The sequence below is a fragment of the Streptomyces sp. NPDC059534 genome (genome assembly GCF_042743475.1).
Lineage (GTDB): Bacteria > Actinomycetota > Actinomycetes > Streptomycetales > Streptomycetaceae > Streptomyces.
In genome coordinates this window covers 115,344-170,458 of record NZ_JBHWAQ010000009.1, presented here as the reverse complement: position 1 = coordinate 170,458, position 55,115 = coordinate 115,344, and the positions used below count along the sequence as shown (strand labels likewise).

Genomic DNA, 55,115 nt, shown 5'->3' with positions numbered 1-55,115 from the left:
CCAGGTCGTTGGGGTTCAGCGAGCCGAACATCGCGGCGAACGGATTGTCCGCACCGCCGGGACCGCCCATGCCCGGGAGCCCGCCGAAGCCGAACGGGTTCGCCCCGAACGGGTTGCCGCCCTGGCCGCCGGACCCCTGGCCACCTCCGGCGGGGTCCTTCTTCTTGCCCTCGTCGCCGTTCTCCGGCTCCTCCGGCGGAAGGCCGAATCCGAATGGGGTGTCACTCACAGGTTTCCTCGGCTCATAGGGCCGCCGGCCTCCTGCCGACGGCGACTGCCCGACCAGGGCCTGTCAGACAGACCCGCACACCACCAGCGTAGACATCCGGGCCGGAAATGGGCTCGGTGCTCCGCCGGGCCGTGCCCTGCGGCAGGATGGACGCCACCTGGTCCGTACGCGTCATGCGGCGTACGTACTGAAGACAACCGCTGGAGACGCCCGGTGAGTTCCCCAGATCCTCAGGTTCGCGGAGCGCGAAACCACTCAACCCGGTCCGCCGCGCGTGGACCCGTCGTCGCGGTCACCGGCGCCGCTTCCGGCGTCGGAGACCTGCTGACCAGGCGCCTCGCCGCCTCCGACGAGGTCAAGCGCATCGTCGCGATCGACGAACGCCGGGGCGAGGTCGCCGAGGCGCAGTGGCACATCCTCGACGTGCGCGATCCGGCCATCGCCGAGAAGCTGCGCGGCGCGGACGTCGTCGTGCACCTCGCCGTCGATCTCGACCTGGAGACCGACCCCGCCGCCCGAACGGCCTACAACGTGCGCGGCACGCAGACCGTGCTGACCGCCGCCGCGGCCGCCGGGGTCCGCCGCGTGGTGCTGTGCACCTCCACGATGGTCTACGGCGCCCTGCCCGACAACGACATCCCGCTCTCCGAGGACGCCGAGCTCAGGGCCACCGCCGAGGCCACCGGCGTCGGCGACATGCTGGAGATCGAGCGCCTCGGCCGCCGGGCGCCCCGCGCGCACCCCGGCCTCAACGTCACCGTCGTCCGCCCGGCCGTCCTCGTCGGCGGTACGGACACGGCGCTGACCCGCTACTTCGAGTCGCCCCGGCTGCTCGTCGTCGCCGGATCCCGGCCCACCTGGCAGTTCTGCCACGTCGAGGACCTGGTGAGCGCCCTGGAGTACGCGGCCCTGGAGAAGGTCGAGGGCGAGTTCGCCGTCGGCTGCGAGGGCTGGCTCGAGCAGGAGGAGGTCGAGGAGCTCTCCGGGATCCGGCGCATGGAGCTGCCCTCCGCCGTCGCCCTCGGCGCCGCGGCCCGTCTCCACCGGATCGGCCTCACGCCGTCCCCGGCGGGGGACCTCGCGTACACCATGCACCCCTGGGTGGTCAGCGTCGGACGCCTGCACGACGCCGGCTGGCGGCCGAAGTGGACCAACGAGGAGGTCCTCACCGCGCTCCTGGAGGAGGCCGCGGGCCGCCACACGGTCGCCGGCCGCCGGCTGGGCCGCAAGGACGCGACGGCGGCGGGCGCGGCCGGTGCGACGGTGGCCCTGCTCGGCACGGCGGCGCTCGTGCGCCAGATGCGGAAGCGGCGCGGCTTGTAGGACCCTCCTACGGAGGGCTCCGTCCACAGGTCGAAAGGTCTCTTACCGGATGTCCGCGGCGTGCGGCACCATGGGCTCATGGCGCAGACGCACGACCACCCCGGTGAGCAGGCCGCGGACGACCCGATCAAGCTGCTCGCGATCCGTGACACCCCGCTCTCCGTGGACGAGGTCTTCCGGGCCGTCGGCGACGACGCCTCCGGCGGCACGACGCTCTTCGTCGGCACCGTGCGCAACCACGACGGCGGCGCGGACGTCGACGGTCTCGGCTACTCCTGCCACCCCACCGCGGCGGACGAGCTGCGGCGCGTCGCCGAGAAGGTCGTCGCGAACTATCCGGTGCGCGCCCTGGCCGCCGTCCACCGGGTCGGCGATCTGCGCGTCGGCGACATCGCGGTCGTCGTCGCGGTCTCCTGCCCCCACCGCGGCGAGGCATTCGAGGCATGCCGCAAGCTCATCGACGACCTCAAGCACGAAGTCCCCATCTGGAAGCACCAGACCTTCTCGGACGGCACAGAGGAGTGGGTGGGGGCCTGCTGAAGCCCGCCACCCCTGGCTTGGGGGTCCCCCCGGCCGGAGGCTGGGGGAGGGTGGGGGCCTGCTGAAGCCCGCTGCGGTTCAGGCCGGGACGGCAAGGCGACGCGCCGACAGGGCGTAGCCGAACGCCCGATTTGCGTAACCGCCCCCCAAGCGCGAGCGTTGACCTCACAGATGACACAGTCTGCGGATCAACTCATTGGGGATGGGAGGTCGGGATGGCAGCGCTGGCCTGGTTGCTGATTCCGCTTTTCGCAGTCGTCGGCGCGGCGATATGGGGAAGCTGGGCTTCGAGGAACAAGACCATAGGTGACGTGGCCGAACTCGCCGGCTACGCACGCTTCCGGGACGCGATGGAACGCGCCCACCCCACGACCCCCGATTCCGCTCGGGCCGAGCGGGAACCGGCCGCCGCGGCAGGCGGTGTCACCACCTCGCCGTCGAGCTGACGCCAAGCGCCTCGTACGGCCCGCCCCAGCGGTGCACCCACAGGCGAGTCCCGTACTGTCGTTCCATGCCACGCCGCACCGCGACGATGCTCGCCTCCACCCTGGTCCTGATCTGTCTGCTCATCGCGGGCGTTCTGATCCCGGTGCCGTACGCGGAGATGAGCCCGGGCCCCACGGTCAACACCCTCGGCGAGGCCAGGGGAGAGCCCGTCCTCCACATCTCGGGACGCAAGACCTACCCGACCGACGGCCACCTCAACATGACGACGGTCCGCGTCACCAGCGCCGACTACAAGATGAACGCCGTCGAAGCCGTCTACGGATGGCTCGCCCACGACAACGTGGTGGTGCCGCACGACACCCTCTACCCGGACGGGAAGACCGAGGAGGAGTCGAGCCAGGAGAACGCCGAGGAGTTCAGCCAGTCCCAGGAGAGCGCCAAGGTCGCCGCCCTCGCGGAGCTGGGCATCCCGGTGGTCGCCAGGGTCGTCGTCGGCACCGTCGTCAAGGGCTCCCCGGCCGAGGGCAAGCTGCACGCGGGGGACGTGATCAAGGCCGTCGACGGCGTGCCGATCAAGGAGCAGGCCGACGTCGCCAAGCAGGTGACGAAGCGCAAGCCGGGCCAGGACGTCACGTTCACGATCGTCCCCGCCAAGGAGGCGGTCGCAGCGGAGAAGGCGCACCGGGAGCCCACCGTCACCCGGAAGATCGTCATCACGACCACCACCTCGGAGGAGGGGGACCGGGCCGTCGTCGGCATCCAGGCCGGCACCGACCACGTCTTCCCGTTCACCATCGACATCAACCTGGCCGACGTCGGCGGGCCCAGTGCCGGCCTGATGTTCGCCCTGGGCATCGTCGACAAGCTGACCCCGGAGAGCCTCACCGGCGGCCGTTTCATCGCCGGCACCGGAACGATCGACGACAAGGGCCAGGTCGGCCCGATCGGCGGCATCGAGATGAAGCTGGTCGGCGCGCGCGACGCGGGCGCCGAGTACTTCCTCACCCCGGCCGACAACTGCGAGGCGGCCGCGTCGGACACCCCCGACGGCCTCACCCTCGTCAGGGTGGACACCATCGACGACGCCACGAAGTCGCTGGAGAAGCTCCGCGCGGGCGACACGAGGTCCCTCCCGAGCTGCTCGAAGGGCTGAGCGCCGATACGCCGAAGGGGCGCCCCGTCCACACGGACCGGGCGCCCCTTCGGCGTAGGGGAGCGGCTCAGGACTCGAAGGTCGCCGCGAGTGCCTCGGCGAGGCCGGGCACCAGGTCGGGACCGGTCAGCACCTCGGTGGCGGTGTCCTTCTCGCGCAGCCGGATCGCCGCCTCGCGGGCGCCGCTGCGCAGCACCGCCACGGTCATCCGGACCTCCTGGCGGTCGGGGTGACCGGCGACCCACTTGGCGAGCTGCTTCTCGCTCAGCCCCTGCGGCACCTGGGCCTCCGCCGACGGGGGCAGCATGAGCCGCTCCACCGTCATGGCGCAGCCGACGACGGCGTCCGGCCAGGCGATCGTGCCGAGGAAGTCGTCGAGCGGCTTCCCCCGGGGCAGCTTGTCCTGCTCGATGGGGGTGTAGGCGGTGGCGTCGTCGCCCAGGCCGAGCTGGGAGGCGAGCCTGGGCTCCTGGGCGCGCAGCCGCGCGGTGTCGACGAGGGCGAAGAGACGGGCCGGCTGGTCCCAGCCGAGACCCGACGCGTACTCGTCGATCTCGAGTACCGCGCGGGTGAGGGGGCTCGCGGCCATCGCCGGGCCTGAGGGGGAATCGTTGGACATGACCAATATCCTGCCTCCTCTTCCCCTGAAGACGGGAACTAGGTAAAGCCTCAGTAAGTTGCATCAGTGGGCTCTACGATCGCGGGGCCTGCTTTCAGACGCATCAACATCGAGGGGCGCACGTTGGCTTTCCAGATGCCGGACCGCGGCGGGAGCCCGTCCGGGCCAAGGATGAGAGTCGGCCGGCCGTCCCGGCGGGCCCGTACCCTGCTCATGACGCTCGGCGTGCTGGCCGTCCTGGCCATGGCGTTCGTCATGTTCGCCGGGTTCTGGACCGACTGGCTCTGGTACCGCTCGGTCAACTACTCGTCCGTGTTCACGACCACGCTGTGGACCAAGATCGGGCTCTTCGCCGTCTTCGGCCTGCTGATGGGGCTCGCCGTCGGCCTGAACATCTGGCTGGCGTACCGGCTGCGGCCGCCGCTCAGCGCGATGTCGCTGGAGCAGCAGAGCCTCGACCGGTACCGGATGGGTCTCGCCCCGTTCAAGAAGTGGGTGCTGTTCGCGGTCACCGCCCTGGTGGCCCTGATCGCCGGCGCCTCCGCGTCCGGCCAGTGGCGCACCTGGCTGATGTGGGTCAACGGGGTGAAGTTCGGCCAGAAGGACCCGCAGTTCGGGCTCGACGTGTCGTTCTACGCGTTCGACCTGCCCTGGTACCGGTTCCTCCTCGCGTTCGGCTTCGCCGCCATCATCCTGTCGCTGATCGCCGCCGCGCTCACGCACTACCTGTACGGCGGTCTGCGGATCACCAGCCCGGGCGCGCGTGCCACCGCCGCGGCCACCGGCCACCTCTCGGTGCTGCTCGGCCTCTTCGTCGCGCTCAAGGCCGTCGCGTACTGGCTCGACCGGTACGGCCTGGCCGTGAAGTCCAGCGACTTCAAGGCGACCGGCAACTGGACGGGCCTGCGGTACGTCGACGCCAACGCGTACCTGCCGGCGAAGACCATCCTGTTCTGCATCGCCGCGATCTGCGCCGTGCTGTTCTTCGCGACGCTCTGGCGCCGCACCTGGCAGCTGCCGGTGATCGGCTTCGGCCTGATGGTCCTCTCCGCGATCCTGATCGGCGGCCTGTACCCGGCCATCGTGCAGAAGTTCCAGGTCCAGCCGAACGAGCAGGCCAAGGAAGCGCCGTACATCCAGAAGAACATCGACGCGACCCGCAAGGCGTACGCGATCGACTCGACGAAGCCCGAGAACTACTCGGGCAAGTCGACGGTCAAGGCCAAGGACCAGCTCCGCAAGGACGCCGACACGGCGGCCAGCTACCGGGTCCTCGACCCGAACATCGTGTCGCCGACGTTCCAGCAGCTGGAGCAGAAGCGGAAGTACTACCAGTTCCCGACGACCCTGGACGTGGACCGCTACCTGGGCAAGGACACCGTCGTCGGTCTGCGTGAGCTCAACATCAAGGGCATCCCGAAGCGGAACTGGATCAACGACCACTTCACGTACACCCACGGCTATGGCGCGATCATGGCCTCGGGCACCCAGACGGACGCCAACGGCTCCCCGGTCTTCACCGAGGCCGGACTGCCGACGACCGGTTCGCTGGGCACGTACCAGCAGCGGATCTACTACGGCGAGAAGACCGACCAGTACTCGATCGTGGGCGGCCCGCAGAAGGAGCTGGACTACGAGGAGAACGGCGAGAAGACCACCAGCTACAAGGAGAAGAGCGGCGTCAGCCTCTCCAGCACCTTCAACCGCGCCGCGTACGCGGTGGCCTTCAGCGAGCCGCAGATCCTCTACTCGGGCGCCATCGGCGAGGGTTCCCGGATCCTCTACAACCGCACGCCCAAGGAGCGCGTCGAGGCCGTCGCGCCGTGGCTGACCATCGACGGCGACGCCTACCCGGCGGTCGTCGACGGCCGGATCCAGTGGATCATCGACGCCTACACGACGACCAACGGCTACCCGTACGCCTCGCGCACCACGCTCGGCGACACCACGGCCGACTCGCTGACCGTCGGCAACCAGCAGCGCGCGGTCGTCGCCCAGCAGAACCAGGTCAACTACATCCGCAACTCGGTGAAGGCCACCGTCGACGCCTACGACGGCACGGTGAGCCTCTACGAGTGGGACACCCAGGACCCGGTCCTCAAGACCTGGATGAAGGCGTTCCCCGACACGGTGAAGCCGAAGTCGGAGATCAAGGGCGACCTGATGGCGCACCTGCGCTACCCGCAGGACATGTTCAAGGTCCAGCGCGAGCTGCTGACCCGCTACCACGTCACCGACCCCGCGCAGTTCTACAGCGGCTCGGACGCCTGGCAGGTGCCGGACGACCCGACCAACAAGGACGGCAACGCGGTCCCGCCGTACTACCTGAGCATGAAGATGCCCGGGGACACGGCGCAGCGCTTCTCGCTGACGACGACGTTCACGCCGAACGGACGGCCCAACCTGGGAGGCTTCATGGCGGTCGACGCCGACGCCACCAGCAAGGAGTACGGCCGGCTGAGACTGCTGCGGGTCACCGAGGACGTGCCCGGCCCGGCCCAGGTGCAGAGCAAGCTCAACGGTCTGCCCTCCGTGGCCACCTTCGTCCGGGACATGAAGGGCGCCGACTCCGACATCCAGTACGGCAACCTGCTGACCGTCCCGCTCGACGGCGGGTTCCTGTACGTCGAGCCGGTCTACGCCCAGGGACGCAACGCGCTCTACCCGCTCCTGAAGAAGGTCGCCGTGTCGTACGTGGACGCGGACCAGCCGGACGGTGACACGACCAAGGACACCACCGTGTTCGAGGACAACCTCACCAAGGCGCTCAACGCCGTCTTCGGGGTGGAGGCGCCCACGACGCCGACGACCCCGCCGGGCACCACCCAGCCGCCCGGCACGACCCCGCCGCCGGCCTCCAACGACGCCGCGCTCCAGCAGGCCATCTCCGACGCCCAGAAGGCGTACGACGCGGGCGAGGCGGCCCTGCAGAAGGGCGACTGGACCGCGTACGGCAAGGCCCAGGAGGACCTGCAGGCGGCCCTCCAGCGGGCCGCGGAGGCGGGGGCGAAGCTCAAGCCGAGTCCGTCGGGCGGCTGACCTGAGGGTTTCCACTCCGCGTCGTGGTACTGTTGGTTCACCGACGCGGGGTGGAGCAGCTCGGTAGCTCGCTGGGCTCATAACCCAGAGGTCGCAGGTTCAAATCCTGTCCCCGCTACTCAGAGAACGAGGGCCCGGATCCATAAGGATCCGGGCCCTCGTCGTGTGTCGGCGTTGCGCGGGGGGCCCGAAGCGCGGTACGGAGGGGGCGAGTTGGCGTGAGGCGTGTTTGACTTGTCTCTCTGTGGGCATGTCGACAAAACGCTGAGTGACCTCACTGGCTGGGCTATACCAGGTGTGCTCGGGTTGCGGGTGGTGCGACGATGGTATTTATGGGGGACAGGGCAACTCTGTTGGAGACAGGGCGGTTTGTGCAGCGGCACGCCAGAAACGCCGCAGACGAGATCATCGAGGCAGCGAAGGCCGTCGATGCGGTCGTCGACACCACCGCCACGACCGGCACCGGCGACGCCGACACGGAGAACGAGACCGAGACCGAGGCCCGGCACCGACGCGCCGCCGAACACGGCGACCTCGCCTCGATGAGCGCCCTCGGCGCGCTGCTGCTGCGCCGCGGCGACCTCGACGGGGCCGAGCCCTATCTGCGCGGTGCCACCGCCGAGGGGGACCGGGCCGCCGCCAACAACCTCGGCGTCCTGCTGCACCAGCGCGGCTATGCCGAGGAGGCCGCCGGCTGGTGGCGGGTCGCCGCCGTCGCCGGCTCCGCGCCCGCCGCCCACGCCCTCGGCCGCCACCACCGTGAGCGCGGCGACGAGCCGGCCGCCGAGTACTGGCTGCGCCAGGCCGCCGAACAGGGCCACGCCCTCGGCGCCTACGCCCTCGCCGACCTCCTGGAGCACCGCAGCGACGTCGGAGCCGAGCGCTGGCTGCGCGCCGCCGCCGAGCAGGGCCACCGCGAGGCCGCCTTCCGCCTCGCCCTCGCCCTGGAGCGCCGCGCCACCGAGACCGTCCGCGGCCCCCACGACACCGGCACCCGGCTCCGGGTGCCCGGCGCCGCCGCCACGGGCGCGGACGGCGGACCGGCGACCCCCGCGGCCGGCCGGGCCGCCGGCGAGCCCGCGGGCGAGCCGACCGAGGCCGAGCAGTGGTTCCGGCAGGCCGCCGCGCGCGGGCACCGGCGGGCCGCGCTGCACCTCGGCGTGATCCTGGAGCACCGCGGCGACCTCAAGGAGGCCGGCCGCTGGTACCTCAGCTCCGCCAAGGAGGGCGAGGCCAAGGCCGCCTGCGCCCTCGGCTTCCTGCTCCGCGACGCGGGCGACGAGGAGAGCGCCGCCGTGTGGTGGCTGCGCGCCGCCCAGGACGGCGACGGCAACGCCGCCAACGCGCTGGGCGCGCTCCACGCGGCCCGCGGCGAGCAGCAGACCGCCGAGCGGTGGTACCGGGCCGCCATGGACGCGGGCGACGTGAACGGGGCGTACAACCTCGGGCTGCTCTGCGCCGCCCAGGACCGCATCCCGCAGGCCGAGCAGTGGTACCGCCGCGCCGCCTACGCGGGCCACCGCGAGGCCGCCAACGCGCTCGCCGTCCTGCTGCTCCAGGCCGGCGACGCCAACGGCGCCGAGCCCTGGTTCTCCAAGGCCGCCGAGGCCGGCAGCGTGGACGCCGCCTTCAACCTGGGCATCCTCCACGCAGGCCGCGACGACGACCGTACGGCCCTGGCCTGGTACGAGCGGGCCGCGGCCGCCGGGCACACCGAGGCCGCCCTCCAGGTGGGCATCGCCGCCCTCAGGGACGGCGACGAGCGGACCGCCGAGCGGCACCTGCGCTGCGCGGCCGGCGGCGGCAGCGCCGAGGCCGCCTTCCGGCTCGCCTCGGTGCTCGACGCGCGCCGGCCCGACCCCGGACCCGCCGTCCTCGGCGCGTCCCGGGAGGAGAAGAGCGAGTGCGAGGAGTGGTACGAGCGGGCCGCCCAGCAGGGGCACCGGCGCGCCCAGGTGCGGGTCGGGATGCTCGCCGCCGGGCGCGGCGACCTCGCCGAGGCCGACCGCTGGTACCGGGAGGCGGCGGAGGCGGGCAGCCGCAACGGCGCCTTCAACCTCGGCCTGCTCCTCGCCCGCGAGGGCAGCGAGCGCGAGGCCGCCCTCTGGTGGACCCGGGCGGCCCGGGCCGGGCACGGCCGCGCCGCGCTCCGGCTGGCGCTGCTGGCGGCGCGCCGGGGCGAGCTCACCGAGGGGCGGCACTGGTGTGCCCGTGCGGTGGAGCTGGGTCCGGCGGAGGTCGCCGAGCGGGCGGCCCGGCTGAGCGAGGCGCTGCATCAGGAGCTCACCGCGTAGGCGTCGGGCGCCGCGTTAACGGATTTGCGCTGGTGACGGGGGTCCCGTAAGGTTGGGTTCACCGACGCGGGGTGGAGCAGCTCGGTAGCTCGCTGGGCTCATAACCCAGAGGTCGCAGGTTCAAATCCTGTCCCCGCTACTCAGTAGCAACGAAGGCCCGGATCCGATTCTCTCGGATCCGGGCCTTCGTCGTCGTTCGCGTACCGGAACGCGTCCGGACATGGGAAAGCCCCCGCCGCGGCGGGGGCTTCTCCGTACGTGTCAGGCGGTGCTGGCGCAGCCGGGGCAGATGCCCCGGTAGGTGACCTCGACGTTCGAGATGGTGAAGCCGAAGCGCTCGGTGTCCGGGAGGTCCGCCAGCGGGTCGCCCGCCGGGTGGACGTCGCGGATCGCGCCGCAGCGGCCGCAGACCAGGTGCTGGTGGGGCCGGTGCGCGTTGGGGTCGTACCGCTTGGCGCGGCCGTCGGTCGCGACCTCGATGACCTCACCGAGGGTGACCATCTCGCCGAGCGTGTTGTAGACCGTCGCGCGCGAGATCTCGGGCAGCCGCGACACCGCGCGGGCGTGGACCTCGTCGGCGGTCAGATGTACGTGGTCCCCGTCGAGGACTTCGGCCACGACGCGCCGCTGCGCGGTCATCCGCCAGCCGCGTCCGCGCAGTCGTTCCAGCAGGTCACTCATGGGGGCCAGCCTAACAGTCAGGGGGCCGGGGCCCCGAACGGGTGTGACTTTGGAAGTTCACTTGACTTAGACATTGTCTATCGTAGGATCGAACCCGGCATTGGCCAAGGGCCCCGACAGGGGCCCGGGGCCGACGGACAGGACTCGCAGTAATGACGCAGGAGGCGCACGTGACGCAGGGACCGCTCACCACGGAGGCCGGCGCGCCGGTCGCCGACAACCAGAACAGCGAGACCGCGGGCGTCGGCGGTCCGGTCCTCGTCCAGGACCAGCTCCTCCTCGAGAAGCTCGCCCACTTCAACCGTGAGCGCATCCCGGAGCGCGTGGTCCACGCGCGCGGTGCGGGCGCCTACGGCACCTTCACGCTCACCCGTGACGTCTCGCAGTGGACGCGTGCGAAGTTCCTCTCCGAGGTCGGCAAGGAGACCGAGACCTTCCTCCGCTTCTCCACCGTCGCGGGCAACCTCGGCGCGGCCGACGCGGTGCGCGACCCGCGCGGCTGGGCGCTGAAGTTCTACACCGAAGAGGGCAACTACGACCTCGTCGGCAACAACACCCCGGTGTTCTTCATCAAGGACGCCATCAAGTTCCCGGACTTCATCCACACCCAGAAGCGCGACCCGTACTCGGGCTCGCAGGAGGCGGACAACGTCTGGGACTTCTGGGGCCTCTCCCCGGAGTCGACCCACCAGGTCACCTGGCTGTTCGGCGACCGCGGCATCCCCGCCTCGTACCGCCACATGAACGGCTACGGCTCGCACACGTTCCAGTGGAACAACGAGGCCGGCGAGGTCTTCTGGGTCAAGTACCACTTCAAGACCGACCAGGGCATCAAGAACCTCACCCAGGACGAGGCCAACCGCCTCGCGGGCGAGGACCCGGACTCGCACCAGCGTGACCTGCGCGAGGCCATCGAGCGCGGCGACTTCCCGACCTGGACCGTGCAGGTGCAGATCATGCCCGCGGCCGACGCGGCGGAGTACCGCTTCAACCCGTTCGACCTCACCAAGGTGTGGCCGCACGAGGACTACCCGCCGATCGAGATCGGCAAGCTGGAGCTCAACCGCAACCCGGAGAACATCTTCGCCGAGGTCGAGCAGTCGATCTTCTCCCCGGCGCACTTCGTGCCCGGCATCGGCCCGTCCCCGGACAAGATGCTCCAGGGCCGCCTCTTCGCCTACGGCGACGCCCACCGCTACCGCGTCGGCATCAACGCCGACCACCTGCCGGTGAACCGCCCGCACGCCACCGAGGCGCGCACCAACTCCCGTGACGGCTTCCTCTACGACGGCCGCCACAAGGGCGCGAAGAACTACGAGCCGAACAGCTTCGGCGGTCCCTTCCAGACGGACCGTCCGCTGTGGCAGCCCCTTCCGGTCACCGGTGTCACCGGCGACCACGCCGCGCCGGTCCACTCCGAGGACGACGACTTCGTGCAGGCGGGCAACCTCTACCGCCTGCTGTCCGAGGACGAGAAGGGCCGTCTGGTCGAGAACCTGGCGGGCTTCATCGCCAAGGTCTCGCGGGACGACATCGCCGAGCGGGCGATCGACAACTTCCGCCAGGCGGACGGTGACTTCGGCAAGCGGCTGGAGGCCGCGGTCCAGGCCCTGCGTGGCTGAGGGCGCTTGCCGTAGGTAGAGAGCGGGCCGGACTTCCGTACGGGAGTCCGGCCCGCTCTCGTGTCACCGGCCGGGCCCGCTCACCCGGCGACGCTGTGCACCGGGATCCAGCAGCGGATGATGTCCCGGACGGAGACGATGCCGACCGGCCCCCGGTCGTCGAGGACGACCAGGTGGCGGAAGCCTCCGTGCGTCATGGCCTCGGCCGCCTCGGCCAGGGTCCAGCCGGGCGCGGCGAAGACGACGTCGCGGGTGGTGTGGGAGCCGGCGGTCTCGAGGTCGGGGTCCTGGTCGCGGGCGAGGGAGTTCAGGATGTCGCGCTCGGTGAGGATCCCGAGGCCGCCGGCGTCGGTGTCGAGGACGACGGCCGCGCCGACGCGGCGCGCCGACATCAGGCGGGCGGCCTGCCGGAGGGTGTGGGCGGGGCCGATGGTGAGGACCACGGTGCTCATGGCGTCACGGACGAGCATGGACGGAGCCACCTCCTTGGTGAAACCTTCAAGAAGAAGGAATTCACAAGTTCACAAGTGGGGGGACTCTTAGCGTGGCACCGGGGAGGGGAGGCGACAAGGGGGCGCGCGAGGCGCCCCCGGGGGGTGCGGCGGCGTGCTCAGTCCCGCACGTTCTCCTGGTTGAGGTAGCTCAGCAGCTCGCCGTGGAGCAGTCCGTTGGAGGCCGCGGCGTTCCCGCTGTGCGGACCGTGGCGCCCGTCCAGGCCGGTGTACGTGCCACCCGCCTCCTGGACCACGATCGCGACCGCGGCCATGTCCCAGAGCGACAGCTCCGGCTCGGCGCAGAGGTCCACGGAACCCTCGGCGACCATCATGTACGGCCAGAAGTCGCCGTACGCGCGGGTCCGCCAGCACGCGCGCGTGAGGTCCAGGAAGCCGTCGAGCCGGCCCTGCTCCTCCCAGCCGCTGATCGAGGAGTACGCGAAGGAGGCGTCCGTCAGGGAGGCGACCTTCGACACCCCGAGCCGGGTCGCCGAGGCCAGGCTGCGGCCCGTGTACGCGCCGCTGCCCTTCGCGGCCCACCAGCGCCGGCCGAGCGCCGGGGCCGACACCACGCCCACCACCGGCTGGAACCCGGTCTCCCCGGCCTCCATCAGCGCGATCAGGGTCGCCCAGACGGGCACCCCGCGCACGTAGTTCTTCGTGCCGTCGATCGGGTCGATCACCCAGCGGCGCGGGCCCGAGCCCTGCACGCCGTACTCCTCGCCGAGGATCGCGTCCCGCGGCCTGGCCCGCTGGAGCTGACCGCGGATCAGCTCCTCGGCGGCCTTGTCGGCCTCGCTCACCGGGGTCATGTCCGGCTTGGTCTCGACCTGGAGGTCCAGCGCCTGGAATCGGTCCATGGTGGCCGCGTCGGCGGCATCCGCGAGGACGTGGGCAAGACGCAGATCATCGTGGTAATCGGCCATGGTCGGCACTCTATCCCCGCGGCGTGAACGCACGGAGAACCGTCCACGGGCGCCCCACGACCGGCCGCCGGAGCCCCTTGACAGAGGGTGGGCGGCTGCCGACGCTGGGCGGAGAACCGTTCCCTCCCGGAGGTGACGATGGCGAACGCCCGCGACACCCTGCTCGACGCCGCGCTCGCCGCGCTCACCCACCGGCCCTGGTCCGCGATCCGCATGGCCGACCTCGCCGCCGCCGCGCACGTCTCCCGCCAGACCCTCTACAACGAGTTCGGCAGCAAGGAGGGACTCGCCCGCGCGCTCGTACGCCGGGAGGCCGACGCCTATCTCCAGGGCGTCCGGCAGCTGCTCGCCGCCCCCGCCCCGCCCGGGCGGAACGTCGCCGCCGTCGCCGAGTGGATCGTGGCCCGCGCCGCCGCCCGGCCGGTGCTGCGGGCCCTGCTCACCGGCGCCTGGAACGAGTGGCTGCCCGAGCCCCGGCCGGCCAGGCCCGGTGCCCGGCCCGCGACCGTGCCCGCCCAGCGGCGCGCCGACGCCGGGCCGCCCGCGCCCGGCGAACTCGTCGCGCAGACCGCGGCCTGCGCGGGGGAACGAGGGGCCGCGGTCTGCGAACTCGCCGTACGGCTCGCCCTCAGCCACGTCGTCGCACCGGCGCCGCCGGTGTCCCCTCAGTGCGCCGAGCCGGAGAGCTGGAGTCCGACGACCCCCACGATGACCAGGCTGATCGAGACGATCTTGAGCGTGGAGACCACGTCGCCGAGGAAGACCATGCCGTAGATCGCCGTCCCGGCCGCGCCGATCCCCGTCCACACCGCGTACGCCGGGCCCACGTCGAGCTTCCGCAGCGCGATCGTGAGGAGGCCGAAGCTGCCCAGGGCGAAGGCCGCGAAGGCGATCGTCGGCCACAGCCGGGTGAAGCCGTGCGAGAGTTTCAGACAGACCGCGAAGCCCGTCTCCAGGATCCCGGCGACCACCACCAGCAGCCACGCCATCGTCAGTGCCTCCCACGTCGGTGACTGCTTCGTCGCACTTGGTGCGATTATGCCCTTACCGGTGGTGGCCGACCGTAAACCCGCGGCGGCTCAGTCGCCCTCGCGTCGCTCCCGCGTCGCGAGCAGACGCCGCAGCGAGTACAGCCGCGCCGGATCGGCATGCCCCTCCGCCACGTACGCATCGAGCGCGCAGTCCGGCTCGTCGTGGCTGCACGCGCGCGGGCAGTTCTCGGTGCCAGGGACGAGGTCGGGGAAGGCGAGGATCACCCGCGACGGATCGACGTGGTGCAGACCGAAGGAGCGCACGCCGGGGGTGTCGATGACCCAGCCGCCCTCCTTGTCGTCGAGCGGCAGGGCGAGCGCCGAGGTGGTGGTGTGCCGGCCGCGGCCGGTCACCGCGTTGACGACGCCGGTGGTCCGCCGACGGTCCGCCGGGACCAGGGCGTTGACCAGCGTCGTCTTGCCGACGCCGGAGTGGCCCACGAACGCGGTGGTCCGGCCCTTCAGATGCTCGTGGACGCGCTCGGCCGCGACCCCGTCGACGAACTCGTCGCGGGTGGTGACCACATGGGGCACACCGAGCGCGCCGTACATCTCCAGGAGCGCGTCCGGCGAGGCCAGGTCCGACTTGGTCAGGACGAGCAGCGGGGAGAGCCCGCCGTCGTAGGCGGCGACCAGACAGCGGTCGATCAGCCGGGGGCGCGGCTCGGGGTCGGCGAGCGCGGTGACGATCGCCAGCTGGTCGGCGTTGGCCACGACCACCCGCTCGAACGGGTCGTCGTCGTCGGCCGTACGCCGCAGGACCGAGCTGCGCTCGCCGATCCGCACGATCCGGGCCAGGGTGTCCTTCTCGCCGGAGAGGTCGCCGACGATCGAGACCCGGTCGCCGACCACGGCGGCCTTGCGGCCCAGCTCGCGCGCCTTCATCGCCGTGATGATCCGGTCGTCGACCAGACAGGTCAGCCGGCCCCGGTCGACGGTGAGGACCATGCCCTCGACGGCGTCCTCGTGCTTGGGGCGGATGGTCGTACGGGGACGGGTGCCCTTGCGGTTGGGCCGCTGGCGGATGTCGTCCTCGTCGGTGTGCTTGCCGTAGCGCCGCATGGCTCAGACCCCGAGCATTTCGGTCCACATCCCGGGGAAGTCGGGCAAGGTCTTCGCCGTCGTCGCCACGTCCTCGATCTCCACGCCCTCGACGGCGAGGCCGATGAGCGCGCCCGCCGTCGCCATCCGGTGGTCGTGGTACGTGTGGAAGACGCCGCCGTGCAGCGGGCGCGGGCGGATGTGGAGACCGTCCTCGGTCTCGGTGACATCGCCGCCCAGCTCGTTGATCTCCTTGGTGAGGGCCGCCAGGCGGTCCGTCTCGTGGAGCCGCAGATGGGCCACGCCGCGCAGGGTGGAGGGGGAGTCGGCGAGCGCCGCGAGCGCCGCGATGCCGGGGGTCAGCTCGCCGACCTCGCCGAGGTCGACGTCGATGCCGTGGATCCGGCCCGTGCCGGTGAAGGTCAGGCCCGCCTCGGTCAGCTCGCAGGAACCACCCATCTCGGTGAAGATCTCCCGCAGCGCGTCACCGGGCTGGGTGGTCCGCGCGGGCCAGTCCGGCACGGTCACCCGGCCGCCGGTCACCAGCGCGGCCGCCAGGAACGGCTGCGCGTTGGACAGGTCCGGCTCGACGACCAGGTCCCGGCCGCGGAGCGCGGAGGGCGCCACCCGCCACACGTCCGGCGCACCGCCGTGCTCCGGCTCGTCGACCTGGGCGCCGACCGCGCGCAGCATGTCGACGGTCATCCGGATGTGGGGGAGCGAGGGCAGTCGGGAGCCCACGTGCCGTACCTCGACGCCCTGGTTGAAGCGGGGCGCGGACAGCAGCAGGGCGCTGACGAACTGGGAGGACGAGGAGGCGTCGATCTCGACCGTGCCGCCGTCCAGGCCGCCGCCGCCGTGCACGGTGAGGGGGAGCGCGCCCCGGCCGTCGTCGTCGACGCGGGCGCCGAGCGCGCGGAGCGCGTCGATCACGCCGTGCAGGGGGCGCTCGTGGGAGCGGGGGTCGCCGTCGAAGCGCACCGGGCCGTCGGCGAGGGCCGCGACCGGGGGCAGGAAGCGCATGACCGTGCCCGCGTTGCCGACGTCGACGGTCGCGGGGCCGCGCAGCGGCGACGGGATGATCCGCCATGCCTCGCCGGTGCCGTCGGGGCCGACGCCCTCCTCGATCTTCACGCCGAGGGTGCGGAGCGCCTCGGCCATCAGGAGGGTGTCGCGGGAGCGCAGCGGGCGGCGCAGCCAGCCGGGCTCGGAGGCGAGCGCGGCGAGCACCAGGGCCCGGTTGGTGACCGACTTCGATCCGGGCACGGTGACGGTCGCGTCGACGGCGCCGCGGGCGTACGGGGCGGGCCAGAGGTCGGTGGGCGGGTCGGTGTGCGCGGAAGCTGCAGCGGTCATGGACTCACTGTACGGGGGTGTCAGAAGCGCAGGAGCCAGCGGCAGCCGCCGATCAGGCAGCAGATCGAGACGGTGTGGAAGAAGAGGAGCCACACCCCGGCGGGCACGTGGGTGAGGCGCGCGAGCTGGTCGGCGTCCGAGTCGGGGGCGCCGCCGTGACGCCGCTTCGCCTGGAGTTCGAAGGCGGGGCGGACGCCGCCGAGGAGCAGGAACCACACCACCGCGTAGGCGAAGACCGACTGGACGTCGGGGCCGGTCAGCCAGGAGACGAGAAGGAAGGCGGCGCCCGTCAGGACGACGGTGAGGATCCCGTACGCGTTGCGGACCATCACCAGCATCGCGAGCAGCAGCGCGGTCGCGGCCCACAGGAGCAGGGTGGTGTGGTGGGTGCCGAGCAGGGCGGCGCCGCCGAGGCCGAGCAGCGGGGCCGCGGGGTATCCGGCGGCCAGGGTGAGGATCACGCCGACGCCGGTGGGGCTGCCCCGGCTCACGGTCAGCCCGCTGGTGTCCGAGTGCAGCCGGATCGCCTCGAGGCGGCGCCCCGTGGCGAGGGCGGCGAGTCCGTGGCCGCCCTCGTGGGCGATGGTGATGGCGTTGCGGGCCGGCAGCCAGAGCCGGCGGAACACGACGAGGGCCAGCGCGCAGGCGGCGGTGACGTAGACGAGCCACCGGTCGGGAGCGGGCTGGGTGCCGAGGATCTCGGTCATTTCGCGGTCGGCTCCTCGGTGGTGTGCGGGATCGTGGCAGTCTGGCACGTATGTGCGGACGGTTTGCAGCGAGTCGGCGGCCCGAGGACCTCGTCGGAATCTTCGGGATAGAGAAGTGGGAGCCGGCGGAGACCCTGGCCCCGGACTGGAACGTGGCTCCCACCAAAGCGGTGTGGGCCGTTCTGGAACGCCCTGTGAAAGACGCCGGATCGGCCCGGCCGGTTCGCCAGCTGCGCGCCCTGAAGTGGGGACTCGTGCCGTCCTGGGCGAAGTCGCCGGAGGGCGCCGCCCGGATGATCAACGCGCGCGCGGAGACCCTGCACGAGAAGCCCTCCTTCAAGCACGCGTTCGCCTCCCGCCGCTGCATCCTGCCCGCCGACGGCTACTACGAATGGGTGACGGGCGCGGAGGAGCGGGACCTGGAGGTCGAGGGGAAGAGGAAGCGGCCGCGGAAGCAGCCGTACTTCGTGACCCCGGCGGACGGCTCGGTCTTCGCGATGGCAGGGCTCTACGAGTTCTGGCGCGACCCGACGCTGCCCGCCGAGCACGCGTCCGCGTGGTGGGTGACCTGCTCGGTGATCACCACCGAGGCGGAGACCGGACCGCTGGGCGTGGCCCCGGCCGAGGGCCCGCGCTCGCTGCACGACATCCACCCCCGGATGCCGCTGATGCTGACGGAGGGGCGCTGGGACGCCTGGCTCGCCCCGGCGCGCACGGACCCGGAGGAGCTGCGCGGGCTGCTCGCCCCGCCGTCGGAGGGGCTGATGCGGGCCTATCCGGTGGCCACGGCCGTCAGCAACGTCCGCAACAACGGCCCCGAACTCCTGGCGGAGCTGGCGGGCCCGGAGATCGGCACGCTGTTCTGACCGTCCGGGGGGAACGGACGGCAGGATGGGGACGTGACCAAGGACGTGACACAGTACGAGACCGTCGCCACCGACGCCGGTGAGGCGCGCATCACCTGGCACCCGGGGAAGCGGCCGTGGGCCGTCCTCGCCCTCGGCCACGGCGCCGGCGGCGGCGTCGAGGCCCGCGACCTGCGCGCGCTGGCCGACGCGCTGCCGGCGCGGGGCGTGACGGTGGCCCTCGTCGAGCAGCCGTGGCGGGTCGCCGGCAAGAAGGTGGCGCCCGCGCCGAAGACCCTCGACACCGGCTGGCGCGGGGTGTGGCCCGCCCTCGCGGAGCCCGGCCTCCCCGTGATCGCGGGCGGCCGCAGTGCCGGCGCCCGGGTCGCCTGCCGGACCGGCCGCGAGCTGGGCGCGCACGCCGTCCTCGCGCTGAGCTTCCCGCTGCACCCGCCGGGCAGGCCGGAGCGGTCCCGCGCCGACGAACTCCTCGGCACCGGGCTGCCGACCCTCGTCGTCCAGGGCGGCAACGACCCCTTCGGACGGCCCGAGGAATACCCGGAAGGCCCGTACGCACTCGTGGAGATCCCCCACGGGGACCACGGCTTCGCCCTGCCCAAGCGGGCGCCCCTCGGGCAGGAGGAGGCACTCGGTCTCCTCGTCGACGGGGTCGCGGAGTGGATCTCCGGACTCCGCTGACGCACCGCCGCGCACCGGGAATGCCGAGCGGGAGGCCACTGTTGTTCGGTGCGTCGGTGAGAGAGCAAGGAAGAGGGAGTCCGTCGCATGGGTTCGACCATCTGCCCGGAGCGTGCGCAGGCCGCTGACCTCGACTGGACAGTGCTGCCCGCGCCCAAGGCCGCCCCGATTCGGGCGGCGGGCGGAGTGCTTCCTCGTCTATCCTCCGAAACGAGCGGGTCCGCCCTCGGGCTCGCCGCCGCGCTGGAGGAGGTGGGTCCGGTCACTGGGACCGACACAGGGACCGACGACGGCCCCGAGGAGACGACCGCGGAGCGCAACGCGCGCTTCGAGCGGGACGCCCTCGGCTACCTCGACCAGATGTACTCGGCCGCGCTGCGCATGACGCGCAACCCCGCGGACGCGGAGGACCTGGTGCAGGAGACCTATGCCAAGGCGTACGGCTCCTTCCACCAGTTCCGTGAGGGCACCAACCTCAAGGCGTGGCTGTACCGGATCCTCACGAACACCTTCATCAACTCGTACCGCAAGAAGCAGCGCGAGCCCCAGCGCAGCGCCGCCGAGGAGATCGAGGACTGGCAGCTCGCCCGCGCCGAGTCGCACATGTCGACCGGGCTGCGCTCCGCCGAGTCGCAGGCCCTCGACCACCTGCCCGACTCCGATGTGAAGGAAGCGCTCCAGGCGATTCCCGAGGAGTTCCGTATCGCCGTCTATCTCGCCGATGTCGAGGGCTTTGCGTACAAGGAGATCGCGGACATCATGGGGACACCCATCGGTACGGTGATGTCCCGACTGCACCGGGGCCGCCGCCAGCTGCGCGGCATGCTCGAGGACTACGCTCGCGACCGCGGGCTCGTTCCCGCGGGCGCCGGAGAGTCGTCGAACGATCTGAAAGGCTCGGGCTCATGAGCTGCGGAGAGCCGCACGAGACGGATTGCTCAGAGGTCCTGGATCATCTCTACGAGTTCCTCGACAACGAGATGCCCGACAGTGACTGCACCAAGTTCGAGGTGCACTTCGAGGAGTGCTCCCCGTGCCTGGAGAAGTACGGCCTGGAGCAGGCGGTGAAGAAGCTCGTCAAGCGCTGCTGCGGCAGTGACGACGTCCCCACCGACCTCAGGGCCAAGGTGATGGGCCGGATCGACCTGATCCGTGCGGGGCACCTGGTGCCCGAGCAGGACATCACGGCGAGCGCCCCGGCGACGCCGGCCCCGCAGGAGTAGCGCTCCCGTACCGAGGAGCGCAGGGCCGCCGCGACACGATCGCGGCGGCCTCACGCATACATCAGCTTGTATCACCCGATGGTGCGAATCGCTCGTACCCGGCCGTCCGGCGCCCCGCGACTCGCTAGCGTGACAGCCGTGATGGGCGTGAAGGTCATTCCACGAGCGGCCCGCGTGTACATCGGCTGCGCCCTGGCCGGCGCCGGGGCGTGCGCCCTGCCCGCGCTGCGCCCCGGCGCGCCCATCCCCTGGGCCACCGTCGCCCTCCTCGCCGCCCTGTACGCGCTCTGCGAGCTGCCCGGCCGCTGCCCGCTCCTCGGCCGCGCGCTCGGCGGCTCCATCCCCCTGGGCACCGGCTCCTTCTTCCCCGTCCTGCTCGCCGCCGCCCTGCTCCTTCCGCCCGCCGCCGCGGTGCTCACCGCGGTGCCCGGCAGCCTCCTCGCCCGCGTCGAGGAGCCCCCGGCCGCGCCGCGCCGCGCCTGGCGGGCCGCCGCGACGGCCCTCGCCGTCTGGGCCGCCGCGGTCACCGCCGGCGCCCTCGGCGGACCCGCCGCCCTCGGCCGCGGGCCGGACGCCCCCGACCTGCCGTACGCGCTGCTGCCCGCGGGCGCCGCCGCGCTCGCCTTCTGCCTGGTCCTGACCGCCCTCGACGGCGGCATCCGGGCCACCGCCGACGGACTGCCCCCGCGGACCGCCTGGCGCGGCCTCCTCGGCCGGGCGCTCGCCCCGCACACCGTGCACGGGCTCGCCGGCCTGATGATGGCCGTCCTCTGGCGCAGCACCTACGGACCGGTCGCCGCGCTGTTCGTGCTGCTCCCGATGTACATCTCCTGCTGGGTCTTCGCCCAGTACCACCGCGAACGCGCCGCCCACCAGGCCACCATCCGCGCCCTCGTGCAGGCCGTCGACATCAAGGACCGCTACACCCGCGGCCACAGCGAACGGGTCGGCCACGCCTCCGTCCTGATCGCCCGTGAGCTCGGCCTGGCCGAGGACCGGCTCGACGTCGTCCGCTTCGCCGGCATCCTGCACGACGTGGGGAAGCTGGGCGTACCCACCCGGGTGCTCCGCAAGGACGGCCCCCTCACACCCGAGGAGCGCCGGATCATCGAACTGCACCCGGAGTACGGGCACGAGATGGTCCGCGGCATCGGCTTCCTCGGCGAGGCGCGGGCCGCGATCCTCCACCACCACGAACGCTTGGACGGCAGCGGCTACCCGTACGGACTGCACGGCGAGCAGATTCCCGAATTCGCCCGGGTGGTCGCCGTCGCCGACGCCTTCGACGCCATGACCTCCACCCGCTCGTACAGCAGGGCCCGCCCGGTGCCGACCGCCGTCGCCGAACTGGAGCGGTGCGCCGGCACCCAGTTCGACCCCCGGATGGTCGCCGCCCTCGTCCGCGCCCTCGACCGGCACGGCTGGCAGCCCGCCGTCACCGCCGACGAGACCCCGCAGCCCGACCGGGTGCCCCCGCCCCGCGAGGCCGAGGCGCCCCTGGCCCGGCCGAAGGAACGCGCGTGAGCCCCGGAGCCGGCACCGTCGGGGCCGTGTACGGGGCAGCGCTGCTGCTGAGCCTCGCCGGCCTCGGCTCCACCCTCTGGAACGGCGTCGACGAACCCGGCAACGCCCTCGCCTTCGGCACCCTCATCGTCCTCGGCGAACTCGCCCGCTGGGGCACCGGGCCCCGCGCCGGGACGCCCGCCGCCACCGGAGAGCCCCGCGGGCGGGAGCCCGCGCCGCTCTCCGCCGCCGGAGCCCTCGCCTACGCCCTCCTCGGGGAGAGCGCGGGCACCGCCACCACCCACGGGGTCCTCCAGATCACCGCCGTCGTCGTCGCCGCCGGCCTCGCCGGGATCGTCCCCCACCTCGCCCGGGGCCACGACCCCGGCCTCGACCACCTCGCCCGCCGCGTCCTCACCGTCGGCTTCGCCGCGCTCTGCTTCCAGCCCCTCTACAACTCCGGGGCCGTCGTCGGACACCTCGGCCAGGGCCCCTGGTACGCCGTCTTCCTGCTCCTCCTGCTCGTCCTGACCGCCCTCTGCGACGCCGTCCTCGCCGCCCTCGTGCTCCGCGCCCGCACCGGATTCCCGTACGGCCCCCTCCTCCGCGACGAACTGCGCGCCCTCCTCGGCATCGGCTCCGCCGTCTGCGCCACCGGCGCCGTCATGGCGCTCGGCGTCGCCGCCGCCGGGCTGTGGGCGCTGCCGGTGCTCGCCGTGCCCCTGCTGCTCACCCAGGTCTCCTTCCGGCGGTACGCGGCCGTGCGGACCGTCAACCGGCAGACCATCGCGTCCCTCGCCCGGGCCACCGAGATCGCCGGCTGCACCCCGCCCGGCCACGCCCGCCGGGTGGCCGCCCTCAGCACCGCCGTCGGGCGCGAGCTGGGCCTCTCCGGGCCCGAGCTGACCGTCCTCGAACACGCGGCGCTCATGCACGACATCGGACAGCTCTCCCTCGTCGACCCGGTCGCGGGCGGCGCCACCGCCCTGCTGCCCGCCGAGGAGCAGCGCCGGATCGCCCTCCTGGGCGGCGAGGTCGTCCGCAGGACCGGTGTCCCCGCCTCCGTCGCGGTGATCGTCGAGCGGCAGGCCGACCCCTACCGCGAGCAGCCGGTGCCCGCCCGGATCGTCCGTGCCGTGAACGCCTACGACGACCTCGCGGGCGACCGGGCGGGCGCGGCCCTGGACGCGCTCGAACGCCTCAGGCTCGGCACCGCCCGCGACTATCACCCGGATGTCGTCGAATGCCTGGCCAGGGTCCTGGCGCGGGGCGGAGCCGCTGGGGTGACCTCCGCCCCCACGGGGTAACCCATGGGTAATGAGCGCGCGTCCGACCGGGCATGGTTGGATGCGAACAAGAGGGTGAAGCGACCGGCAGGCGGGAATCGTGAAGATCTTCGGGAAGGTACGGCATCGGCCCTCCGCCTCGTGGCGGCAGGCCACCGACCGCGCGTTCACGCTGATCGGCGACGGCCGGTACGAGGACGCGGGCGCGCTCCTGACCCGCGCGGCGGATCTGGAGCCCTGGCTCTCGGAGTCCTGGTTCAACCTGGCGCTGCTGCACAAGTTCCGGCACGACTGGGAGCAGGCGCGGGCCGCCGGGCTGCGCGCGGTCGCGCTGCTCGACAAGGAGACCGGCGCCCCCGACTGGTGGAACGTCGGCATCGCCGCCACCGCGCTCCAGGACTGGCCGCTGGCCCGCCGGGCCTGGCAGGCATACGGACTCAAGGTGCCCGGCGCGGCCGCCGGCACCGGCGAGCCGGCCGGCATGGAGCTGGGCAGCGCCGCCGTGCGGCTGTCGCCCGAGGGCGAGGCCGAGGTCGTGTGGGGCCGCCGGCTGGACCCGGCCCGCATCGAGGTCCTCTCCATCCCGCTGCCGTCCTCGGGCCGCCGCTGGGGCGAGGTCGTCCTCCACGACGGCGTGCCGAACGGCGAGCGGACCACCACCGCCGGCCCCTCCTACCCGGTCTTCGACGAGATCGAACTGTGGGCCCCGTCCCCCGTCCCCACCTGGGTGGTCCTCCTGGAGGCCGCCACCGAGGCCGACCGGGACGCCCTGGAGCAGCTCGCCGCCGAGGCGGGCTTCGCCGCCGAGGACTGGTCGTCCTCCGTACGGCTGCTCTGCCGCGCCTGTTCGGAGTCGACCATGCCGAGCGCCGAGGGCGAGGGCGAGCACTCCGACCCGCACGACCACAGCGAGCCGGGACACCCCGGGCCGCTCGGCCACCGCTCGCCCGGCGAGCTGTGGGTGCCGGAGCGGGAGTGCGGCATCGCGGCCCCGCCGGGCCTGGTGCGCGGGCTGCTGGACGGCTGGGTGGCGGACAGTCCCGACAGCCGTGAGTGGCGTGATCTCGAAGAGGTCTGCTGAGCGGTTCCCCCGGGGCCCGTAGGCTGTCCTCCGACGGAATCGGGTTTTCAGGAAGGCGCGGCCGGACATGGCGCAGCAGGACACGGACGACCAGACGATCAACGACGGCTTCGTCGTGGACACGGAGGACTGCGAGGCGCGTGAGCTCGCCTACCGCGAGCGCGGCACGGCCCGCCCGATCACGGTCGTCGGCAACCCCGTGCTCCACCGTGAGTGCAAGGACGTCACCGAGTTCGACGACGAGCTCGCGAAGCTGATCGACGACATGTTCGCCAGCCAGAAGGCCGCCGAGGGCGTGGGCCTGGCCGCGAACCAGATCGGCGTGGACCTCAAGGTCTTCGTCTACGACTGCATGGACGACGAGGGCGCCCGGCACGTCGGCGTCGTCTGCAACCCGGTCCTGGAGGAGCTGCCGGCCGAGCTGCGCGTCCTGGACGAGTCCAACGAGGGCTGCCTGTCCGTGCCGACCGCCTACGCCGAGCTGGCCCGCCCCGACTACGCGGCGGTCACCGGCCAGGACGCCCAGGGCAACCCGATCAAGGTCCGCGGCACCGGCTACTTCGCCCGCTGCCTCCAGCACGAGACGGACCACCTGTACGGCTTCCTCTACATCGACAAGCTGTCCAAGCGCGACCGCAAGGACGCCCTGCGCCAGATGGAAGAGGGCACCCCGCGCTACGAGACGGTCCCGAACGCCTGATCGCACGTCCGCACGGAGAAGGGCCCCGCACTCGCCGAGTGCGGGGCCCTTCCTCGTACAGCCGTGGGCTAGAAGTCCTCGTCCAGATCCACCGAGCCCTCGACCGCGACCTGGTACGCGGACGGGCGGCGCTCGAAGAAGTTGGTGAGCTCCTGGACGCCCTGGAGCTCCATGAAGGAGAACGGGTTCTCCGAGCCGTACACCGGGGCGAAGCCGAGGCGCTGGAGGCGCTGGTCGGCGACGCACTGGAGGTACTCGCGCATCGACTCGGTGTTCATGCCGGGCAGGCCGTCACCGCACAGGTCGCGGCCGAACTGGAGCTCCGCCTCGACGGCCTCCTTCAGCATGTCCGTGACCTGCTGCTGGAGGGCGTCGTCGAAGAGCTCCGGCTCCTCCTTGCGGACGGTGTCCACGACCTCGAAGGCGAAGTTCATGTGCATCGTCTCGTCGCGGAACACCCAGTTGGTGCCGGTCGCCAGGCCGTGCAGCAGACCGCGCGACCGGAACCAGTACACGTACGCGAACGCGCCGTAGAAGAACAGGCCCTCGATGCACGCCGCGAAGCAGATCAGGTTCAGCAGGAAGCGGCGCCGGTCGGCGGCCGTCTCCAGACGCTCGATCTTCTCGACCGAGTCCATCCACTTGAAGCAGAACTGCGCCTTCTCGCGGATGGAGGGGATCTCCTCGACCGCGTGGAAGGCCGCCGCGCGGTCGTCCGGGTCGGGCAGGTAGGTGTCGAGCAGCGTCAGATAGAACTGGACGTGCACGGCCTCCTCGAACAGCTGGCGCGACAGGTACAGGCGCGCCTCCGGGGAGTTGATGTGCTTGTAGAGCGTCAGCACCAGGTTGTTCGAGACGATCGAGTCGCCCGTCGCGAAGAACGCGACCAGACGGCCGATCATGTGCTGCTCGGCCGGGGTCAGCTTGGCGAGGTCGGCGACGTCCGAGTGGAGGTCGACCTCCTCCACGGTCCAGGTGTTCTTGATCGCGTCCCGGTAGCGCTCGTAGAAGTCCGGGTAGCGCATCGGACGGAGGGTCAGCTCGAAGCCCGGGTCGAGGAGGTTCTTCTGTTCGGTGGAGCTCATTACTGGCATGCCTCGCAGGACTCGGGGTTTTCGAGGGAGCAGGCGATCGCGTCCGCGTCGGGAGCCGCCTGCTGCACGGGGATCGGGGCGGCGGCCTGGGCGGCGCGGGCGATCCGGGTCGCCGGGCGGGAGCGCAGGTAGTACGTCGTCTTCAGACCCTGCTTCCAGGCGTACGCGTACATCGACGACAGCTTGCCGATCGTCGGCGTCTCCATGAACAGGTTCAGCGACTGCGACTGGTCCAGGAAGGGGGTGCGGGCCGCGGCCATGTCGATCAGGCCGCGCTGCGGGATCTCCCAGGCCGTGCGGTACAGCTCGCGGACCTCGGCCGGGATCCAGGTGAAGCCGGCGACCGAGCCGCTGGCTTCGCGGAGCGCCTCCCGGGTCTGGGCGTCCCACACGCCGAGCTTCTTCAGCTCGTCGACGAGGTACGAGTTGACCTGGAGGAACTCGCCCGACAGCGTCTCGCGCTTGAAGAGGTTGGAGACCTGCGGCTCGATGCACTCGTAGACACCGGCGATCGACGCGATGGTCGCGGTCGGCGCGATGGCCAGGAGGAGGCTGTTGCGCAGGCCGACGGTGGCGATCCGCTCGCGCAGCGCGGCCCAGCGCTCGGGCCAGTTCAGCTCCACGTCGTAGTGGTCCGGGTGCAGGACACCGCGGGCCGCGCGGGTCTGCTCCCAGGCGGGGACCGGGCCGCTGCGCTCGGCGAGGTCGGCGGACGCCTCGTACGCGGCGAGCATGATCCGCTCGGCGATACGGGTGGACAGCGCGCGCGCCTCGGCGGAGTCGAACGGCAGCTTCAGCTGGAAGAAGACGTCCTGGAGGCCCATGGCGCCCAGGCCCACCGGACGCCAGCGGGCGTTGGAACGCCCGGCCTGCTCGGTCGGGTAGAAGTTGATGTCGACGACCCGGTCGAGGAAGGTGACGGCCGTGCGGACGGTCGCGTCGAGGCGCTCCCAGTCGATGTCCCCGCCGCCGGCTCCCGGGATCACGAACGAGCCCAGGTTGACCGAGCCGAGGTTGCAGACGGCCGTCTCGCCGTCGTTCGTGACCTCGATGATCTCGGTGCAGAGGTTCGAGGAGTGGACGACCGTGCCCGGCTCGGCCGTCTGGTTGGCCGTCCGGTTCGACGCGTCCTTGAAGGTCATCCAGCCGTTGCCGGTCTGGGCCAGGGTCCGCATCATCCGGCCGTAGAGGTCGCGGGCCGGCATCGACTTGCGGGCCAGGCCCTTGGCCTCGGCGGCGCGGTAGGCGGCGTCGAACTCGTCGCCCCACAGGTCGACCAGCTCGGGTACGTCCGCCGGGGAGAACAGCGACCACTCGGCGTCCGCGTTGACCCGGCGCATGAACTCGTCCGGGATCCAGTGCGCCAGGTTCAGGTTGTGCGTACGGCGCTGGTCCTCGCCCGTGTTGTCGCGGAGCTCCAGGAACTCCTCGATGTCCGCGTGCCAGGTCTCCAGGTAGACGGCGGCGGCGCCCTTGCGGCGGCCGCCCTGGTTCACGGCGGCGACGGAGGCGTCGAGGGTCTTCAGGAACGGCACGATGCCGTTGGAGTGCCCGTTGGTGCCGCGGATCAGCGAACCGCGGGCGCGGATGCGGGAGTAGGAGAGCCCGATGCCGCCCGCGTGCTTCGAGAGGCGCGCGACCTGGTGGTAGCGGTCGTAGATGGAGTCCAGCTCGTCCTGCGGGGAGTCCAGCAGGTAGCAGGAGGACATCTGCGGGTGGCGGGTGCCGGAGTTGAAGAGCGTGGGGGAGGACGGCAGGTAGTCCAGGCGGCTCATCAGCCCGTACAGCGCGGCGACCTCGTCGAGCGCGCGGACGCTGTCGTCCTCGGCCAGACCGCAGGCCACACGCAGCATGAAGTGCTGCGGGGTCTCGATCACCTGGCGGGTGATCGGGTGGCGCAGCAGGTAGCGCGAGTAGAGGGTGCGCAGACCGAAGTAGCCGAAGCGGTCGTCGCCGGCCGCGTCGATCGTCGCGTCGAGCCGGTCCGCGTGCAGCGCGACGAACTCGGCGGTGCGGTCGGCGATCAGGCCCTCGCGGTGACCGACGGCGACGGAGGCGGAGAAGGAGACCGCGCCCTGCCCGGCCGCCTCGTCGGCGATGGTGATCGTCAGGAGCCGGGCGCCGAGCCGGGAGTACGCCGGGTCGTCGGCGATCAGGCCCGCGGCCGCCTCGGTGGCCAGCTCGCGCAGCTCCGCCTCGTCCGACGCGGCGCTGCGGCCGCGCAGCGCGGCGGCGGCGACCTTGCCGGGGTCGGTGTCGGGGAGATCGGCGGTGAGGTCGGTCAGGGTCCGCAGCAGCACGGTCCCGGGGCCGTCGCTCTCGACCGCGGAAGCCTCGGCCGAAGCCGGATCGGCGGGCGCGATGGTCACGTGGGGGCTCTCCCTCGCTCGGCCGGGGCCGCGACGGGGGAAGGCGGGCAGGGGCGCGAACGGTTCATGGGCCGCGCCGTGTCCACCGGCCCACTCCGCGAGGCCCGGAAGTCAGTGGCACCCGGAACGGAAGGACCGGGTGCGCTGGCGGCAGGTCCTCGGACTGACTCCGTACGAATCCGCACGAAGCACACCGTTGCGGGACAGTTCCGGATTCGCGCCGGATTCCCCTGCGTCGACAGCGAGCACGAGCATACATGTGGGGGGCGCCGCTCTTGGCACCCCCCACATGTTGTGTCGCCGCCCCGGCTCAGAACTCCAGGGCGTAGGTGCGCAGAGAGTGATCGGGGATCGGCTCCCAGTCCCGGTCCGGGGTGCGGACGAAGCCCAGGCGCTCGTAGATCCGGTGCGCGGCGACCATGGAGACGTCCGTGGAGAGCACGAGACGCGCGCAGCCGGGGAGGTCCCGCGCCCGCTCGACGCAGGCCCTCACGAGGGCCTCTCCGACGCCCCGGCCGCGGGCCTCCGGGGAGACCACGAGCATGCGGAACTCGGCCTCGCCCTCGACCGCGATGTCGGCCCAGGGGGTGGCGCCCCGGGCGAAGGTCACCCCGCCCAGGAGCCGCCCGTCGCCGTCCTCGGCGACGAGCACCTCGCTCTCGCGCGCCCGCCGCTCGGTGTCCCGCAGCACGTGCAGGTACGAGTCCTCGGCCCCGTACTTCAGCAGCCCGTCGTTCAGATAGGTGCCCGCGGTGAGCTCGCCCAGCTCCTCGTGCTCCTCGGGCCGTACCGCCCTGATCGTGAAGTCCATGGGGCCAGTCTCCCCCGCGGGCGACGCGCGGGGGCCCGGGATCTCCTGGCGGAGAATCCCGGGCCCCTGCGCGTACGGCCGTGCCGCGGGTCAGTGCGTCCCGACGCCGACCTTCGGCGGCTCGGTCCGCACGCCGGTGTCGCCGGCGTCCGCCGTGTAGTCGGACGGCGAGGTCTCGTCGATGCCCTCGGGGGCCTTGACGGCCTTGAGGACGAAGGTCAGGACGACCGTGACGACGAGGTTGAGGACGAAGGCGGTGAGGCCGATGTAGCCGATCTCGCCGATGCCCGGGATCTCGGCGGAGGAGCCGCCGAAGTGCTTCTGGGTCGGGCTGGCGACGCCGTACGCGGCGACCGTGCCGTAGACCATGCCGACGGCCCAGCCGGCGAGCAGCGCCCAGCGGTGGAACCAGCGGGTGAACAGGCCGCCGACGAGGGCCGGGAAGGTCTGGAGGATCCAGATGCCGCCGAGCAGCTGGAAGTTGATCGCGACGGTCTTGTCCATGGTGAGGACGAAGACCAGCGCGCCGACCTTCACCAGGAGGGAGACCAGCTTGGAGACCTTGGTCTCCTGCGCCGGTGTCGCGTCCGGTTTGATGAAGTCCTTGTAGATGTTCCTGGTGAACAGGTTGGCCGCCGCGATCGACATGATGGCCGCCGGGACGAGCGCGCCGATGCCGATCGCCGCGAAGGCGACACCCGCGAACCAGTCGGGGAACATCGTCTCGAAGAGCTGCGGGATGGCGAGCTGGCCGTTCTTGACCTTGATCCCGGCGGCGATCGCCATGAAGCCGAGCAGCGCGAGCAGGCCCAGCATCAGGGAGTACAGCGGCAGGATCGTGGTGTTGCGGCGGATGACCTCGCGGCTCCGGGACGACAGCGTCGCCGTGATCGAGTGCGGGTACATGAAGAGCGCGAGCGCCGAGCCGAGCGCGAGCGTCGCGTACGTCCACTGGCCGGCCTCGCCGGGGACGAGCGCGCCGCGCGGCTTGCCGGTCGCCGGGTTGGTCTGCGCGTACGCCTCGCCGGCCTTGGCGAAGATCTCGTCGAAGCCGCCGAGCTTGATCGGGATGTAGATGATCGCCACCGCGATGACGATGTAGATCAGCGTGTCCTTGACGAAGGCGATGAGCGCCGGGGCGCGCAGACCCGAGGAGTACGTGTACGCCGCGAGGACGCCGAAGGCGAGCAGCAGCGGCAGGTCCTTGACGAACCAGTGGGTGTTCTCGCCGCCGCCGACGCCCATCACGTCCAGGACGGCCTGGATGCCGACGAGCTGGAGCGCGATGTACGGCATGGTGGCGAGGATGCCGGTGACCGCGACGGCGAGCGACAGGCCCTTGGAGCCGAAGCGCCCGCGGACGAAGTCGGAGGTGGTCACGTACCCGTGCTTGTGCGAGACCGACCACAGGCGCGGCAGGAACGTGAAGATCAGCGGGTACACCAGGATCGTGTACGGCACGGCGAAGAAACCGGCCGCGCCCGCCGCGTAGATGGCCGCCGGGACGGCGACGAAGGTGTACGCGGTGTAGAGGTCGCCGCCGAGCAGGAACCAGGTCACCCAGGTGCCGAACGACCGGCCGCCCAGGCCCCATTCGTCGAGGCTTTGCTCATTGTCGGCCTTGCGCCAGCGCGCGGCCAGGAAGCCCATGACCGTGACGGCCACGAAGAAGAAGACGAAGACGCCGAGCGCCACGCCGTTCACGCCGTCCTTCATCGCGCGTCACCTCCCTTGCGGGCACGCTGGTCCAGCTGCCACAGCTTGTACGCGATCATGGTGAGCACGGTGGAGATCAGCACCCAGAGCATCTGGTACCAGTAGAAGAACGGGATGCCGGCGAAAAGCGGTTCGGTCTTCGCGTACGAACTCACCCAGAGCATCGCCACGAACGGGGCGAACAGGCAGAGCGCGATCACCACCCTCAGGGGGGTGATGGTCGGTTGTTTCCCTTGTGTCGCTTCTGACATGGCGATTCCGTCCCCTCGCTGATCACCTCGGTAATGCTGGGGAAATCTAGGGGACGCCTCCGCCGCAGGGAACCCCCGTCCGCATAACGGAACCGATTATTCGGAAATCTCCTCAGAGCCAGCCTTCCTTGGCCGCCCGCACCCCCGCCTCGAACCGGCTGCGCGCGCCCAGCCGGTTCATCAGTTCCGCGTTCATCCGGCGGACCGTCCGCAGCGAGACCCCGAGCCGCCGGGCCGCGACGTCGTCGGTGCAGCCGATGCCGAGCAGCAGGAGCAACTCCCGCTCCTGCGGGGACAGGTCGTGCTCGTCCCGGCGCGGGCTCTCGCCGAACGGGGTGCCCGCCTCCCACAGCCGGTCGAAGAGCACCACGAGGGCGTGCACCAGACCGGGGCTGCGCACTTCCAGGGCGCCGGCGCGCCCGTCCGCCGGGTCGACCGGGACGAGCGCGGCCTCACGGTCGACGACCACCATGAGCATCGGGACGACGGGCATGGTCCGGGCCTCGCCGCCGAGGTCGCGGTACCAGCGCACGTAGTCGACGGTCGGCGGGTCGTTGCGGAAGCTCTCCTGGTAGATCGACCGGATCCGCACCCCTCGTTCCAGGGCGAGTCGGTCCAGGGGCCGGCTGGCGTCCATCGTGTCGGGCAGCTGCGCCCCGCCGGTGAGCAGCGAGAGGCATTCGGTGCGGGCGTTGGCCGCCAGGTCCTCCAGGCGTTCGCGGACCTGGTCGAGGCCGGTGATGCGGTCGACCAGGTCGTGCCGGACGCCGGCGCCGGGGCGGTCGCCGTACGAGGCGAGGATGCCGGCCACCGCCCGGCCCGCCTGCTCGAACCGGCGTCTGCTCCGGCCGAGTTCGGCCTCGGCGCGGGAGAGCAGGAAGGAGAAGCCGACGTCCGGGGTGAAGGGTTCGGCCGTGCCGGTGGCGGCGTCGACGCGGACGAGTCCGAGGTCGGCGAGGCGGGCGAGGGCCTCGCGGACCTCCGGTTCGGTGCGGCCGAGACGTTCCGCCAGCTCGGCCGGGCCGCACCCGGGCCGCTCCAGGAGGAGCCGGTAGACGGCCTCCGGCTGCTCCGCTATGCCGAGCGCCTCCAGCATCCGGCGCCTCCCCTCGTCGCTGTCCGTGCCGCGACGATGCTAGAGGGGACACCCGTTCAGGTCTAGACCAATAAAGGGGCGGGGTCGGTCAGTCGGCCTGGTCCAGCCGCCGCCTGATCCCGTCGTCCAGCCGTACGCCCACCGCCTCCAGCGACTCGTCCAGCTGAACCGCCGAACTCGCCCCGACCACCGGCAGCACCGGGAGCCCGCCACCCAGCGCCCACGCCAGCACCACCTGGTTCGCGGTGAGGCCCAGCTCCTTCGCGACCTCGGCGAGGACCGCGAGCCGCCGCCGCGAACCCCCGTGCCGGTACTGCTCGGGTATCTCCTTGCGCGGATCCGTGTACGCGCCGGTCAGCTGCGTCGTGTACGCCACGAAGGTCAGCTCGGGCCGGGTCCCCAGATAGTCGAGCAGCTCCTCGGAGGCGTGCGGGTTCACCCCGAACTCCGCCCCGGGCCGCGGCCGCAGATACGTGTACCGCTGCTGCACGGCCGCGTAGTCCGGCACCCCCGCGGCCGCCGCCGCGCCCCGCGACTCCTCGACCCGCCAGGCCGCGAAGTTCGAGCAGCCCGCCCGGCCGATCTTCCCCGCCGCCACCAGCTCGCCGAACGCGCCCATCGTCTCCGCGACCGGGGTCGACCGGTCGTCGATGTGCGCGTAGTAGAGGTCGATCCGGTCCGTGCCCAGATTCCGCAGGCTCTCCTCCACCTGGCGGCGCAGCACCGGGGCGGACAGCCCCTCCGCGCATTCCGGCCAGGCCGAGCCGGGCGGGTCGGGCAGCGCGCCGACCTTGGTGGCGAGCACCATCTCGTCCCGTACGCCCCGGCTGCGCAGCCACCGGCCGATGACCAGCTCGCTCTCGGCGCCGGTCGCGCCGGGCTCCCAGAAGGCGTAGGTGTTCGCCGTGTCGATGAACGTCCCGCCGGCCTCGTGGAAGCGGTCCAGGACGGCGAAGGTCGCCGCCTCGTCGATCCGGGTGCCGAACGGCAGGGTGCCCAGACAGAGGGTGCTCACTCGCGGGCCGGACGGACCCCCGAGGGTGGTGTACTCCATGATCGTCTCCTCGTGTGCGGAGCCCCAGGCTGACGCCGTCGGGCCCGCGCTGTCATCGAGGATCGGGTGGCAGCCTCCGCCCGGTCACTTGGTGCCGCCGCCCCGGGTGCCGGGAGCGGCCGGCCGACCTGCGGCGTCGCGGAGGTGTCACGTTCGTGCCGGGCGGAAGCTGCCAGGGTCCCGGAGCGTCCGCCGGGGCGTGCCGGGCGCCGGGGCTCGGCCGCCGGGCTCGGCCGGTGGAGTGCTCCGGCCGGGCCTCGGCCGCCGGGCCTCAGCCGTTGGGGCGCTTGAGGCGGGCGACGAACTTGTACCGGTCGCCGCGGTACACCGAGCGCACCCACTCCACCGGCTCGCCCTGACCGTCGAGGGAGTGGCGGGAGAGCATCAGCATCGGCAGGCCGACGTCGGTGCCGAGCAGCCCGGCCTCGCGCGGGGTGGCGAGGGAGGTCTCGATGGTCTCCTCGGCCTCGGCGAGGTGCACGTCGTACACCTCGGCGAGGGCGGTGTAGAGAGAGGTGTACTTCACCAGGGAGCGGCGCAGCGCGGGGAAGCGCTTGGCCGAAAGGTGGGTGGTCTCGATGGCCATCGGCTCGCCGCTCGCGAGCCGCAGCCGCTCGATGCGCAGGACGCGGCCGCCGGGGGAGATGTCCAGCAGGCCGGCGAGGGTGTCGTCCGCGGTGACGTAGCCGATGTCGAGGAGCTGCGAGGTCGGTTCGAGTCCCTGGGCCCGCATGTCCTCGGTGTACGAGGTGAGTTGCAGGGCCTGGGAGACCTTGGGCTTGGCCACGAACGTGCCCTTGCCCTGGATGCGCTCCAGGCGGCCCTCGACGACCAGCTCCTGGAGGGCCTGGCGCACGGTGGTCCGCGAGGTGTCGAACTCGGCGGCCAGGGTGCGCTCCGGCGGCACCGGCGTGCCGGGCGGCAGGGTCTCCGTCATGTCGAGCAGGTGACGCTTCAGCCGGTAGTACTTGGGCACACGCGCGGTACGGGTGACTGCCCCGCCCTCTGTCTCGGTGCCGCCCGCGTCCGTGGCCATGGCCTGCCTTCCCGACTCCTGTGCTGTTGCCGTCACCGGCTCCTCCGTCTGTCGCGGCTCACATGGTGGCACGCTTCGTGTGCCCTCACTGTTTCTCCTGCCGATATGTGCCGGTTCGGCGAGGAGGAGTCGTTCCCTGCCTCTTATACACCGAGGAGTCCCTCGTTGGTCTAGGCCATTCCGGCCGAGAGGTGTGGACCTCTCCCTCCGGCCTCCGTCGGCCTCGCCCGCGAGCCGCGACGGGGCGAGGTGTCGGTCCGATAACGGACGCCACTACCCGTCTTACGCACCCTTGACACCCCAAAAGGTCTAGGCCAAGCTCCGGGTACTGGTCTAAACCATTAAAGACCAGGTCCCAGCCCCACGAGCACTACCCGACGTATGTCTTCGCGCGGTGGGCAGGGGTTGCAGCATCCCTGAGGAGGGTGGCGTGAAGCGCAAGCTCATCGCGGCGATCGGCGTCGCGGGCATGATGGTTTCGATCGCGGCGTGTGGGGGCTCCGACAAGTCCGGAGACAACGCGGGCGGCGACGCCAAGGAGCTCACCGTCTGGCTGACGGTCGACGCCCAGAACAACTGGCCCGAGCTGGTCAAGGCCGCCGACGACGCGGTCACCAAGAAGCACCCGGGCATCAAGATCAAGCACGAGTACTACGGCTGGCCGGACAAGAACACCAAGCTCGACGCGGTGCTCGCCACGGACAAGGCCCCGGATGTTGTCGAAATGGGCAACACCGAGATGATCAGCTACATGGCCAAGGGTGCCTTCGCCCCGGTCGACGCGTCGAAGTTCGCGAACTCCGACAAGTGGCTCGACGCCCTCAAGGACTCGGTCACCTACAACGGCAAGACCTACGGTGTCCCCTACTACGCCGGTGGCCGTGTCGGCACCTGGCGCAAGGACGTCGCCGCGGAGGCCGGTGTCAAGGCCGCCCCGAAGACCTGGGCCGAGCTGACCGCCGCCCTCGACGCCATCCAGGCGAAGAAGGGCGACAAGTTCAGCGCCTGGTACCAGCCGTCGCCCGACTGGTACGCCGCGATGTCCTTCGTCTTCGACGCGGGCGGCTCCATCGCCAAGCAGGACGGCGAGACCTGGAAGGCGAACCTGTCCTCGCCGGAGTCCGTCAAGGGCCTCACCGAGTACAAGAACATCCTCGACAAGTACATGCACGGCGACAAGACGAAGGACGAGTCCGACCGTCCCGTCGTCTTCGGCCAGGGCAAGTCCGCGACGATCTTCGCCGCCGGCTGGGAGGGCGCCACCGCCGCCGACCCGAAGTCCGACAAGGTCGGCGGGCTGAAGGACAAGCTCGAGAACTTCGTGATGCCCGGCCCGTCCGGCAAGGCCCTCCCGGTCTTCCTCGGCGGCTCCGACCTGGCCATCCCGGTCAAGTCCAAGGCGCAGGGCGTCGCCGGCGAGTGGATCGCCGCCTTCACCGGCGCCGAGGGCCAGAAGGGCCTCATCGGCAAGGGCAACCTGCCGAACAACAAGGCGGACCTCGCGCCGCTGAAGAGCGACCCGGCCACCGCCGTCGCGGCGACCGCCGCCGAGTCGAGCTACTTCGTCCCGACCGCTCCGGGCTGGGGTCAGGTCGAGAAGGCCCAGATCCTCAAGACGATGCTCATCGACATCGCCAAGGGCAAGTCCGTGGAGGAGGCGGCCAAGGCCGCCGACACCGCGATCGACAAGGTCATCAACACCAAGTGACCTATGGGCAGGGCCCCGTCACCGTGACGGGGCCCTGCCGCCCGTACCACGAGAGGGATCGCTGAGGAGCACGGGATGAGTGCCGCAGACACAACCACCGCGAAGGTGCCGCCGGTGCGGCAATCGCCACCCTCCGGCTCCACAGCCGGTGGCCCGGGGAAGCCCGGCAAGAAGAACGGCGGGGCAGGCGTCCCATGGCTGCTGCTCGCGCCATGCCTCCTCGTCCTGCTCCTGGTACTGGGCTATCCGCTGGTCCGCCTGGTCGCCCTCTCGTTCCAGAAGTTCGGCCAGCCCCAGCTGTGGGGCTTCGAGGAAGCGGAGTCGGCCGGCTTCGACAACTTCACCAAGATCCTCACCGACAGTGAGTTCTGGGCCGTCGTCCTGCGCACCGTGATCTTCGCGGCCGGCGCCGTGATCGTCACCATGGTCCTGGGCATGATGATCGCCCTGCTGCTCCAGCGCGTCTCCGGCTGGGTCAAGGCGCTGATCAACATCGTGCTCGTGGCGAGCTGGGGCATGCCCATCATCGTCGCCACCGCCATCTTCAAGTGGCTCTTCGACGCCGACTACGGCGTGCTCAACTGGCTGCTCAGCCGCATCCCCGGCGTCGACATGATCGGCCACAACTGGTTCGCCAGCGGCCCGCAGGGCCTCGCCGTGATCATGCTGCTGGTCGTCTGGGGCGCCGTCCCCTTCGTCGTCATCACCCTGAGCGCCGGCCTCACGCAGGTGCCCAAGGAGCTCGAAGAGGCCGCCCGCCTCGACGGAGCCGGCGCCTGGGGCGTCTTCCGCTTCGTCACCCTGCCCATCCTCAAGCCGATCATCGTCATGCTGACCACGCTGTCGGTGATCTGGGACATGGGCGTCTTCCCGCAGGTCTACGTGATGCGCAACGGCCACCCGGAGCCCGAGTTCCAGCTGCTCACCACGTACTCCTTCGACCGGGCGTTCGTCGTCAACGACTACGGCACCGGCTCCGCGATCGCGCTCGTCACGGTCCTGCTGCTGCTCGGCGTCGTCGCCGTCTACATGCGCCAGATGCTCAAGATCGGAGATGTGGAGTGAGCGCCGCCAACGCCGCGGCAGCCCCGGCCAAGACGCCGGCGCCCGCCGTCACCCACCGCCGCAAGTCCAAGCTCGGCTGGAACCTCCTCGGTCTGCTCGTCGTCTTCACGGCCGGATTCCCGGTCTACTGGATGATCAACACGGCCTTCAAGCCGGCCAAGGACGCGATCGACCCGGACCCGCACTTCTTCCCGTCGACGTTCACGCTGGAGAACTTCAAGCGCGCCCTCGACATCGCCGACTTCTGGGGCCCGGTCCTCCGCAGCCTCGTCGTCTCGCTCGTCGTGGTCGTCATCGGCATCGCGGTCGGCCTGCTCGCCGCCCTCGCGATCTCCCGCTTCGCCTTCCGCGGCCGCAAGATCGTGATCGTCGGCATCCTCGCGGTCCAGATGGTCCCGCTGGTCGCCATGATCATCCCGGTCTTCCTGCTCCTGAACGACCTCGGTCAGTACGACAGGCTCAGCGGCCTGATCATCACCTACCTGACCTTCATCCTCCCCTTCACGGTGTGGACGCTGCGCGGCTTCATCGTCAACATCCCGAAGGAGCTGGAGGAGGCGGCCATGGTCGACGGCTGCACCCGCACCGGCGCCTTCGTCCGCGTCGTCTTCCCGCTGCTCGCGCCCGGCATGGTGGCCACCTCCGTCTACGGCTTCATCCAGGCGTGGAACGAGTACCTCTACGCCCTGATGCTGATGAGCCAGCAGAACCAGACGGCCACCGTCTGGCTCAGCAACTTCATCACCAAGAACGGCACCGAGTACGCCCCGATGATGGCCGGCTCCACCATGATGGCCGTCCCCATCGTGATCCTCTTCCTGCTCGTCCAGCGCAAGATGGCCGCCGGCCTGACGGCCGGCGCGGTGAAGGGATAACCGAGCCCCATGACCACTCTCGTACACGGCTCGGACACCCTGACGCGTGACGCGCTCACGGTCCTCCAGCCCGGCTTCGTCGGCACCACCGCCCCCGACTGGCTGCTCCGCCGCATCGGCGAGGGCCTGTCGTCGGTCGGCCTCTTCGGCCGGAACATCGTCAGCCCCGGGCAGCTCGCCGCGCTCACCGCGCAGCTGAGGGCCGAGCGGGACGACGTCCTCGTCGCCATCGACGAGGAGGGCGGGGACGTGACCCGCCTGGAGGTCAAGGAGGGCTCGTCCTTCCCCGGCAACTACGCCCTGGGCAGCGTCGACGACGTCGAGCTCACCCGGGCCGTGGCCCGCGAGCTCGGCCGCCGGCTCGTCCAGTGCGGGGTCGACCTCAACTGGGCGCCCTCGGCGGACGTGAACTCCAACGTCGAGAACCCCGTCATCGGCGTCCGGTCCTTCGGGCCGGACCCGGACCTGGTCGCCCGGCACACCGTGGCGTACGTCGACGGCCTCCAGGGCGTCGGGGTCGCGGCCTGCACGAAGCATTTCCCCGGACACGGCGACACCAACGTGGATTCCCACGACGCGCTGCCCCGGATCGATGTGGACCTCGCCACACTGCACGCCCGTGAGCTGGTACCTTTCCGCGCCGCCATCGCCGCGGGTACCAAAGCGGTCATGAGCGCGCATATCCTTCTGTCCGCGCTCGACCCCCACCGTCCGGCCACCCTGAGCCCGCAGATCCTCACCGGTCTGCTGCGCCAGGAGCTGGGCTTCGAGGGGCTGATCGTCACCGACGGCATGGAGATGCAGGCCGTCGCGGCGACGTACGGCATCGAGCGCGGATCCGTCCTCGCGATCGCCGCGGGCGCCGACGCCATCTGCGTCGGCGGCGGGCTGTGCGACGAGGACACCGTACTGCGGCTGCGCGACGCGCTGGTCGACGCGGTACGGACCGGTGAACTGCCCGAGGAGCGGCTGGCCGACGCCGCGGCGCGCGTGCGCGCCCTGGCGGCCTGGACCCAGGCGCACCGGGCTGGGGGCGGGGCTGAGACGGTGTCGGGCGCGGCAGTGCAGGAGGGGACCGCGCCCGGCACCGACATCGGACTCGTCGCCGCCCGCCGGGCCCTGAAGGTGACCCGCGGGGAGCGGCCCTACACGCCGATGACCGGCGCCCCCTACGTGGCCTCCTTCACCCCCGTCGCGAACTTCGCCGTCGGCGACGAGACGCCGTGGGGCATCGCCGCGGAGCTGGAGCGCCTGCTGCCCGGCACGGAGACCGGCTCGTACGACGAGTCCTCCGGCGTGGACGCGGTCCTCGCCGCCGCGGGGGAGCGCCGGATCGTGGCGGTCGTCCGTGACGTCCACCGGTACGCGTGGATGACCAAGGCCCTGGACGGCCTCCTCGCCGCCCGCCCCGACACCGTCGTGGTCGAGATGGGCCTCAACGAGGCGGAGCCCCGCGGGGCCCTGCACATCGCCACGCACGGTGCGGCCCGGGTCTGCGGCCGCGCGGCCGCCGAGGCCGTCGCGGGAACCGGCGCCTGACACGCCGCCACCCGTGCCCGTACGCGAAGGGGCCCGGCACCTGGAGAGGTGCCGGGCCCCTTCGCCGTGACCGGGGAAGCCTGGCCGGTCAGATGCCCTGCCAGGCGGGCTTGGCGGCGAACGTCTGACGGAAGTACTCCGCGAGCTTCAGCTTGGACGCGGCGGCCTCGTCGACGACGACCGTGGCGTGCGGGTGCAGCTGGAGCGCGGAGGCCGGCACCAGCGCCGCCACCGGGCCCTCGACGGTCTGCGCCACGGCCTCGGCCTTGCCCTCGCCGGTGGCCAGCAGCACCAGGTGACGGGCCTCCAGGATGGTGCCGATGCCCTGGGTGATGACGTGGTGCGGCACCTGCTCGATGTCGTCGTCGAAGAAGCGCGCGTTGTCCACCCGGGTCTGCTCGGTGAGCGTCTTGATCCGGGTGCGGGAGGCCAGCGAGGAGCACGGCTCGTTGAAGCCGATGTGCCCGTCGGTGCCGATCCCGAGGATCTGCAGGTCCACGCCGCCGGCCTCGGCCAGCGCCTTGTCGTACGCCTCGCAGGCCGCCTGGACGTCCTCGGCGGAGCCGTCGGGGCCCATGAACGCCTCCGGGGACAGCCCGAGCGGCTCGACGACCTGGCGGAGCACGGTGGAGCGGTACGACTCCGGGTGTCCGGCGGGCAGGCCGACGTACTCGTCCAGCTGCGCGATCCGGGCCCGCGAGGCGTCCACGGAACCGGCCGTGACCTGGGCGACAAGGGCGTCGTAGATCGGGATCGGAGTCGAACCCGTGGCCACGCCGAGCAGCGCGTCGGGCTTGCGGCGCAGGAGGCCGGCGATGCCGTCCGCGATGAGCTCGCCGCCCGCCTTGGCGTCCTTGACGATGACAACTTCCACGCTGTGCCTGCCGATCTGGTGAGGGGCTGGTGAGGGGCTGGTGAGGGGCCGTGTGGTATAGACCAATCTAAGGCCAAATCTAGCAGAGGAGAGGCCCTCTCCTCATGCCGTTCCACCCCACGGACGGCCACCGTCTCCATCGTCGGCCGCCCCTGACCCCCCAGCCACTCGGAGCCCTCCCGTCACACCGCGGAAGCCCCTTCCCGTACGGGCTCGGGCCGGCGAACCGCCCGAGGCGTCGATCCGGTCACCCGTCGTCCAGCGCGCGTCCTCCGCGACCGGGAAGGGCCACCACGGCGCCTGGCCGGCGGGGGAGCAGGGGGAGGGGGCGCCGGGAGCGGGGGGGAGAGGCGGAGGCGCCGGGGCGGGGGTGTGGGGGCGGGGAAACGGCCCCGGAAACACCCGCGGGCCGCGGCGCCTGACGGGACCCTCAGCCCGTCCGGCACCGCAGCCCGGAGTTGCTCGGCCGGGGGTGTGCGGTCCCTCGGCCGTGTGGGAGGTCTCGACGCAGTCAGGGCAGAGAGCGTCGGGTACCTCGTTCCACCCTCCTGTGCGGGGAGGGTGGAGGCTCTTTCACGTTCATTGTGGACTAGACCATTCTTGTCTGTCCATCCACAGGAACGCGGTGCTTCCCGGCCCATCCTCCAACACGGAGCCCCGGAGATCCAGGTTCACCGCCTTCGAATTCCGCGGGTACGCTCGCACCGTGCCCTCCATGAACGACCTCGTACGCCAGCACACCGCCCTGAGCGACTCCGACCTCGAGTGGCTCCACCTGCTGGTGTCGGAGTGGCAGCTGCTCTCCGACCTCTCCTTCGCCGACCTCGTCCTCTGGGTCCCGACCCTCGACGGCACGCGATACGTCTCCGTCGCGCAGATGCGGCCGAACACCGGCCCCACCTCCTACCAGGACGACATGATCGGCCACCTGGTCCCGCGCGGCCGCCGCCCGCTCCTCGACGCCGCCCTCGACGAGGGCCGGATCGTCCGCGAGGGCGACCCCGAGTGGCGCGAGGAGGTTCCGGTACGGGTCGAGTCCATCCCCGTGCGCCGCGAGGGCCGGGTCCTCGGCGTCATCGCCCGCAACACCAACCTGCTGACCGTCCGCACCCCCTCCCGGCTGGAGCTCACCTACCTCCAGTCGGCCTCCGACCTCGCGCAGATGATCGCCGCCGGGACCTTCCCCTTCCCCGGCGAACAGGTCGACATGGACTCCTCGCCCCGGGCCGGCGACGGCCTGGTCCGCCTGGACGCCGACGGCATCGTCCAGTACGCCTCGCCCAACGCGCTCTCCGCGTACCACCGGCTCGGGCTCGCCGCCGACCTCGTCGGCCAGCACCTCGGCCAGATCACCGCCGAACTCGCCCCCTCCCGCGGCCCGGTGGACGAGGCGCTGGTCACACTGGCCTCCGGCTACGCGCCCCGCGAGTTCGAGGTCGAGGGCAACGGCGGGGTGATCCAGCTGCGGGCCATCCCGCTCAAGCCCAAGGGCACCCGCATCGGTTCGCTGGTCCTGCTCCGGGACGTCACCGAACTGCGCCGCCGCGAGCGCGAGTTGATCACCAAGGACGCGACCATCCGGGAGATCCACCACCGGGTGAAGAACAACCTCCAGACGGTGGCCGCCCTGCTGCGCCTCCAGTCCCGCCGGATGGACTCCGACCAGGGCCGCGAGGCCCTCAACGAGGCCGTCAGGCGCGTCGGTTCGATCGCCATCGTCCATGAGACGCTGTCTCAGAACCTGGACGAGCGCGTCGAGTTCGACGAGATCGCCGACCGGGTGATCGCGATGGTCGCCGAGATCTCCCCGGGCAAGGTCACCTGCCGGCGCACCGGTCGCTTCGGCATTCTCGACGCCGAGGTCGCGACCCCGCTCTCCATGGTCCTCACCGAAGTCCTGCAGAACGCGCTGGAACACGCCTTCGCCCAGGGCGAGCAGGGCACCGTCGAGGTCGCCGCCGTGCGCGGCGAGCCCAGGGCCGACGCCCGGCTCCTGATCACGGTCCAGGACGACGGCTGCGGACTGCCCGAGGGCTTCGACCCGCAGCGCGCCGGCAACCTCGGCCTCCAGATCGTACGGACCCTGGTGGAAGGGGAGTTGGGCGGTTCCTTCGACATGCTCCCGGGTGCCGAGCGCGGTACGAAGGTGGTTCTCGACATTCCGGTGCAGCCGCAGAAGTAGCGGAAGGGCCCGGCCGCCGCTGCGGAAGCGCGGTGGCCGGGCCCTGCGCGGCAGCGAGCCCCGGACCGAAAGGAACCGGTCCGGGGCTCGAATGCTGTGGGTTACGCTGCGCGCTGCGGCTCGGGGGCGGTGATTGCGTACACGGTGTACGCGCCGCGTGCCTCAGGCTGTGCAGGTGGCTCAGGCGCTGGCGTTACGCGCCCGGTTGCGAGCGGCACGGCGCTTCATCGCGCGGCGCTCGTCCTCGCTGAGGCCACCCCAGACGCCGGAGTCCTGGCCGGACTCGAGCGCCCACTGCAGGCACTGCTCCATGACGGGGCAGCGGCGGCAGACGGCCTTGGCTTCCTCGATCTGCAGCAGCGCAGGACCGGTGTTGCCGATGGGGAAGAACAGCTCGGGGTCTTCCTCACGACAAACGGCGTTGTGACGCCAGTCCATGGCTGCTACCTCTCTAGGGTGTTACAAGCTGGTTGCTTGTGAATGTGAACGCTTTCACGAATCCCCCCGTAAGTGAAGGGCCGACTGCCAGGTGAACTGGTGTGGTCCAGGTACTGAGGAGGGGTTCTGGCTCTCAGTGGAGGCCGGTGTTGCGGGCCGTCCCGATCGCCAAGAAGAGACTCGCAAACCTCGACACCGGATACAACCCCTTCCGGAAAGTTTTTTTTGATTCCTCGGTGTCGACTAGGTCACAGCCGTACTTCTAAGGGGTGGATGCGCGCCTAAACGTTCGAGTGAAAGGACTTTGGGCCCTTCCACTCACACAATCACACGCAGTGCACGGCGTACGCCTGTGAACGTCACGCTCGTACGCAGTCCCAGGTGGTCTCCGTCCATCTGGAGGGGGAGGGGGACCTTCGAATGCAAGGTGAAGTCGGTCAGGTCGTGAAGAGTCACGGCGTGCTTGCCCCGCGGCCCCCGCTCCGGGGTCGAGGTGAGCAGCTGGGTGGCGTAACGGGCCACCGCCGGAGTGGACAGACGGCTCAGTCCGAGCACGTCGAGCGCGGTTTCGAAGGACGCCTCCGGGGACGCGTACACCGGACGATTGCCCAGGTAGGTCCAGGGGGAGGTGTTGCAGATTATGGAGAGGACCAGATCCTCGACCGGCTCCGCCCCGGGCCGCTCCAGCGTGATCGTGCCGTGCCGGCGGTGCGGCTCCTCCAGGAACTGGCGCGCCACCTGACGCAGATAGAGGGCGTGCGTGGATCTCTTCCCGCGCTCCCGCTGCTGTTCGACCCGGCCGATGACGCTCGCGTCGAAACCGAGTCCGGCGCAGAAGGTGAACCAGCGGGACGGAACCGCCTCGTCCTCCGTGCCCGGCGTCCCCGAGGCGAGCCCGAGGCTCACCGTGCGTGCCCGGCGCTCGCGCAGCGCGTCCAGCAGGGCGCCGGTCGCCTCCACGGCGTCGTTCGGCAGCCCCAGCGCGCGGGCGAAGACGTTGGTCGAGCCGCCGGGGACGACCGCGAGGCCCGGCAGCCGGTCGGGATCGGGCCCGCCGTGCAGCAGCCCGTTCACCACCTCGTTGACCGTGCCGTCGCCGCCGAGGGCCACGACCAGATCGATGTTTCCCGCGTCGGCGGCACGCCGGCCCAGGTCGCGCGCGTGCCCCCGGTACTCGGTGGTGACCGCCTCCAGCTTCATCTCGCTCGCGAGCGCGTGGATGAGCACGTCACGGGTGCGGGCACTGGTGGTGGTGGCTGCCGGGTTGACCACGAGAAGTGCGCGCATGAGCGCCAGCGTACCTACCCGGCGGTACCGGGCGCAGTCCAGGCCGTCGGCGGGAGCCCCCACCCGGCCCGCCCGGCCCCTCGCCCGCCCCGGCTACCCTGCCCTCTATGAGCAGTACGGAGCAGACCCCCCGCCCCACCCGTCTCGCCGCCGCGGCGGTCGTGGCCGGCATCGAGGCCCTCGGGCTCCTCGCCGGGGGTGTGTACATGCTGGTGCACGCCCTGACCGAGACGTCCGGCGACCTCACCGGGGCTTTGACCGGAGCGGTGACGCTCGCCGCACTCGGGCTGATCCCGCTCGCCGCGGCCCGCGGCCTCTGGCTGCGCCGCTCCTGGAGCCGCGGCCCGGCCGTCATCACCCAGATCCTGGCGCTGCCGGTCGCCTGGCAGATGCTCCAGGCGAACAGCGCGATGATCCCCGCCGGCGTCGTCCTCGCCGTCCTGGCGGTCACCGGGCTCGTCCTCCTGGTGAACCCGGCCACGACCGAGGCGCTCGGCATCCGGCGCCCCGGCCAGGACTCCCTCTAGGGCCTGTCGGCCCTACTCCTCGACGAGGAGCTTCTCCCTCAGCTGCGCCAGGGTCCGGGCCAGCAGCCGGGAGACGTGCATCTGCGAGATGCCGACCTCCTGCGCGATCTGCGACTGGGTCATGTTCCCGAAGAAACGCAGCAGCAGGATCCGCTTCTCCCGGGGCGGCAGGTCCTCCAGGAGCGGCTTGAGCGACTCGCGGTACTCGACCCCCTCCAGGGCCTCGTCCTCCGCGCCCAGCGTGTCCGCCACCGCCGGCGACTCGTCGTCCGTGTCGGGGACGTCCAGGGAGAGCGTCGAGTAGGCGTTCGCCGACTCCAGACCCTCCAGGACCTCCTCCTCCGAGATCCCGAGCCGCTCTGCCAGCTCGTGCACCGTCGGCGACCGGCCGTGCTGCTGGGACAGCTCCGCGGTCGCCGTGGTCAGCGAGAGCCGCAGCTCCTGGAGCCGGCGCGGCACCCGGACCGCCCAGCCCTTGTCGCGGAAGTGGCGCTTGATCTCGCCGACGACCGTGGGTGTCGCGTACGTCGAGAACTCGACCCCGCGGTCCGGGTCGAACCGGTCGACCGACTTGATCAGGCCGATCGTCGCCACCTGCGTCAGGTCGTCGAGCGGCTCGCCGCGGTTGCGGAAGCGCCGGGCCAGGTGCTCCACCAGCGGCAGGTGCATCCGCACCAGGCGGTTGCGGAGCTCGGCCTTCTCGGGGGAGCCCTCCGGCAGCTCGCGCAGCTCGAAGAAGAGAGCGCGGGCGCCGCTGCGGTCGTGCGGGTCCGGGACGGGGTCCGGGAGCTCGTCGGCCTCGTCCGCGTCGTCGGCCTGCCCGGCCTTCTCCGCGACCACGGCCGCCTCACCCTGCCCGGCCGCCTCGCCCTGCTCGCTCTGTCGCGCCCCGGGCGGCCCGGAGACGCCCTCGGGCGTCCCGGGGGCCTCCGGGACGCCTGGGGTCCCGGGAACCTCGTGGTGCTGCTCGTGCTCGCTCATCTGGTCCGCCTGCTCCGTAGCGACCTCATGCGGCCGCGCCTGCTGCTCAGGGATGCCGGCCGTCGCGTCCCCGCTCCTCACGCCGGGCCTGGCCCCGCGCCGCGCTGTTTGTACAGGCTGATCGAGACCGTACGGTCATCGGCCACCGACGACTCCACCTTTCCGGCCAGTGCCGACAGCACCGTCCAGGCGAAGGTGTCCCGCTCGGGTGCCCGCCCGTCCGTGGTGGGGGCGGACACCGTCACGTCCAGGGAGTCGTCGACCAGCCGGAAGACACAGCTGAGGACGGACCCCGGCACGGCCTGCTGGAGCAGAATGGCGCAAGCCTCGTCGACCGCGATCCGCAAGTCCTCGATCTCGTCGAGGGTGAAGTCCAAGCGCGCCGCGAGGCCGGCCGTGGCCGTACGCAGCACGGACAGATAGGCACCCGCAGCGGGCAGCCGGACTTCCACGAAGTCCTGGGTCCCGGGCTCGCCTGCGATCTGGGACACCCTCACCTCCAAGGTGGCACAAGCTCATTCGGGGTCCGGGGGGAGACACCCCCGAACCGGGCGGTACGCAGGGGGCTGCGCGGTCCGCCGTGACGCTATCGCGATCCGTCCCGCCGTGTCGCCGTGAGCCCCCGGCCCCCGATCACGCTCGTCACCCATGGTAGGCCCATGGGAGCGGACGGTGGCCAGGGCGCTGCGGGGGACGAAACCGAGCGACCGGCGGAGGGAGGACGTACCCAACCCCGGGGCGGTCGAACCGTGTCCCGCCCGAACCGTGTCCGCGGCGGGCGGTCCTCCGGTCCTGCCGTGCCCCGGGGACCTCAGACGATCGAGCCGTCCACGAAGCACCAGCGCCATGCCTCGCCCGGCTCGAAGGTCCGCATCACCGGGTGCCCGGTCGAGGAGAAGTGCCCCGTCGCGTGCTGTCCCGCCGAGGAGTCGCAGCAGCCCACGTGCCCGCAGCTCAGGCAGAGCCGCAGCTGGACCGGGTGCGTGCCGTCCACCAGGCACTGGGGACAGGTGGCGGCCAACGGCACCGGTTCGGGGCGCGGCATTTCGGCAACGTGCGGGCACTCGCTCATGATGGCCAGGTTACGTCGCGGTAGGGAACGGGGTCGGGGATGGACGCACTGCAGCTGGTGGCACTGGTGGCGGCGAGCGCCGCCATCGCGGGCTTCGCCCGCAGGACCCCCGTGCCCGCCCCGCTGCTCCTGGTCGCCGTGGGCCTCGCCGCCTCGTACCTGCCGGGGGTGCCGGACTACACGCTCGACCCGCACATCGTGCTGCCGCTGATCCTGCCCCCGCTGCTCTACACGGCCGCCCTCGACTCCTCGTACCTCGACCTGCGGGCCAACATCCGGCCCGTCGCGCTGCTCTCCGTCGGCTACGTCCTCTTCGCCACCGTGGCCGTGGGGTGGCTCGCGTACGTCCTCGTGCCCGACCTGCCGCTGACCGCCGCGCTCGTGCTCGGCGCGGTGATCGCCCCGCCGGACGCGGTCGCCGCCACCGCCATCGCGCGCAAGCTGGGCCTGCCGAACCGGATCACCACGATCCTCCAGGGCGAGTCCCTGGTGAACGACGCCACCGCGATCACCGCGTACAAGGTCGCCCTCGCGGCCGCCGTCGGCGAGGGCGTCAGCTGGGCGGGCGGCCTCGGGGAGTTCGCGCTCGCGGCGATCGGCGGCATCAGCGTCGGCCTGGTCCTGATGGTCCCCATCCACTGGCTCCGCCGCCACCTCGGCGAGGCCCTCCTCCAGAACACCCTCTCCCTCCTCATCCCCTTCGTCGCCTATGCGGCGGCCGAGGAGGTCGGTGCCTCCGGAGTCCTGGCGGTCGTCGTGGTCGGCCTCTTCCTCGGCCACAAGGCGTACCAGGTCGACTTCGCGACCCGGCTCCAGGAGGAGGCCGTCTGGAAGATGGTCGCCTTCGTCCTGGAGTCCGCCGTCTTCGCCCTGATCGGGCTCCAGCTCCCGTACGTCGTCCAGGGCCTCGGGCAGTACGGGATCGGCGAGGCGGTCTGGTACGCGATCGGGGTCTTCGTCGCCGTGGTCCTCGTCCGGTTCCTCTGGGTCTATCCGGCGACCTTCCTGCCCCGGTGGCTGTCGGGCCGGGTCCGGCAGCGGGAGCCGGGGGTGGACTGGAAGGCGCCCCTCGTCGTCGGCTGGGCCGGCATGCGCGGGGTGGTCTCCCTCGCCATCGCGTTCTCCATCCCGGTCGTCACCGACGGCGTGGAGTTCCCGTCCCGCAACCTCGTCCTCTTCCTCACCTTCACCACCGTCATCGGCACCCTCGTGGTGCAGGGCCTCACCCTGCCGCCCCTCATCCGGCTCCTGAAGCTCCCCGGGCGGGACGCGTACGCCGAGACGCTCGCCGAGGCGCAGGCGCAGAGCGAGGCGTCCCGGGCCGCGGAGGAATGCCTCGACGCGCTCCTCGAAGACGAGCGCAACGCCCTGCCGAAGCCCCTGGCCGACCGGCTCCGCACGGTCATGGAGCGGCGCCGCAACGCGGTGTGGGAGCGGCTCGGCGCCGTCAACGAGATCACCGGGGAGACCGCCGACGACACCTACCGGCGGCTCGCGCGCGAGATGATCGACGCCGAACGCGAGGTCTTCGTGCAGCTGCGCGACGCGCGTCGGATCGACGACGAGATGATGCGGACCCTGCTGCGCCGCCTCGACCTGGAGGAGGCGGCCGCCTACCGGGAAACCGACTAGGCAGGGCCCGGCCCTACCGGCAGGACGTCCCTCAGGCGTCCTGGGGCGCGCCCGTCACCACCGCCGCGAGCCGGGTACCCGCCGGGAACGCGCCCTCCTCCGCGAGGGTGACGAGGCCGTACAGCATTTTGGCCACATACAGCCGCTCGATGGCGAGTCCATGCCGCGCCTCGAAGTCCTGTGCGAACGCCTCCAGGGCCGGGGACGTGCGCGCGTAGCCCCCGCAGTGAAAGCGCTCGTCCAGCGCCCAGTCGCCGCGCGGGCCGCCGAACGCCGCCTCCTGGAGCGCCCGGACCTCCCCGCCCAGGAAGCCGCCCCGCAGCACCGGGACGCCCAGCGCCTTCTGCCCCGGGGCGAGGCCGGCCGCGAGGCCCGCCAGGGTGCCGCCCGTGCCGCAGGCGACGGCGACCGTGTCCGCGGCCCCGGAGAGCTCCCGGCCCAGCGCCTCGCACCCCTGGACGGCGAGCGCGTTGCTGCCGCCCTCCGGGACGACGTACGCGCCCGCGGGGGCCCGCTCCAGGAGCGCCGCCAGAGTGGCCGGATCGTTCTTCGCGCGGTACGTGGTCCGGTCGACGAACTCCAGCCGCATCCCGTCCGCCGCGCACCGCGCGAGGGAGGGGTTGAGCGGCCGCCCGGCCAGCTCGTCGCCGCGCACGATCCCGACCGTGGGGAAACCGAGCAGCCGGCCGGCGGCGGCCGTCGCCCGCAGATGGTTGGAGTACGCGCCGCCGAAGGTGAGCACCGGCCGCCCGTCCGCCGCGCGCAGGTTGAGCGCGAGCTTGCGCCATTTGTTGCCCGGCAGGTCCGGGTGGATCAGGTCGTCGCGCTTCAGCAGCAGCGTCAGTCCGCGCCGGGCGAAGCGCTCGTCCTCCACCGGCTCCAGGGGCGAGGGGAGCCGGGGCCGCAGACGGGAGAGGTCGAACGCGTTCACCCGGCCATTGTCCGTGCGCGCCGCGCGGTCAGCGCAGCCGGTCGGCGATCCGCTCCCGCATCGAGGCCATCGTGAAGCCGCGCGGGTCCACCTTCCCCGGCTGCCACTCCAGGTGCCCGATGACCGAGCGGTGCGTCCAGTGGTGCACCCGGCAGACGGCCGCGGCCGCCTTCGCGATGGCCTCCAGCTGGACCTTGGGCCAGGGGTCGTCGCCGTCCCCGAGGTTCTCGCACTCGAATCCGTAGAAGTGCCGGTTGCCGTCGGTGGTGGCCTCGTCGTCCGGCGGCAGGCGGCGCTCGGCGATGACCGCCCGGAGCACCTCGTCGTCGCCCAGTCCGGCGTGGTTGGCGCGCCCGTAGCCGACGAGGTGGACCGTGCCGTCCTTGGCGATGACGCCGTGGCACAGGGGCCCCGGCAGGGCCGCGTGGCCGTCCCGGCAGAGCCGTACCGTCGCGGCGGTGCCGCGGGTCACGGTGTGGTGGATCATCACGCCGTGGACCGGGCCCCAGGGCCCCTTGTGGTTGCGGTTGTGGGTGGACCAGTCGCCGACCTGGACGACCGTGAGGCCCTCGTCGCGCAGCGCGTCGAGGAACCTGCTCGCGGTCATGGGTGAGGCCATGGCGGACTCCCTTCGGGGGGCGGGTGAACTTCCGGATTACCGGATTCCGTCACTCCGCCGCCATCCGTTCGGACCGCGTGCGAGCCGATCCGGACAGGGCGCCACGGGGCCCGTGGGGCTCCGCTGTTCGGAGGGAAATCACGTGACATGCCCCGAAGATCGTCGAACAGTCCCACCCGAATGTGTAATGGCGCCGACACACTCCGTGCTGAAAGGCTTCGTCTCGCAACTCAGTCATACGAGAGGGAGTTCCATGTCCGTTGGTTCGGTTGGCGACGACGTCCGCGCGGAGCAGCAGGCGCCGCAGCAGAGTCTCGGCACCGCCGCCGCGCGGAACCTCGCCACGACCACCAAGTCGGCTCCGCAGATGCAGGAGATCACCTCCCGGTGGCTGCTGCGGACGCTGCCGTGGGTCCAGGTGCAGGGCGGCACGTACCGGGTGAACCGGAGGCTCAGCTACTCGGTGGGCGACGGCCGGGTCACCTTCGTCCAGACCGGAGAGCGCGTCGCGGTCATCCCCGCCGAGCTCGGCGAGATCCCCGCCCTGCGGGGGTACGAGGACGAGGACGCCCTCACCGAGCTGGCCGCCCGCTGCACCCAGCGGGAGTACGCGGCGGGCGAGATCATCGCCACCGCGGGTGCCACCGCGGACCGCGTGTACCTCCTCGCCCACGGCCGGATCGAGCAGATCGGCGAGGGGCCCTACGGCGACGAGGCCGTCCTCGGCGTACTCGCCGACGGCGCCTACCTCGGCGAGTCCTCCCTGGTCCGTGAGGACGCCATCTGGGAGTGGACCGCCCGGGCCGCCACGGCCTGCACGGTCCTGGAGCTCACCCGGGACGACGTGCGCAACCTCGCCGACCGGGCCGTCTCGCTCGCCGCCCACCTCGCGACCGTCGCCGCGCTGCCCGACCAGCGCACCAACACCTATGGCGAGGCGGCCATCGACCTCTCCGCCGGCCACGTCGGCGAGGCGGTCGTCCCGCACACCTACGTCGACTACGACGCCTCGCCCCGCGAGTACGAGCTGAGCGTCGCCCAGACCGTGCTGAAGGTCCACAGCCGCGTCGCCGACCTGTACAACCAGCCGATGAACCAGACCGAGCAGCAGTTGCGGCTCACGGTCGAGGCGCTCCGTGAGCGCCAGGAGCACGAGCTCATCAACAACAAGGAGTTCGGCCTCCTCTCCAACTGCGACTACGGGCAGCGGATCCAGCCGCACGACGGCGCCCCCAGCCCCGACGACATGGACGAGCTGCTCTCCCGCCGCCGGGGCTCCAAGCTCTTCCTCGCCCACCCGCGCGCCATCGCCGCCTTCGGCCGCGAGCTCAACAAGCGCGGTCTGGTGCCGGAGACCATCGACGTCAACGGCAACCGCATCCCGACCTGGCGCGGTGTCCCGATCTACCCGTGCAACAAGATCCCGGTCTCCGACGCCCGGACCACCTCGATCATCTGCATGCGTACCGGCGAGGCCGACCAGGGCGTGATCGGTCTGCACCAGACCGGCCTGCCCGACGAGATCGAGCCCAGCCTCTCCGTCCGCTTCATGGGCATCGACGAGCAGGCGATCATCTCGTACCTGGTCACGGCCTATTACTCGGCGGCGATCCTCGTCCCGGACGCGCTCGGCGTCCTGGAGAACGTCGAGGTCAGCCGCTGGCGCTGAGCCGGCGACGCTCGGGGGCGGGGACCGAACCCTCCCGCCCCCGGGCGTTCCCGGACCCGCCGCCGCGAAGGATGCGAGGGAAGAGACCGTGACCATGACCAGCACGGATGCCGTGGCCGACGGCCGGGGGGCCGTGCGGCTCCTGGACCAGACGCGCGCCGCCGTCAATCCCCAACTGCGTTCCACCGTCGAGACCCTGCCGGGTTCCATACGACGGGTGGCGATGTACCACTTCGGCTGGGAGCGTGCCGACGGCACCCCGGACGCGGGGCAGACGGGCAAGGCCATCCGCCCCGCCCTCGTCCTCGCGGCCGCCCGCGCCCTCGGCGCCGAGACGGCCCAGGCCGTGAAGGCCGCGGCCGCGGTCGAGCTCGCGCACAACTTCACCCTGCTCCACGACGACATCGTCGACGAGGACCCGACCCGGCGTCACCGGCCCACCGCCTGGACCGTCTTCGGCATCCCGGACGCCCTCATGGCCGGGGACGCGATGAGCGCGCTGGCCCTGCGGCTGCTCGCCGAGGACCCGCACCCCGCCTCCGCGGCGGCCTCCGCCCGACTCGCCGCCTGCATCATCGAGCTCTGCGCCGGCCAGCAGGCGGACTGCGCCTTCGAGCAGCGCGGCCCGCGCGAGGTCTCGCTCGACGAGTGCCTGGCCATGGCCACCGCCAAGACCGGCGCGCTGCTCGGCTGTGCCTGCGCCGTCGGCGCGCTCTACGCGGGCGCGGGTGACGAGGAGGTCGCGGCGATGGACGCCTTCGGCCGGGAGGCCGGGCTCGCCTTCCAGCTGATCGACGACCTCATCGGGATCTGGGGGGATCCGGACCGCACGGGCAAGCCGGCCGGGGCCGACCTCGTCGCGCACAAGAAGTCGCTGCCGGTGGTGGCGGCGCTCGCGTCGGGCACCCCGGCGGGCGACGAGCTGGCCGAGCTCTACTCCCGCCCGACCCTCGACGCGGCGGCCGTCCGGGCGGCGGCGGACGCGGTGGAGCGGGCCGGCGGGCGCGACTGGGCGCAGGCCCAGGCGGCCGAGCGGATGGGCCGGGCCGTCGAGTACCTGGCCCAGGCGGTGCCGGACCTGGCGGCGGCCGGGGACCTGCTCGCCCTCGCGGAGTTCGTCACCCGCCGCACGCGCTGACCGTTCGCGGTCCCGGGGCTCGCGGGTCTCAGCCCTCGGGGACGATCCGGGCGACCACGGTCTCGATCAGGTCGTCCAGGTCCCGGTCGCCGTGGAGGCCCGGGACCGTGAAGTGGTCGAGCAGCAGCCCCGTGAGGGCGAAGTAGAGCAGCCGGACCGTGTCCGCGTCCCCGGGCATCCCGGCGCCGAGGTGCAGCCGGATGTTCCCGTCCAGGTCGGAGCGGAGCACCTGGGTGAGCTGGGTCCGCAGCTCGGGACGGCGTACGGCCTCAAGACGGAGTTCGAAGAGCCCCAGGTAGCAGGTTCGCTCGGCCGTGAGCCGCCGGGCGACCGCCCGCATCAGCTCGACCACCAGGGCGCGGCTCGGCTCCGGCGGCATCGCGGTGTCGATGACGCCGGGCTCGGGGGTCAGCCGGACGAAGATCCGGTCGCCCACCTGGGAGAGCAGCCGGTCCCGGTCGGTGAAGTAGTTGGACGAGGTGCCCATGGGGACCCCCGCCCGGGCGTCGACCGCGCGGAAGGTCAGCCCGCGGGCTCCTTCGTCGGCCAGTACCTCGATCGCGGCGTCGAGCAGTGCCGCACGACGTTCCGGGTTCCTCGCCACGGCGGGGGCTCCTTTCGGGCTGAGCGTGTTTCCTCGAACATAGGGCTTGCCTAACCACTACAGGTGAAGCACTATAACTGTCGTGGTTGCGATCGCGGCCACGCGGCCGAGAAGAAGAGGACCGGTTTGCGCAAGCTCACCTACTACATCGCCTGCACCATCGACGGCTTCATCGGCGATCCCGAGGGCGATGCCACCTCCCTGTACAAGTACGCGGAGGCTTCGTACGCGCAGTGGATGGGTGCCGAGTATCCGGAGACCGTCCCGACGCACCTGCGCGAGCTCGCCGGCGTCGACGGCGACCCCCGGCACTTCGACACCGTGATCCAGGGGATGGGGTCGTATCGGATCGCCCTGGACATCGGCGTCACCAGCCCGTTCGGTCACCTGCGCGAGTTCGTCGCCACCCGCTCGCTGACCGAGTCGCCCGACCCCGACGTGGAGCTGATCGCCGACGACCTCGTCGGCCGCGTCCGCGAACTCAAGGCCGAGGGCAGCCCCCTGGGCATCTGGCTCTGCGGCGGCTCCACCATCGCCGGCGAGCTCGTCGAGGAGATCGACGAGCTGGTCATCAAGACGTACCCGCAGGTCTACGGCAGCGGCATGCCGATGTTCGGCGCCGGCTTCGAGCCCCGCGACTTCGAGCTCGGCGAGGTGCGCACCTTCGACAACGGCGTGCTCGTCCGCACGTACACCAGGAAGCGGTAGCGCGGGAAGCGCTCCCGCGCGGGGCGTCCTACCCTGGAGGCATGGGTGACGAGGCGCCTCGCACGACGCGGGACCCCCGGGCCGAGCCCAAATGCCCGGCCTGCGGCGTTCCGCGGGCCACCATGGCCACCCGGCACAAGGTCCTCGGGGCCTGGGTGCCGGAGTGGGAAGTCCAGCCCTGCCGCAACCCCGCCTGCGAGCTGTACGAGGGTGCGGAAGCCGCGTCCCCGCACGTGACCGGCAAGAACGGCGAGATCGGGAGAAGTCCGGCCCCGGGGTGACCGGCCGCGCGCCGGAGCCGGTCATACCGCTACAGTCCGCGCATGTCATCGGAGTCGACAGAAGTCTGGACCGGCTGGTACCGGGACCGCAGCGGCGCGGAAGCGATCGTCATCACGGCCGACGGGCGGCACGTCGCCACCCGGATCAGGGGGGTCGAGTACACGGGCGAGAGCTTCGCCGCGCTGAGCGCGAGCGGGGAGGGCGCGGCGGGTGCCGGCCATCCCCTCACCGGCTGCGTCCTGGAGTGGGACCTGCCCCTCCCCGTCGTCCTGGACGGCGCCGCCCAGCAGGCCACCCTCGCCTGCCTGCTGACGCTCGGCGAGCGGGCGGACCTCAGCCTGACGCTGCACTACGGCGGCGCCGCCTTCGAGGCGTGCGTCGCCGGAGGCGACTTCGAAGGGGCGCTCGACCGGGTCCGGCGCCAGCTGCCGCCCGGCGCGGACTTCGGACGCCGCCTCCTCCAGGCGGCCTGACGGCGAGCGGAGCCGAACGGAACGGCGGCGGCCCCTTCACGGGCCGCCGCCGTCCGTCGTTCAGGCTCTCCCGGCCCGGGTGCTCCCGGTCCGGGCTCTACCGGTCCGGATTCCGCAGGTCCGGATTCCGCCGGTTCAGGAGGTCTTGAACGCGGAGGCGAGACCGAAGCGCCACAACTGGTCGACGCGGGACCGCTCCTGGGCGTTCGGCTGGGCGTTCTGGCAGGACGTGCCGGGGCCGCCGC

General features: G+C 71.8%; 55 protein-coding genes, 2 tRNA genes and 1 riboswitch (2 of these 58 cut by a window edge). Of the genes, 30 read left to right on the top strand and 27 right to left on the bottom strand.

All coding sequences use genetic code 11. The features are described from left to right. A protein-coding gene (locus tag ACFVZH_RS14215) for a zinc-dependent metalloprotease (RefSeq protein WP_384896764.1) crosses the window boundary here: on the bottom strand, positions 1–229 show its 5' portion. It extends 1,208 nt beyond the left edge of the window; 229 of the gene's 1,437 nt are visible here — the first part of the coding sequence; its start codon is at positions 227–229; its stop codon lies beyond the left edge, outside the window. A gap of 213 nt (positions 230–442) precedes the next feature. Between ACFVZH_RS14215 and ACFVZH_RS14210 the strand changes: the two genes are divergently transcribed. The 4 genes from ACFVZH_RS14210 (at position 443) to ACFVZH_RS14195 (ending at position 3,692) form a co-directional block, all read left to right on the top strand. Further along, on the top strand, positions 443–1,552 hold the full coding sequence (locus ACFVZH_RS14210) for an SDR family oxidoreductase (RefSeq protein WP_384896761.1): 1,110 nt from the start codon (positions 443–445) through the stop codon (positions 1,550–1,552). A 78-nt stretch (positions 1,553–1,630) separates the two neighbouring features. Beyond that, positions 1,631–2,092, top strand: coding sequence for a molybdenum cofactor biosynthesis protein MoaE (locus tag ACFVZH_RS14205; protein ID WP_384896760.1), 462 nt, complete (start codon positions 1,631–1,633; stop codon positions 2,090–2,092). Positions 2,093–2,307: 215 nt separating this feature from the next. Continuing rightward, positions 2,308–2,538 carry a hypothetical protein gene (locus ACFVZH_RS14200; protein ID WP_384896900.1) on the top strand — a complete coding sequence of 77 codons (231 nt, stop codon included), beginning with the start codon at positions 2,308–2,310 and terminating at the stop codon, positions 2,536–2,538. A gap of 65 nt (positions 2,539–2,603) precedes the next feature. Then, positions 2,604–3,692: a PDZ domain-containing protein gene (locus ACFVZH_RS14195; RefSeq protein ID WP_384896757.1), complete on the top strand. Its 1,089-nt coding sequence runs from the start codon at positions 2,604–2,606 to the stop codon at positions 3,690–3,692. Between the two features lie 67 nt (positions 3,693–3,759). Here ACFVZH_RS14195 and ACFVZH_RS14190 read toward each other — a convergent pair whose 3' ends face one another. After that, a complete protein-coding gene (locus tag ACFVZH_RS14190; protein ID WP_384896754.1) occupies positions 3,760–4,311 on the bottom strand; it encodes a PPA1309 family protein in 552 nt (183 codons plus the stop codon). Positions 4,312–4,446: 135 nt separating this feature from the next. Between ACFVZH_RS14190 and ACFVZH_RS14185 the strand changes: the two genes are divergently transcribed. The 4 genes from ACFVZH_RS14185 (at position 4,447) to ACFVZH_RS14170 (ending at position 9,783) form a co-directional block, all read left to right on the top strand. Continuing rightward, on the top strand, positions 4,447–7,350 hold the full coding sequence (locus tag ACFVZH_RS14185) for a UPF0182 family protein (RefSeq protein ID WP_384896898.1): 2,904 nt from the start codon (positions 4,447–4,449) through the stop codon (positions 7,348–7,350). 44 nt (positions 7,351–7,394) lie between these two features. Then, a tRNA-Met gene (locus ACFVZH_RS14180) sits at positions 7,395–7,468 on the top strand. 205 nt (positions 7,469–7,673) lie between these two features. Next, positions 7,674–9,644, top strand: coding sequence for a tetratricopeptide repeat protein (locus ACFVZH_RS14175; RefSeq protein ID WP_384896751.1), 1,971 nt, complete (start codon positions 7,674–7,676; stop codon positions 9,642–9,644). 65 nt (positions 9,645–9,709) lie between these two features. Further along, positions 9,710–9,783 (top strand) — tRNA-Met (locus tag ACFVZH_RS14170). A 122-nt stretch (positions 9,784–9,905) separates the two neighbouring features. On the opposite strand, the gene ACFVZH_RS14165 is transcribed toward ACFVZH_RS14170, so the two are convergent. Beyond that, a complete protein-coding gene (locus ACFVZH_RS14165) occupies positions 9,906–10,325 on the bottom strand; it encodes a Fur family transcriptional regulator (protein WP_384896748.1) in 420 nt (139 codons plus the stop codon). Between the two features lie 152 nt (positions 10,326–10,477). Between ACFVZH_RS14165 and ACFVZH_RS14160 the strand changes: the two genes are divergently transcribed. Next, the gene (locus tag ACFVZH_RS14160) at positions 10,478–11,947 is read left to right on the top strand and encodes a catalase (RefSeq protein WP_384896745.1); all 1,470 of its coding nucleotides are present in this window, start codon (positions 10,478–10,480) and stop codon (positions 11,945–11,947) included. Positions 11,948–12,027: 80 nt separating this feature from the next. Here the strand turns inward: ACFVZH_RS14160 and ACFVZH_RS14155 are convergent, their stop codons facing one another. Continuing rightward, positions 12,028–12,417 carry a cyclic nucleotide-binding/CBS domain-containing protein gene (locus tag ACFVZH_RS14155; RefSeq protein WP_384896742.1) on the bottom strand — a complete coding sequence of 130 codons (390 nt, stop codon included), beginning with the start codon at positions 12,415–12,417 and terminating at the stop codon, positions 12,028–12,030. 140 nt (positions 12,418–12,557) lie between these two features. Further along, positions 12,558–13,367: a histidinol-phosphatase gene (gene hisN, locus ACFVZH_RS14150; protein WP_384896739.1), complete on the bottom strand. Its 810-nt coding sequence runs from the start codon at positions 13,365–13,367 to the stop codon at positions 12,558–12,560. Between the two features lie 138 nt (positions 13,368–13,505). On the opposite strand from hisN, the gene ACFVZH_RS14145 reads away from it, so the two are divergent. Then, positions 13,506–14,141, top strand: a complete 636-nt coding sequence (locus ACFVZH_RS14145; RefSeq protein WP_384896895.1) for a TetR family transcriptional regulator — start codon at positions 13,506–13,508, stop codon at positions 14,139–14,141. Here ACFVZH_RS14145 and ACFVZH_RS14140 read toward each other — a convergent pair. From ACFVZH_RS14140 to ACFVZH_RS14125, 4 genes are all read right to left on the bottom strand, one after another. Further along, positions 14,033–14,356 (bottom strand): DMT family transporter, encoded by a 324-nt coding sequence (locus tag ACFVZH_RS14140; RefSeq protein ID WP_384896736.1) that lies wholly within the window; start codon positions 14,354–14,356, stop codon positions 14,033–14,035. The genes ACFVZH_RS14145 and ACFVZH_RS14140 overlap by 109 nt on opposite strands. A gap of 90 nt (positions 14,357–14,446) precedes the next feature. Continuing rightward, positions 14,447–15,460, bottom strand: a complete 1,014-nt coding sequence (rsgA, locus tag ACFVZH_RS14135; protein ID WP_384896733.1) for a ribosome small subunit-dependent GTPase A — start codon at positions 15,458–15,460, stop codon at positions 14,447–14,449. Between the two features lie 3 nt (positions 15,461–15,463). Further along, positions 15,464–16,795 carry a 3-phosphoshikimate 1-carboxyvinyltransferase gene (aroA, locus tag ACFVZH_RS14130; RefSeq protein ID WP_384896730.1) on the bottom strand — a complete coding sequence of 444 codons (1,332 nt, stop codon included), beginning with the start codon at positions 16,793–16,795 and terminating at the stop codon, positions 15,464–15,466. Between the two features lie 20 nt (positions 16,796–16,815). Further along, on the bottom strand, positions 16,816–17,502 hold the full coding sequence (locus ACFVZH_RS14125; RefSeq protein ID WP_384896728.1) for a M50 family metallopeptidase: 687 nt from the start codon (positions 17,500–17,502) through the stop codon (positions 16,816–16,818). A 50-nt stretch (positions 17,503–17,552) separates the two neighbouring features. On the opposite strand from ACFVZH_RS14125, the gene ACFVZH_RS14120 reads away from it, so the two are divergent. From ACFVZH_RS14120 to def, 8 genes are all read left to right on the top strand, one after another. Continuing rightward, positions 17,553–18,368, top strand: a complete 816-nt coding sequence (locus ACFVZH_RS14120; RefSeq protein ID WP_384896725.1) for an SOS response-associated peptidase — start codon at positions 17,553–17,555, stop codon at positions 18,366–18,368. A 33-nt stretch (positions 18,369–18,401) separates the two neighbouring features. Further along, positions 18,402–19,046, top strand: a complete 645-nt coding sequence (locus tag ACFVZH_RS14115; protein WP_384896723.1) for an alpha/beta family hydrolase — start codon at positions 18,402–18,404, stop codon at positions 19,044–19,046. Between the two features lie 252 nt (positions 19,047–19,298). Further along, entirely contained in the window at positions 19,299–19,955 is a 657-nt protein-coding gene (locus ACFVZH_RS14110; RefSeq protein ID WP_352186978.1) for a sigma-70 family RNA polymerase sigma factor, read from the top strand. Then, positions 19,952–20,269 (top strand): mycothiol system anti-sigma-R factor, encoded by a 318-nt coding sequence (rsrA, locus tag ACFVZH_RS14105; RefSeq protein WP_367827763.1) that lies wholly within the window; start codon positions 19,952–19,954, stop codon positions 20,267–20,269. The genes ACFVZH_RS14110 and rsrA overlap by 4 nt, the downstream gene beginning before the upstream one ends. Before the next feature lie 141 nt (positions 20,270–20,410). Continuing rightward, positions 20,411–21,793: an HD-GYP domain-containing protein gene (locus ACFVZH_RS14100; RefSeq protein ID WP_384896892.1), complete on the top strand. Its 1,383-nt coding sequence runs from the start codon at positions 20,411–20,413 to the stop codon at positions 21,791–21,793. Continuing rightward, positions 21,790–23,079: an HD-GYP domain-containing protein gene (locus tag ACFVZH_RS14095; protein WP_384896720.1), complete on the top strand. Its 1,290-nt coding sequence runs from the start codon at positions 21,790–21,792 to the stop codon at positions 23,077–23,079. The genes ACFVZH_RS14100 and ACFVZH_RS14095 overlap by 4 nt, the downstream gene beginning before the upstream one ends. 79 nt (positions 23,080–23,158) lie before the next feature. Continuing rightward, positions 23,159–24,139 (top strand): tetratricopeptide repeat protein, encoded by a 981-nt coding sequence (locus ACFVZH_RS14090; protein ID WP_384896718.1) that lies wholly within the window; start codon positions 23,159–23,161, stop codon positions 24,137–24,139. Between the two features lie 67 nt (positions 24,140–24,206). Further along, positions 24,207–24,839 (top strand): peptide deformylase, encoded by a 633-nt coding sequence (gene def / locus ACFVZH_RS14085; protein ID WP_384896715.1) that lies wholly within the window; start codon positions 24,207–24,209, stop codon positions 24,837–24,839. 68 nt (positions 24,840–24,907) lie between these two features. On the opposite strand, the gene ACFVZH_RS14080 is transcribed toward def, so the two are convergent. The 8 genes from ACFVZH_RS14080 to ACFVZH_RS14045 all read right to left on the bottom strand — a co-directional run bounded on the left by ACFVZH_RS14080 (position 24,908) and on the right by ACFVZH_RS14045 (position 34,266). Beyond that, positions 24,908–25,924: a ribonucleotide-diphosphate reductase subunit beta gene (locus tag ACFVZH_RS14080; protein WP_384896712.1), complete on the bottom strand. Its 1,017-nt coding sequence runs from the start codon at positions 25,922–25,924 to the stop codon at positions 24,908–24,910. Beyond that, positions 25,924–28,302 (bottom strand): ribonucleoside-diphosphate reductase subunit alpha, encoded by a 2,379-nt coding sequence (locus ACFVZH_RS14075; RefSeq protein WP_384896709.1) that lies wholly within the window; start codon positions 28,300–28,302, stop codon positions 25,924–25,926. Before ACFVZH_RS14075 ends, ACFVZH_RS14080 begins: the two co-directional genes overlap by 1 nt. Positions 28,303–28,433: 131 nt before the next feature. Then, a riboswitch (cobalamin riboswitch) is annotated at positions 28,434–28,564 on the bottom strand. A 48-nt stretch (positions 28,565–28,612) separates the two neighbouring features. Further along, positions 28,613–29,113, bottom strand: coding sequence for a GNAT family N-acetyltransferase (locus ACFVZH_RS14070; RefSeq protein ID WP_384896707.1), 501 nt, complete (start codon positions 29,111–29,113; stop codon positions 28,613–28,615). A 90-nt stretch (positions 29,114–29,203) separates the two neighbouring features. Beyond that, positions 29,204–30,829, bottom strand: coding sequence for a monocarboxylate uptake permease MctP (gene mctP / locus ACFVZH_RS14065; RefSeq protein WP_384896704.1), 1,626 nt, complete (start codon positions 30,827–30,829; stop codon positions 29,204–29,206). Beyond that, positions 30,826–31,080: a DUF3311 domain-containing protein gene (locus ACFVZH_RS14060; RefSeq protein WP_267045770.1), complete on the bottom strand. Its 255-nt coding sequence runs from the start codon at positions 31,078–31,080 to the stop codon at positions 30,826–30,828. Before ACFVZH_RS14060 ends, mctP begins: the two co-directional genes overlap by 4 nt. A 112-nt stretch (positions 31,081–31,192) precedes the next feature. Next, on the bottom strand, positions 31,193–32,176 hold the full coding sequence (locus ACFVZH_RS14055; RefSeq protein WP_384896701.1) for a helix-turn-helix domain-containing protein: 984 nt from the start codon (positions 32,174–32,176) through the stop codon (positions 31,193–31,195). A gap of 88 nt (positions 32,177–32,264) precedes the next feature. Further along, the gene (locus ACFVZH_RS14050) at positions 32,265–33,230 is read right to left on the bottom strand and encodes an aldo/keto reductase (protein WP_384896698.1); all 966 of its coding nucleotides are present in this window, start codon (positions 33,228–33,230) and stop codon (positions 32,265–32,267) included. Between the two features lie 271 nt (positions 33,231–33,501). Beyond that, positions 33,502–34,266 (bottom strand): GntR family transcriptional regulator, encoded by a 765-nt coding sequence (locus tag ACFVZH_RS14045; RefSeq protein WP_384896890.1) that lies wholly within the window; start codon positions 34,264–34,266, stop codon positions 33,502–33,504. 430 nt (positions 34,267–34,696) lie between these two features. On the opposite strand from ACFVZH_RS14045, the gene ACFVZH_RS14040 reads away from it, so the two are divergent. The 4 genes from ACFVZH_RS14040 (at position 34,697) to ACFVZH_RS14025 (ending at position 39,453) form a co-directional block, all read left to right on the top strand. Beyond that, positions 34,697–35,974 carry an extracellular solute-binding protein gene (locus tag ACFVZH_RS14040; RefSeq protein WP_384896695.1) on the top strand — a complete coding sequence of 426 codons (1,278 nt, stop codon included), beginning with the start codon at positions 34,697–34,699 and terminating at the stop codon, positions 35,972–35,974. Between the two features lie 75 nt (positions 35,975–36,049). Further along, a complete protein-coding gene (locus ACFVZH_RS14035; RefSeq protein ID WP_384896693.1) occupies positions 36,050–37,039 on the top strand; it encodes a carbohydrate ABC transporter permease in 990 nt (329 codons plus the stop codon). After that, positions 37,036–37,914: a carbohydrate ABC transporter permease gene (locus ACFVZH_RS14030; protein ID WP_384896690.1), complete on the top strand. Its 879-nt coding sequence runs from the start codon at positions 37,036–37,038 to the stop codon at positions 37,912–37,914. Before ACFVZH_RS14035 ends, ACFVZH_RS14030 begins: the two co-directional genes overlap by 4 nt. Before the next feature lie 9 nt (positions 37,915–37,923). After that, entirely contained in the window at positions 37,924–39,453 is a 1,530-nt protein-coding gene (locus ACFVZH_RS14025; protein ID WP_384896687.1) for a glycoside hydrolase family 3 protein, read from the top strand. 88 nt (positions 39,454–39,541) lie between these two features. On the opposite strand, the gene nagB is transcribed toward ACFVZH_RS14025, so the two are convergent. Then, positions 39,542–40,327, bottom strand: a complete 786-nt coding sequence (gene nagB, locus ACFVZH_RS14020; RefSeq protein ID WP_384896685.1) for a glucosamine-6-phosphate deaminase — start codon at positions 40,325–40,327, stop codon at positions 39,542–39,544. A 715-nt stretch (positions 40,328–41,042) separates the two neighbouring features. Here nagB and ACFVZH_RS14015 point away from each other — a divergent pair. Further along, entirely contained in the window at positions 41,043–42,509 is a 1,467-nt protein-coding gene (locus ACFVZH_RS14015; RefSeq protein WP_384896682.1) for a sensor histidine kinase, read from the top strand. Between the two features lie 180 nt (positions 42,510–42,689). On the opposite strand, the gene ACFVZH_RS14010 is transcribed toward ACFVZH_RS14015, so the two are convergent. Together ACFVZH_RS14010 and ACFVZH_RS14005 are read right to left on the bottom strand one after the other, a co-directional pair. Further along, positions 42,690–42,947, bottom strand: a complete 258-nt coding sequence (locus tag ACFVZH_RS14010) for a WhiB family transcriptional regulator (RefSeq protein ID WP_003953983.1) — start codon at positions 42,945–42,947, stop codon at positions 42,690–42,692. Positions 42,948–43,265: 318 nt separating this feature from the next. Then, positions 43,266–44,234: a diacylglycerol/lipid kinase family protein gene (locus ACFVZH_RS14005; RefSeq protein ID WP_384896679.1), complete on the bottom strand. Its 969-nt coding sequence runs from the start codon at positions 44,232–44,234 to the stop codon at positions 43,266–43,268. Positions 44,235–44,341: 107 nt separating this feature from the next. Here ACFVZH_RS14005 and ACFVZH_RS14000 point away from each other — a divergent pair, with 107 nt between their 5' ends. Further along, a complete protein-coding gene (locus ACFVZH_RS14000; protein ID WP_384896676.1) occupies positions 44,342–44,761 on the top strand; it encodes a hypothetical protein in 420 nt (139 codons plus the stop codon). A gap of 12 nt (positions 44,762–44,773) precedes the next feature. Here the strand turns inward: ACFVZH_RS14000 and ACFVZH_RS13995 are convergent, their stop codons facing one another. The 3 genes from ACFVZH_RS13995 to ACFVZH_RS13985 all read right to left on the bottom strand — a co-directional run bounded on the left by ACFVZH_RS13995 (position 44,774) and on the right by ACFVZH_RS13985 (position 46,814). After that, entirely contained in the window at positions 44,774–45,823 is a 1,050-nt protein-coding gene (locus tag ACFVZH_RS13995) for an RNA polymerase sigma factor SigF (RefSeq protein ID WP_384896674.1), read from the bottom strand. Then, positions 45,820–46,233, bottom strand: coding sequence for an anti-sigma regulatory factor (locus ACFVZH_RS13990; protein ID WP_019889334.1), 414 nt, complete (start codon positions 46,231–46,233; stop codon positions 45,820–45,822). The genes ACFVZH_RS13995 and ACFVZH_RS13990 overlap by 4 nt, the downstream gene beginning before the upstream one ends. Positions 46,234–46,553: 320 nt before the next feature. Next, positions 46,554–46,814, bottom strand: coding sequence for a UBP-type zinc finger domain-containing protein (locus ACFVZH_RS13985; RefSeq protein WP_384896671.1), 261 nt, complete (start codon positions 46,812–46,814; stop codon positions 46,554–46,556). Positions 46,815–46,853: 39 nt separating this feature from the next. Between ACFVZH_RS13985 and ACFVZH_RS13980 the strand changes: the two genes are divergently transcribed. Then, positions 46,854–48,446: a Na+/H+ antiporter gene (locus ACFVZH_RS13980; protein WP_384896668.1), complete on the top strand. Its 1,593-nt coding sequence runs from the start codon at positions 46,854–46,856 to the stop codon at positions 48,444–48,446. Positions 48,447–48,477: 31 nt separating this feature from the next. Here the strand turns inward: ACFVZH_RS13980 and ACFVZH_RS13975 are convergent, their stop codons facing one another. After that, on the bottom strand, positions 48,478–49,377 hold the full coding sequence (locus ACFVZH_RS13975; RefSeq protein WP_384896665.1) for a 1-aminocyclopropane-1-carboxylate deaminase/D-cysteine desulfhydrase: 900 nt from the start codon (positions 49,375–49,377) through the stop codon (positions 48,478–48,480). 28 nt (positions 49,378–49,405) lie between these two features. Next, a complete protein-coding gene (locus ACFVZH_RS13970; RefSeq protein WP_384896662.1) occupies positions 49,406–49,996 on the bottom strand; it encodes an N-acetylmuramoyl-L-alanine amidase in 591 nt (196 codons plus the stop codon). A 253-nt stretch (positions 49,997–50,249) separates the two neighbouring features. On the opposite strand from ACFVZH_RS13970, the gene ACFVZH_RS13965 reads away from it, so the two are divergent. Then, positions 50,250–51,665 carry a family 2B encapsulin nanocompartment shell protein gene (locus ACFVZH_RS13965; RefSeq protein WP_384896659.1) on the top strand — a complete coding sequence of 472 codons (1,416 nt, stop codon included), beginning with the start codon at positions 50,250–50,252 and terminating at the stop codon, positions 51,663–51,665. 94 nt (positions 51,666–51,759) lie between these two features. After that, entirely contained in the window at positions 51,760–52,803 is a 1,044-nt protein-coding gene (locus ACFVZH_RS13960) for a family 2 encapsulin nanocompartment cargo protein polyprenyl transferase (RefSeq protein WP_384896656.1), read from the top strand. Positions 52,804–52,831: 28 nt separating this feature from the next. Here ACFVZH_RS13960 and ACFVZH_RS13955 read toward each other — a convergent pair whose 3' ends face one another. Then, the gene (locus tag ACFVZH_RS13955) at positions 52,832–53,407 is read right to left on the bottom strand and encodes a TetR/AcrR family transcriptional regulator (RefSeq protein ID WP_384896652.1); all 576 of its coding nucleotides are present in this window, start codon (positions 53,405–53,407) and stop codon (positions 52,832–52,834) included. A 126-nt stretch (positions 53,408–53,533) separates the two neighbouring features. Here ACFVZH_RS13955 and ACFVZH_RS13950 point away from each other — a divergent pair, with 126 nt between their 5' ends. Genes ACFVZH_RS13950 through ACFVZH_RS13940 form a run of 3 tightly spaced genes read left to right on the top strand, consistent with a single transcriptional unit; the run spans position 53,534 to position 54,870 of the window. Beyond that, positions 53,534–54,115: a dihydrofolate reductase family protein gene (locus ACFVZH_RS13950; RefSeq protein WP_384896649.1), complete on the top strand. Its 582-nt coding sequence runs from the start codon at positions 53,534–53,536 to the stop codon at positions 54,113–54,115. A 41-nt stretch (positions 54,116–54,156) separates the two neighbouring features. Beyond that, positions 54,157–54,396 (top strand): hypothetical protein, encoded by a 240-nt coding sequence (locus tag ACFVZH_RS13945; protein WP_384896646.1) that lies wholly within the window; start codon positions 54,157–54,159, stop codon positions 54,394–54,396. A 42-nt stretch (positions 54,397–54,438) separates the two neighbouring features. Beyond that, positions 54,439–54,870 (top strand): DUF6304 family protein, encoded by a 432-nt coding sequence (locus tag ACFVZH_RS13940; protein WP_384896644.1) that lies wholly within the window; start codon positions 54,439–54,441, stop codon positions 54,868–54,870. A 135-nt stretch (positions 54,871–55,005) separates the two neighbouring features. Here ACFVZH_RS13940 and snpA read toward each other — a convergent pair whose 3' ends face one another. Further along, on the bottom strand, positions 55,006–55,115 hold the final stretch of the coding sequence (gene snpA, locus ACFVZH_RS13935; RefSeq protein WP_384896641.1) for a snapalysin. 541 nt of this gene lie beyond the right edge of the window; 110 of the gene's 651 nt are visible here — the last part of the coding sequence; its start codon lies off the right edge, out of view; the stop codon is at positions 55,006–55,008.

Bases quoted from the DNA above. Each gene is read 5' to 3' on its own strand.
- ACFVZH_RS13980 (WP_384896668.1), top strand. From the start codon at position 46,854: ATGGACGCACTGCAGCTGGTGGCACTGGTGGCGGCGAGCGCCGCCATC.
- ACFVZH_RS14055 (WP_384896701.1), bottom strand. From the start codon at position 32,176: ATGCTGGAGGCGCTCGGCATAGCGGAGCAGCCGGAGGCCGTCTACCGG.
- ACFVZH_RS14145 (WP_384896895.1), top strand. From the start codon at position 13,506: ATGGCGAACGCCCGCGACACCCTGCTCGACGCCGCGCTCGCCGCGCTC.
- ACFVZH_RS14120 (WP_384896725.1), top strand. From the start codon at position 17,553: ATGTGCGGACGGTTTGCAGCGAGTCGGCGGCCCGAGGACCTCGTCGGA.
- ACFVZH_RS14140 (WP_384896736.1), bottom strand. From the start codon at position 14,356: ATGGCGTGGCTGCTGGTGGTGGTCGCCGGGATCCTGGAGACGGGCTTC.
- ACFVZH_RS14205 (WP_384896760.1), top strand. From the start codon at position 1,631: ATGGCGCAGACGCACGACCACCCCGGTGAGCAGGCCGCGGACGACCCG.
- ACFVZH_RS14155 (WP_384896742.1), bottom strand. From the start codon at position 12,417: ATGCTCGTCCGTGACGCCATGAGCACCGTGGTCCTCACCATCGGCCCC.
- ACFVZH_RS14185 (WP_384896898.1), top strand. From the start codon at position 4,447: ATGCCGGACCGCGGCGGGAGCCCGTCCGGGCCAAGGATGAGAGTCGGC.
- ACFVZH_RS14100 (WP_384896892.1), top strand. From the start codon at position 20,411: ATGGGCGTGAAGGTCATTCCACGAGCGGCCCGCGTGTACATCGGCTGC.
- aroA (WP_384896730.1), bottom strand. From the start codon at position 16,795: ATGACCGCTGCAGCTTCCGCGCACACCGACCCGCCCACCGACCTCTGG.
- ACFVZH_RS14060 (WP_267045770.1), bottom strand. From the start codon at position 31,080: ATGTCAGAAGCGACACAAGGGAAACAACCGACCATCACCCCCCTGAGG.
- ACFVZH_RS14045 (WP_384896890.1), bottom strand. From the start codon at position 34,266: ATGGCCACGGACGCGGGCGGCACCGAGACAGAGGGCGGGGCAGTCACC.
- hisN (WP_384896739.1), bottom strand. From the start codon at position 13,367: ATGGCCGATTACCACGATGATCTGCGTCTTGCCCACGTCCTCGCGGAT.
- ACFVZH_RS14125 (WP_384896728.1), bottom strand. From the start codon at position 17,502: ATGACCGAGATCCTCGGCACCCAGCCCGCTCCCGACCGGTGGCTCGTC.
- ACFVZH_RS13945 (WP_384896646.1), top strand. From the start codon at position 54,157: ATGGGTGACGAGGCGCCTCGCACGACGCGGGACCCCCGGGCCGAGCCC.
- ACFVZH_RS13940 (WP_384896644.1), top strand. From the start codon at position 54,439: ATGTCATCGGAGTCGACAGAAGTCTGGACCGGCTGGTACCGGGACCGC.
- ACFVZH_RS13960 (WP_384896656.1), top strand. From the start codon at position 51,760: ATGACCAGCACGGATGCCGTGGCCGACGGCCGGGGGGCCGTGCGGCTC.
- ACFVZH_RS13985 (WP_384896671.1), bottom strand. From the start codon at position 46,814: ATGAGCGAGTGCCCGCACGTTGCCGAAATGCCGCGCCCCGAACCGGTG.
- ACFVZH_RS14000 (WP_384896676.1), top strand. From the start codon at position 44,342: ATGAGCAGTACGGAGCAGACCCCCCGCCCCACCCGTCTCGCCGCCGCG.
- ACFVZH_RS13970 (WP_384896662.1), bottom strand. From the start codon at position 49,996: ATGGCCTCACCCATGACCGCGAGCAGGTTCCTCGACGCGCTGCGCGAC.
- ACFVZH_RS14035 (WP_384896693.1), top strand. From the start codon at position 36,050: ATGAGTGCCGCAGACACAACCACCGCGAAGGTGCCGCCGGTGCGGCAA.
- ACFVZH_RS14160 (WP_384896745.1), top strand. From the start codon at position 10,478: ATGACGCAGGAGGCGCACGTGACGCAGGGACCGCTCACCACGGAGGCC.
- ACFVZH_RS14010 (WP_003953983.1), bottom strand. From the start codon at position 42,947: ATGGACTGGCGTCACAACGCCGTTTGTCGTGAGGAAGACCCCGAGCTG.
- ACFVZH_RS14200 (WP_384896900.1), top strand. From the start codon at position 2,308: ATGGCAGCGCTGGCCTGGTTGCTGATTCCGCTTTTCGCAGTCGTCGGC.
- ACFVZH_RS13965 (WP_384896659.1), top strand. From the start codon at position 50,250: ATGTCCGTTGGTTCGGTTGGCGACGACGTCCGCGCGGAGCAGCAGGCG.
- ACFVZH_RS14190 (WP_384896754.1), bottom strand. From the start codon at position 4,311: ATGTCCAACGATTCCCCCTCAGGCCCGGCGATGGCCGCGAGCCCCCTC.
- ACFVZH_RS14175 (WP_384896751.1), top strand. From the start codon at position 7,674: ATGGTATTTATGGGGGACAGGGCAACTCTGTTGGAGACAGGGCGGTTT.
- ACFVZH_RS14025 (WP_384896687.1), top strand. From the start codon at position 37,924: ATGACCACTCTCGTACACGGCTCGGACACCCTGACGCGTGACGCGCTC.
- ACFVZH_RS14070 (WP_384896707.1), bottom strand. From the start codon at position 29,113: ATGGACTTCACGATCAGGGCGGTACGGCCCGAGGAGCACGAGGAGCTG.
- ACFVZH_RS14005 (WP_384896679.1), bottom strand. From the start codon at position 44,234: ATGCGCGCACTTCTCGTGGTCAACCCGGCAGCCACCACCACCAGTGCC.
- rsrA (WP_367827763.1), top strand. From the start codon at position 19,952: ATGAGCTGCGGAGAGCCGCACGAGACGGATTGCTCAGAGGTCCTGGAT.
- ACFVZH_RS14015 (WP_384896682.1), top strand. From the start codon at position 41,043: ATGAACGACCTCGTACGCCAGCACACCGCCCTGAGCGACTCCGACCTC.
- rsgA (WP_384896733.1), bottom strand. From the start codon at position 15,460: ATGCGGCGCTACGGCAAGCACACCGACGAGGACGACATCCGCCAGCGG.
- ACFVZH_RS14195 (WP_384896757.1), top strand. From the start codon at position 2,604: ATGCCACGCCGCACCGCGACGATGCTCGCCTCCACCCTGGTCCTGATC.
- def (WP_384896715.1), top strand. From the start codon at position 24,207: ATGGCGCAGCAGGACACGGACGACCAGACGATCAACGACGGCTTCGTC.
- ACFVZH_RS14080 (WP_384896712.1), bottom strand. From the start codon at position 25,924: ATGAGCTCCACCGAACAGAAGAACCTCCTCGACCCGGGCTTCGAGCTG.
- ACFVZH_RS14165 (WP_384896748.1), bottom strand. From the start codon at position 10,325: ATGAGTGACCTGCTGGAACGACTGCGCGGACGCGGCTGGCGGATGACC.
- mctP (WP_384896704.1), bottom strand. From the start codon at position 30,829: ATGAAGGACGGCGTGAACGGCGTGGCGCTCGGCGTCTTCGTCTTCTTC.
- ACFVZH_RS14050 (WP_384896698.1), bottom strand. From the start codon at position 33,230: ATGGAGTACACCACCCTCGGGGGTCCGTCCGGCCCGCGAGTGAGCACC.